This window comes from Neoakkermansia glycaniphila (assembly GCF_001683795.1).
In the GTDB taxonomy this organism is placed as follows: Bacteria; Verrucomicrobiota; Verrucomicrobiia; order Verrucomicrobiales; family Akkermansiaceae; genus Akkermansia; species Akkermansia glycaniphila.
Genome location: NZ_LIGX01000012.1, coordinates 1 through 57,671, shown reverse-complemented (window position 1 = coordinate 57,671; position 57,671 = coordinate 1). Strand labels below are relative to the sequence as shown.

Sequence of the window (57,671 nt, the reverse complement as noted above, 5' to 3'; positions counted from 1 at the left end):
CCAGTTCGACCGCAAGGGCGAAGCCCGCATCATTGATGAAACCCTTGATGAAGACGGCGCCATGGAGCTGGCAATGGAAGTCGGTGCCGACGATGTCGGCGAAGGCGACCAAGACGGCGAATGGGTCTTCGTTTGCAGTCCGACCGATTTGAGTTCCGTCTGCAGCGGTCTGACATCCGCCGGGAAGAACGTGACGGGCATGCGCCTGATCTCCGTGGCACAGAATACGGTCGAAATCAAGGATGTGGACACGGCCCGCAAGGTGATGAACCTCTTCGAACGTCTTGACGACTACGATGATGCGATGAATGTGTTCTCGAACTTCGACATCTCCGAGGACATCCTCGAACAGCTTTGATCAGCTCATTCATTTGCGGCCGGAACGTGAAAGTTCCGGCTGCGGTTTTTTTCTTCCCGAGACATGACAGACCCTGATACGAATCGCGCCGCAAGCGATGGGGAATCCCGCCCTCCTGCCAAACCCAGGAAGAGTGCCGTCCGCAAGACCCGTGCCGCCGAGGCGGCTGATATGGAAGCCGTGCGCAAGGAATCCGGACAGGATGAATCCGTTCCCGCACGCCGGGTATCAAGGACAACGCGGAAGGACAAAGTCGCCGAAACGCCCGCCGGAGAAATCCCTGTTGCAACCGAACTTCGCAACGAAACTGCCGCTCCACGCCATGACGAACGGGAAACCCGAAACGACGAGCCCCGGAGGGAACGCCAGCAAAGGCCCGTGCGCGAGAACGGCAACCGTGGCGGCCAGCGCCAGTTCCGCCCCCAGTCCTCCGATCAGGGACAGAACGGCACGGGAATCCGCACGGTGCGCGAATCCTACCGCCGCGACGGTAAGCGCACATTCAACAATAACGACGGGCAGACCGGCCGTGGTGATTATCAAAACCGTCAGAACGGACAAGGCGGAAAGAACAAATTTCGCAACAACCGCAATCAGAATAACCGCAACCAAAACGGTCGCGATAACAACCGGGACAACAACCGCAGCAGCTGGGACGGTAGCCAGCCCGCACAGAACAATTATGTGCCCGTCGGCGAACCGGAGGAATTGAGCGGTCTCCTTGAAATAACCCCCAAGGGATACGGCTTCATCCGCACGCCGGAAACGGACTTTGCCCAATCGCGTGAAGCTGTCTATGTGCCGGTGGAAATGATTCAGAGCTACCAGCTCCGCCCCTGCGTCTGGCTCAAGGGCAAGGCTCAGAGATACGAACGAGGCCACCAGATGGTTTCCATCGAAAGCGTGAACGGGCAGACGCCCGAAGAAGCGGCAAAAAATCCCTATTTCGAAGATCTCAAAGCCGTCAACCCCACCCACCGCCTTGCTTTCGAAACGGTGCCTGAGCGGTACACGACCCGTACGCTCGACCTTGTTGCCCCCGTAGGCCGCGGCCAGCGCGGTCTGATCGTCGCCCCTCCCCGCACCGGGAAGACGACCCTTTTGCAGCACATTGCCGAAGCCGTGCAGGAGAACTACGAGGAAGAAATGCACCTGATGATTCTTCTCGTGGACGAACGCCCGGAAGAAGTGACCGAGTTCAAGCGCGGCATTCCCGGAGCGGAAGTCTATGCCTCCTCGAACGATAGCCATGTGCGCGACCACTGTCGCCTTGCCGAGCTGTGCATCGAGCGTGCCAAGCGTCTCGTCGAAGCCGGAAAGCATGTAATCCTGTTGCTCGACTCCATCACCCGCCTTGCCCGCGCCTACAACAACGCGGATCAGGGCAGCGGCAGAACCATGTCCGGCGGTATCGATGCGCGGGCGCTGGAAATGCCCCGCCGCCTGTTTGCCGCCGCCCGCAATACGCGAACCGCAGGCTCCCTCACCATCCTCGCCACCGCCCTCGTGGAAACGAACAGCCGCATGGACGATCTGATCTTCCAGGAATTCAAGGGCACGGGCAATATGGAACTCGTTCTCAACAGGCGCATTGCCGAACAATACATCTACCCCGCCGTAGACATCCTGAAATCCGGGACGCGCCGCGAGGAGCTGATCCTGTCCGAGCTCGCCCTCGAAAAAACACGCCTGATCCGGCTCGCCCTTGCGGGGCACAAACCGGTGGAGGCCATGGAGCGTTTGCTCTTCTTCCTGAAGAGGTACCCGAGCAACGCCCAAATGCTTCTGGACCTCAAATCCAGAGCGTAAATCTTATCGTTATGTTTTCGGATGAATTAGACAGTCTGATGGCTTCACCGCCTCCGGCGGTGAGGAAATTGATGCGCCTGCTGGAACCCGCTACCGATGCGGAACTGGAGGCCATGGCGCAGGAGAGCAGAAACATCACCCGCCGTTTCTTCGGCTGCACCCTGCGCCTCTTCGCCCCCATCTACCTGTCCAACGAATGCATCAACAATTGCAAATACTGCGGCTTCTCGCGGGACAATCCCATCATCCGCACCACGCTGACCGTCGATGAAGTCGAGCAGGAAGCCCGTTACCTCTACGACCAGGGGCTGAGAAGCCTGCTGCTCGTGGCCGGGGAGCATCCCAAGTTCGTTTCCGACGGCTATTTGCAGGCATGCCTGGACAGGCTCCGCACGTTCATTCCTTCTCTGGGACTCGAAATCGGACCTCTGCCGGACGACCGTTATGCGGAAATCGTCCACCACGGAGCCGAATTGCTGACCGTGTTTCAGGAAACATACAATCGTTCCATCTACGAAACGCTGCATACGGCAGGACTCAAGAAAGACTTCGTCTGGCGCGTCAACTGCCCGGAACGCGCCTATGCCGGAGGATTCCGGCGAATCGGGATCGGCGCTCTCTTCGGCATTGCTCCGTGGCGGCAGGAAGCTCTCGCTCTTGCCTGCCATGTGGATTACCTGCTCAAGCATTGCTGGAAAGCCCAGGTATCCATCTCCTTCCCCCGCATGCGCCCCTATGCGGGCAATTACGAATACACGCCGGATACCGAGCTGATGCTCGACGACCGCCACTACGTGCAGCTTCTCTGCGCTTTGCGCATCTGCTTCCCGCATGTAGGCTTCACCGTCAGCACGCGTGAAACTCCGGCCATGCGCAATGCGCTGATGAACATCGGCGTCACCAGCATGTCCGCTTGCGCCAAGACTGAACCGGGCGGCTACACCGGAGCCGGGCTGAACCGCGCCCATATCACCCTGCACGGTGTGCAGAAGGAATTGACGGAGGAACAGCGCAGCCATTGCACCAAGGCGACGGAGCAATTCGCCATCTCGGATGAGCGGAGCGTACCCGAATTCATTGAAGCCGTCCATGCCGCCGGGCTGGAACCCATCTGGAAGGATTGGGACGACAGCATCAACATCAGGTAAACTCCGTACGCCCGCATCCCGGCGCCGTGTTGCGGAACGGGATGCAGGCTTGATTCCGCTGGGCGGCCATGTTATCCAAGAGGGCAGATATGACTCTGCCTCTTCTTGTCGTCGCCACGCGCAATGCTCATAAAACGGAAGAAATTCGCCAGATGCTCGCCGGACTGTACGAAGTCCGCGACCTTTCCTCCTATCCCGAAGCCCCCGAAGTCGAGGAGACTGGAGAGACGTTTGCCGAAAATGCCGCCTTGAAAGCCGTTTCGGCTTCCCGCGTGATTCCCGGTATCGTGCTGGCCGACGATTCGGGCCTGTGCGTCGATGCGCTGGGCGGCTTGCCCGGCGTGCGATCCGCCCGTTTCGGCGGTGAAGACGGCAACCATGAACTGAACAACCGGAAGATGATGCAGGATCTGGCGCGCTTCGCGGACGATGTGCCGATGGCGGCCCGCTTCATGTGCGTGATGGTGCTGGCGAAGGGTGGCGAAGTGCTGGGTGAATTTTCCGGCAGTGTCGAAGGCTCCATGTTGAAAGAATTGCGCGGAGCAAAGGGATTCGGCTACGATCCTCTTTTCGTTCCCGAAGGCCATGAGCGAAGCTTTGCCGAGTTGACGGGCGAAGAGAAAAACGGCATGTCCCACCGCGGTCGTGCGCTGGCGAAGGCGGTCGAGTACCTGCGCGGGCGTCAATAAGCCGTCCGGTTGAGAAGCTGCTCGCCTCGGGCGGCACAGAAGGCGATGCACGCTTCGCATGGGCGGCTTGCATAATAGGCTGCCGTGCGTGCTTGAGGCCGTGCCGATTCCTGCACATCGTTTCCAAGATGCAACAGGTCTCTGCATATCAGCGAGCCGTGCGCTTGCTCGAATTCTGCCGCCAGTGAGCGGATCAGTGAGAAAATGGCTTCCTTGTCATCGAGATCCGGCGTCGTATTGCCCCGGACGAACCCGGCCACCATCGCCAGAGCCGAAAATGCGCCGCAAACGCCGCGCATCCGTCCGATGCCGGCGCCGAAACCTGATGAAAGCTTCAAGGCGGCGGGTACGGTAAGTTCGAGATCGTCCGCAAAGGCGGCCAGCACGGACTGGGCGCAGTTGTAGCCCTGATGGAAGAAATCCAGAGCGCGTTCCGGATAAGTCATGAGTTGGTGCGGCGGTTCAGGTGAGCGAGGAAAAATAGCGGGAACATTCCGCGGGGGAAAGCTGGAACTTGCGGCCGAACAGGCAGCCGGAGTCCCGCGCCGCCTGCCAGTCTTCCGGAGCCAGATCGCAAGGAGAAGGCGCATTGGCGAAAGGCCATTGGAGATAGCGATGGTTGCCGACGGTGTGGATCGGGAATCCTGAGCGCATCAGGCATGTCTGGAAGAACATTTCATCGCTGCAGAACGTATGCTTGAAAAACCGCACCATGCGGCGGTGGCTGTGCATGTAGGCAATCACGGCATCCATGGCATCTCCTGTCAACGAGAACCATTGGGCGCCTCCATAGAACCGTTCTGCGGATCTGAATGCCGGCCGGCGAAGCTTCAACCGCAGCCACTTGTTCGTATACAACCAGAAATAATCCTGATGCAGGCGGGTGTGTTTGCTGACGATGAAGGAGGGATAGTACACTTGCAGCCTGTGCATGCCGCCGTCGCGTTGCCCCCATTGGCTGCGGGGCATCGGCTCGCATTCGATGAACTGCGTTTGGCTGGCATAGGCATCGTCCAGAATGGCATCCATCGCCTTCATGGAGCGCAGAGGCAGGCAATGGCCGCTCAGCAAGTGAAAATAACGGTATTGCCTGCCTGTGTGCCTTGCCTCCTCGATCATCTTCAGAGTTGCCTCAACCTGTGTCCAGCCTCCCCAGTCGACGGCGGCAGGATGGCGCACCAGATGGATATTCGCCGTTTGGCGGATCAAGTGGCCGATGGCGGACCGGGCATCCGCATGAATGAAGACATCGTGGCCTCCGTCTGCAAGATACTGTGCGAGAGCGTTGACCTGATGGGGGCGGTCATGGCACTGGATCAGATAGGCGTCAATCATGGCGTTTGGATGTCAATGGTATTTGCCGATGATCCCGGGGTTCTCCTGTACACGAGCCAGGGGACAGAGCGCAAATTGTCGGCAAACAGCGGGCGGTATCCGCATTCCCGCAAGAATGCGTCTATTGAGGGCATTTCTTCCTGTTTGACGTCGGAGAGATTAACGAGAATGAATTCGCATCGGTGTTCACGCACGTATTGCCGTTGCAACGTCTTGCCCTGCGGGTCGAAATTGACGAGCTGGTATCGAGGTACATTGGGAATGATGCCGAGCCTGCGGTAGATGCCGTTGTCGAAACAGCCGAAACAAAGAACGGTCGGATGGGCTGATTCCTGCGAAATGGCCTGAGCCAGATCGGCGAGTTCCTGCTTCTGCCGCTTGAGAGTCTCCAGAGAGAAATCGGGCGTTTTGCCACGGTCCGTAATCAGCGAAGAAGCTTCGCGGGAGAGCAGGAACAGAAAGGCGATGCAGCATCCTGTTGCTGCAGCCCGGCGCAGGAAGGGAAGGGTACGATCTCCCATGTCGTGCAGCAGATAAATGACGCCGAATGTGGCGAAAGGAATCAGCGAGAGCAGGTAGTAGGCTGAGAACATGCTTCCGGCAAAGACGGCCAGATACATGGCGATGAACGAGACGGGCAGGCCGATGCGCCTGAAGCGGGAATACCCTCTGGATGCGGCAGCAATCCAATAGGCCATCCCCGCCAGAATGAGAAGTATGTAGTCGGGATAGTCCATGACGCCGCGCACGAGGTAGAAGATACGGTTGCTCGTCGATTCGGTGACGTGGTAGGTATGAAAAACGATATATCCCTCCACATAGGCATCCAGTGCGCCGTGCCATGCGAAATAGGCGATGCAGGGGATAAGAATGAAGGCTGCGCCGATGGCGATCATGCCGGCGCGTTTGCAGGCCGCTCTGAAGCCGAGGTGGCGCCACGCTTCCGCAAGGACGGCGAATGCAAGGACGAACCAGAAGGAGGCCAGGGTAAATTTGCACGCCAGAAGCAGGCCTCCAAGACACCCGAAGATGCAGAGTTTTTTGAAGGAGCATGTATCTTTGCCCAGAATGAGGAAATAATAGATGCCCATGGCAATCATCGGCATCGTGAACTCATCGCCCATGGCTCCTGTGAGATACATTCTTCTTTGGAAAAGGATGAAGAAAGACATCAGCAGGGTGCCAGCCAGTGCGTGGGTGCGATTGAGGAAGAGGCGCGCCGTGCGATTGATATAGTAAAGGGTCCATGCGAAGAAGGCGCAGGCAACCAGCCATTGGCCGATATAGCCGTCGCTGTCGATCAGTCCTCCTATCCCGTTGAACAGGAAGATGGGCATGCCTTTTCCGTCGAAGAGGTCACGGTAGGGAACGAAGCCGTCGAACATGGCCTGCCCGATCGTCAGATACATGTTCGGACTGGGGCAGGGGTTGAAATCGAGCTTCGGCGAAGAGGTGTTGAAGTAGTAGAGAACGGCAAGGCCGTACACGAAAAAGAAGAGTACGGAAAGAGGCCGTTCCCGATTGTGGATGAACTTGCGAAGAGAGTCCGGAGCCATTCGGGTTGCCATCGTATCATGCCGTCTTGCAAAGTCAAGGGGAACATAGCTTGGGCTTGACTTTTGAAGCTTAAGGGCGCATTCTGCGCAGGTCCATGAGTGCGAAAAACTACAAGATCGCGGTATTGGCGGGCGATGGTATCGGCCCGGAAGTGATGTGCGAAGCCCTGCGTGTGCTCGAAGCCTTGAGCCTCCGGTACGGTTTCGGCGTCACATTGAGCGAGCAGTACGTCGGCGGTGCGGGGATCGACCATGCAGGCAAGGCCCTTCCGGATGAAACGCTGCGTGCCTGCGAAGCGGCGGATGCCATTCTTTTCGGCTCCGTAGGCGGCCCGAAGTGGGAGAACCTGCCGCCCAACGAGCAGCCCGAGCGCGGCGCCCTGCTGCCCCTTCGCAAGCATTTCGGCCTTTATGCGAATCTGCGTCCCGGCATTTGCCTTCCGGCTCTGACGCACGCTTCCCCGGTGAAGAACGAACTCATCGAGGGAGGTTTCGACATTCTCTGCGTCCGCGAGCTGACGGGCGGCCTTTATTTCGGCCAGCCCCGCTACCGCAAGGAGATCGATGGCGAAGATACCGCCGTGGATACTCTGGTGTACCGGAAGAGCGAGATCGAGCGCATCGCCCGCGTGGCCTTTGAAGCCGCCCGTGGCCGCCGCAATCTCCTGACCAGCGTGGACAAGGCCAATGTGCTGACCAGCTCCATCCTGTGGCGCGAGACGATTCTTGAAGTGGCGAAGGATTATCCCGAGGTGGAAGTGCGCCACATGTATGTGGACAATGCCGCCATGCAGCTCGTGCGCAATCCGCAGCAGTTCGACGTACTCGTGACCGAGAACCTCTTCGGCGATATTCTTTCCGACGAGATGGCCATGATCTGCGGCTCCCTCGGCATGCTGCCGAGCGCAAGCCTGTGCCAGGGCAGCAAGGACAACGGGCTGTTCTTCGGCATGTACGAGCCTTCCGGCGGTTCCGCTCCCGACATCGCGGGCAAGGGCATTGCCAATCCCATCGCCCAGATTCTTTCTCTGGGCATGCTGCTCCGCTATTCGCTCGGTGAGACGGCTGCCGCCAACGATATCGACCGCGCCGTGCGCCGGGTGATCGACCTCGGCTACCGCACGGGCGATCTTGCCACGGGTGCGCCGAACGAGATCCGCGTCAATACCGCCGCCATGGGCGATGCGATCATTGCCGCTCTGTAAGGCTTTTGACACCGGGCGGCGTGAGAATGCCGCCCGTTTTTCTTCTTCGCCATGCGCATCTTGATCGTTGGACAGGGACTCGCCGGCAGTTCGCTGGCATGGAGGCTGATCCGCCGGGGGGTGGATTGCCTGGTGGTGGATCGTCCCGTCGGCGAGACGGCTTCCCGGGTTGCAGCCGGGCTGGTGAATCCCCTGACGGGCCGCAAGGTGCGGCCCGAATGGAGGCAGGCCGAGTGCCTGCCGGAGGCGGATGCGTATTATACGGAAACGGAGCGCGAGCTTGGAGGCTCCTGGTGGCAGAAGACGCCGATCTGGCGCGAGCTGGTCGGCGAAGATCAGGAGGAGATTTGGAAGGAACGCCAGAGCGATCCCGAATCCTGTTCCTATGCCGGGCCTGTACTGCCGTGGCCGGAAGGCTGGCAGGGGGAGGGCCGTGCGGCCTACACGCGGGGCTCCGCCGTGCTGCATGCCGAAGCTCTGGTGAATGCCCAGCGCGTCTGGCTGCAGGGGCAGGGATTGTTTCGCGAGGGAGAGGTGGCTCCCGAAGAGATCGAGCGGCAAGGGGACGATTTTATCTGGCAGGGTGAACGGTTTACCCACATTGTCTGGTGTACGGGGTATGAAGTGGCTTCCCGGCTGCAACTGCCGGCGTTGGAGAGCCGCCTCTCGAAAGGTACCATTGTGGATATCGAGCTGCCCGGGCTGGCATGGCATGCGGGCATCCTGCATTTCGGCCATTGGCTTGTGCATTGGGGCGGCGTCTGGCGGCTTGGTGCAACGTATGCCTGGTCATGGGATGATCCGGGAGCAGCGGAAGAGACTGCCGTGCAGGAGCTGCTGTACAGCTTGCGCCAGCGGTACGAAGGAGAGATCGGCATCGTGAGGGCTCGTGCGGCCGTACGTCCCATCATCCGGTACAGCCAGCCCGTGGCGGGGCCTTTGCCGGGCATGCCGGGGCATTATGTCTTTTCCGGGCTTGGCAGCCGGGGCGTGACGACAAGCCCGTGGGTTTCGCAATTGCTGGTCGAGCATCTCGTGAACGGCACGGCCATGCCGGAAGATGTCGATCCGGCTCCTCTGTGGAAGCGTCTTGCCCGCAAGTAAGGCTCGGGTTTGGCTTACTTGGCGAACAGGCCGTACTCGCTGATCAGCGCCGCTTCGCCTTCCACCTTTTTCTTTTCCTTGTCGAGCACGTCGGCGCGCATTTCAATGTTTCTCTTGCGCTGCTCCAGATATTCGGCGCCGGTTTCGGGTACGAATCCCGCTTCGTGGGCGACCGTCTTCTGCATGAAGCTTTTCCATGTTTCGAATTCCTTGCAGCTCCTCATGAGCTGGTCGACGCGTGTGAGGCGGCGCATCAGTTCGAACTTGAGTTCCCTTTTCTTGGCTTCGTAGGCTTCTTCCCTCGTCTTGTACTGGTTCCAGATATTAAGCCGGGTGTCCAGCTGCAGGGAGGCGTTCGTATTGAGCGTCATGTCGCTGCTGTTGAGGAACGTGCCGCCGTAGGTGCCGCCCGTGGAGGAGAAGAGCGAGGGGCTGTACAGGTTCATGTTGAGCTGCGGCAGGTACTGCATGAGGGTCTGGTAGCGTTCCATGCGCACCTGTTCGAGACCCATGGCCAGCACGGCGACGGAGAGGGGGTCGAGGTGCCTGCAGGCTTTCTTGTAATGATCCCAGTTGAGGTTGGGGACGGTTTCCGGGATGATGACCCAGCGTCCGTCCTGATTGCCCAGCAGGGTACACAATTCCGCCCATTCCGTGCGGTCGAGGTCTTCGCGGCTCTGCTGCAGGGCTCCGATTTTCCATTCGCGGTCTTCGAGGCCGATCTTCTCGCGTTCCAGTTGGTCCGCCTTCCGGGTCAGTTCGCTCGTGCGGATGAATTTGTAGAGTTTGGAAACGAGGTCTCGCTGCTTGACTTCGAGGTTCTTCTTGGCGGCATACACGCGTGCCTGGGCTTCGTACACGCGGTAGGGGAGCTGCGAGATGGAGGGGAGGTTGAAGAGGATGTTGATGTTGTAGGAAATGTCGTCCGGCGTGACGGCGTTGGCCAGTTCCTTGACGGATTGGGACATCGACGAATAGAGGTTTACGCCGGGGATCAGGTCGGTATAGATGCTGCGGGCGTACCGTTCCGCGCTGTCGATGGTCGTATGAAGATTGCGGATTTCCTGATTGTCCTTCATGACCATGTCCACGGCCTGTTGCCAGGTGATCTGCCGCACAGGCAGCTCTTCCCACCGGGGCATTTTGGCGACCAGTTCATTGATGGCCTTGCTGTCCGTTTCGATGCGCTCGTCGATTTGCCGGGATATGGAACACCCCCACAAACCTAGGCACAAAAAAAGGAGCAGGGGGTATCGCTTCACCGGAACAACACTAGCAGATAGCGTATACTACTGCAAGATAAGAATGCGCCTTCCTGCGGATGCCGGATACTCCTGCTCCTCTTTCGGAGCCCGGCGGCAGAGGGGCTGCAACGGGCGCCTTCCGAAAAGTTCGCTTGACCTCAGGCGTTGAAAGAGTAGAATAAGCGGGTATGAGTTTGAAATCTACTGCCATCATGTTCATCTCTGCCGCCTGCGCCGCGCCGATTTTTGCGGATGAGGCTCCGACGGCTCGGAAAACCGATGCGCAGCGTCCGAACATTCTGTTTATCATTACAGATGACCACGCTGTGCAGGCCATGGGCACGTGCGAGAAGGATTCTCCGATCGCCTATCCCCATTTCAACAAGCTGGCGAAGGAAGGCATGGTCTTCGATCGGAGCTACTGTGCGAATTCCCTGTGCGGGCCGTCCCGCGCCTGTATTCTGACCGGACGCCATTCGCACAAAAACGGCTATATTTTCAATGAAGGCCGGACGCCGTTCGACGGTTCGCAGCCGACCTATCCGAAGATGCTCCAGCAGGCAGGTTATCAGACCGCCATTTTCGGCAAGTGGCATCTCGAATCCGATCCCACCGGTTTCGACCACTGGGAAATCTTCCCCGGACAGGGCGCCTACTACAATCCCGATTTCATTTCCCGCGGACAGAACGGCAAGCGCAAAGTGACGCGCGAAGAAGGTTATGCGACCGACCTCGTGACGAAGAAGAGTATCGACTGGCTTGAGCACCGCGATAAGAACAAGCCGTTCGCCCTCGTCGTCGGCCACAAGGCCCCCCACCGTCCGTGGATGCCTGCGGAGCGCCATCTCGGCAAGGCCAAAGAGGCCGTATCGAAGCTGACGCCGCCTGCATCGCTGGAAGACAATTACGCCAACCGTCCCAGCTTCCTGAGAGAGAACGAGCAAACGATCGCCCGCCATATGGCCGTCTATTCCGATTTGCACATCATGAAGGATCTCGTGCCGGAAGACGTCCGCAAAAAAATCGTTTCCCCCGGCTACGGCTGGGAGCTCGGCGATGTCAAGCGCATGAATCCGGCCCAGCGCGCCGCGTGGGAGAAATACCACAAGGCCCGCACGGAAGAACTCGTTGAGCTGGTCAAGTCCGGCAAGATCAAGACGGAGAAGCAAATGCTCGAATGGCGCTGGCGCACCTACATGGAGGATTATCTCGGTTCGATTCTGGCCGTGGACGACAGCATCGGCGAACTCATGGACTATCTCGACAAGAGCGGCCTTTCCGACAATACGCTCGTCATCTACTGCGGCGACCAGGGCTTCTATCTGGGCGAGCACGGCTTGTACGACAAGCGCTGGATTTTCGAGGAAACATTCCGCATGCCGCTGATCATGCGCTGGCCGGGCCACATCAAACCCGGCGTGCGCTCCGAAGCCATCGTGCAGAATATCGACTATGCTCCCACCATTCTGGCAACGGCCGGCGCCGATACTCCGGAAAACATGAAGACCTTCCAGGGCAAGAGCCTCGTGCCGCTTTTTGCAACGGGTGAATCCCCGGATTTCAAGGACCGCGTGATCTACTACGCCTTCTACGAAAACCCCGGAGAGCACAATGCTCCGCGCCATGACGGCGTCCGTACGCCCCGTTATACGTTCGCCAGGCTCTGGACGAGCGGTGAATACATGCTGTTCGACAACGAAAAGGATCCCCAGCAGATGGTCAACGTGTTCGATGATCCGAAGTACGCCGATATCGTCAAGGAAATCATGGTGGAGTACGAAAAACTCCGCGACCAATACGAAGTGCCGGCAGACAGCCCGGGCGGCAAGGGCACTCCCATTCCCAAGTTCACGCCTTCGTGGTAAGCAGCGATCCCGTGTGAATGCCTGTCACGCGGCCATCCGAAAGGTCGACGATGGACGGGCGGGCATTTTTGAAAAACGCGCCGGTATTGACGTACAGTCTGCCGGCGCGTTTCCATTGCCCTGGGCGGTGGAAATGCCCGAAGCAGACGATGCGGGCTTCCGGGAAGAATTGCTCCGTGAAGCGGTGCATCAGGCTGCTCATCGTCATCCATGCGCGGAGGATTGCAATCGGGCGCGAAGGCGGCCATCCGCAGTGGGCCAGGAAGCGCAGGACGCGGTTTTTCGAGACGCGGGGTCTCTGCAGGACGGGAGGTGAGAGCAGGGCCATTTCCCGGGCGAGCGCCATCCGGTCTTCCAGATCGGTATCGCTCATGGGATGGCGGGCGATCAGATCGCGACAAGCCTGCTTGTGGTTGAGATATTCCCATCCCCAGGGTGCTCCGACCTTGTAGAGGGCATGCCCGTGGAGGGCGACGACGCTGCCGCCGTACAGCTTCAGGACGGAGGTTTCTTCCAGAGGATCATGGTTGCCGGCAAGCTTGTGGAGAATGACTCCTTCCTCACGGCACATGGAGGCGAAATCGCGCTTCATCGCCATGCCTTTGGTCTGAAAGGCGCATGCACGCGTTTCGGCGAGGTCGCCGCAGACGATCAGCCTGTCGCAGCCATGCAGAAGAGGGCGCAATGTTTCCACATTCTCGACGGTACTGCGAACATGGCCGAGGTGGACGTCGGAAATCAGGCGGATGCGTTCGCCCGGTTCGGGTTCGAGGTGGCGGATCATGGCTGGGCGGCATCGGCCGCCGCGGTAGCTGCTGCAGCCCGTTGGCGCAGCGCCTCGTAGAGGCACACGCCCGTGGCGACGGAGACGTTCAGGCAGGGAACGCTGCCGAGCATGGGAATCTTGACGAGGAAATCGCAATTCTCTTCCGTGAGGCGGCGCATGCCGTCGCCTTCCGCACCCATGACGATGGCGATTCCTCCCTTGAGATCCGTGTCGTAAATGGTGCGGTCGCCATGATCGGAAGTGCCGATGAGCCAGATACCGTTTTCCTGAAGGAATTTCATGGTGCGGGACAGGTTCGTGACCTGCACGAAGGGCACTTTTTCCGCAGCGCCGACGGAGACGCGAAGCACGGTTTCCGTGATGGAGGCGGATTTGTCCTTGGGGGAGATGACGGCGGCTACGCCTGCGCCATCCGCTGTGCGAAGGATGGCCCCGAGATTATGGGGATCCTGAATGCAGTCGAGAATCAGATAGAGGCCTTGCGGCTGCGCCTCGAGAATGTCGAAGAGGGCGTGTTCGTCCAGCGCGCGGACAACGGGCTTGGAACCGCTGTTCGTGGGAGCTGTGTGTTTGTTGGCGCGTGCCTGCCTGCCTTTGTCCTGACCCTGGAATCTCATGCGAATGAGGATAAACGGAAGGCTCTGCCGTGTCAAGGCGCTACGCGGGAATAAAATTGTCCTGCACGAAGCCGGTTTCATGCAGGACAAGATCGCATGGTGATGCGGTTCCGGAAGAGATGTGCGGACTGTTCAGGAAGAATGGGCCGAGGCTATGGCGTCTTTGAGAGCCTGCTCCAGAGTTTCTGATGGAAGCGCTGCCATAAGTGCGGGCAGAATATCCTCGACAGGAATATCCCAGCGTTCCGAAAGCTGCGATAATTGATCCAGCATGGCGTGGTCGACGGGGATATGGGTAACAGGCGTATTGTCGGGCGTATGGTTGGTCTGCATAGGTTTGCACGTATTGTATAATGTAGTTATATACTTTGCAACGATAATTTCGCCGTTGCCAAATTATGTTAGACCGTGTGCAACAAAAAGCCCGCATCGCCGGATGCGGGCGCGTTCGTGAAAAGAACCGGCGACCGGATCAGCCTTCCTGCCCGGCGTTTTTCATGGCATTGAGCACATAGGTGACGATCTTCTGGCGATCGCCTTTTGCGCCCCAGATCATGCGGAGGAAGTCTGCGGGATGGATGTTGCCGTGTTCGCGGAGGAATTTGCGGTCTCCGCCGCAGCAGTACATGATGTCCGGGTCAAGATTGCCGTACAGTTTGCCTTCGGCCTTTTTGATGATGCGGGGCAGGTAGGCGATGCCATGCACTTCATCGCCGAAGGTGGGAAGTTCGTTGACGGTGATGAGCGTGGTGTTCGAGACGATGCCGCGCTGGGCCGTCAGGAAGAAATCCCGGCGTACGGAGGCGACGAGCAGCGCCGTCGTCGGTGAAGGGTCGCCTTCCTGGGCGAAGTCTTCGACGAAGTCGAACATTTCGCGGGTGCGGTAACCGATGGTGGCGAGGAACTCGATTTCCGGTGCGGTAAAGATGTCCTGCCAGCGTGTGTGCCCCTGATGGAAGCGATCGACGGCTTCCGTGAACAGGCGCATGAAAGTATCATTCCATTGTGGGGTGCTCATGGTCGAATGCGGTTTAGCGTTTGTATTTGCGGTTGAATTCGAGAATGGCGAGTTGCTTGGCCAGGTTCGTATCGAGGCGGCGGCGTTCTTCGACCGTCAGTTTTTCCTGCTGGCGGAGAGCCTCCTGTGCGGCGGCGATGGCTTCCTCCACGCTCTTCTCATCTATATCTGACGTTTCCAGAGCGAGATCCGTGGTAAGTATGACACGGTCGTGCTCGATTTGGAAGACTCCCGAGCCGACGACGAGCTGGTGCTCCTCTCCGCTTCCGGCCATCCGGTAGCGCAGTTCGCCGGGTATGATGATGGTGATGAGGTTCGAGTGCTGGGTGAGCACTTCCATCTCGCCGAGTGCGCCCGGCACGACGATATTGTCCACTTCCGCCTCAAGGGCGGTGCGGTCGGGCGTGATGATTTTGAAGTGCAGGGACATGGCCTCAGGTGGACGGGATCAGTTTTTCTCGACGGTGTCGATGCCGCCTCGCATGAAGAAGTTGGATTCGGGGACGGAGTCCCATTTCCCGTCCAGAATTTCCGCGAAGCCGCGCACGGTTTCTTCCACGGGCACATAGGCGCCGGGGATGCTGGAGAAAACTTCGGCGACGTGCAGGGGCTGCGTGAGGAATCGCTGGATTTTGCGGGCGCGGCTGACGGTTTTCTTGTCCGCTTCGGACAGTTCGTCCATGCCGAGAATGGCGATCATGTCCTGCAGATCTTTGTAGCGTTGCAGGATCTGCTGCACGCCGCGGGCGACGCGGTAATGCTCTTCGCCCACGAGTTCGGGGGCGAGCGCCTTGGATGTGGAGGAGAGCGGGTCCACGGCCGGGAAGAGGCCCTGTGCCGCCAGAGAGCGTTCGAGCACCACGGTGGAGTCGAGGTGGGCGAAGGTGGTGGCGGGAGCGGGGTCCGTCAAGTCGTCCGCAGGCACATAGACGGCCTGCATGGAGGTGATGGAACCGCGCTTCGTGGAGGTGATGCGTTCCTGCAGGTTGGCCATTTCCTCGGCGAGGTTGGGCTGGTAGCCCACGGCGGAGGGAGTGCGGCCGAGCAGGGCGGATACTTCGGAGCCTGCCTGCGAGAAGCGGAAGATGTTGTCGATGAAGAGCAGCACATCCCTGTTTTCCTCGTCGCGGAAGTATTCGGCCATGGCGAGGGCGGAGAGGGCCACGCGGAGGCGGGCGCCGGGAGGTTCGTTCATCTGTCCGTACACGAGAGCCACTTTGGATTTGTCCGGTTCTTCGAGGTTGATGACGCCGGATTCGATCATTTCGTTGTAGAGGTCGTTCCCCTCGCGGGTACGTTCGCCCACGCCTGCGAAGACGGAGAGTCCGGATCGCGCCTTGGCGATGTTGTTGATGAGCTCCATGATGAGCACGGTCTTGCCGACGCCTGCGCCGCCGAAGGAGCCTGCCTTGCCGCCTTTCAGGAAGGGACAGATGAGGTCGATCACCTTGATGCCGGTTTCGAGCACTTCGGAGGTGGTGGATTGTTCTTCCAGCGCGGGAGCGGGGCGGTGGATGGGATAGCGCTTGGCGCAGCCGGGTTCGCCCTTGTTGTCCACGGTGTCGCCGAGCACGTTGAAGATGCGGCCGAGCACGCAATCGCCCACAGGCACGGTAATGGGGGCTCCCGTATCGGTCACGGCCATGCCGCGCTTCAGGCCGTCGGTCGAACTCATGGCGACGGCGCGCACCCAGCCGTCGCTGAGGTGCTGTTCGACTTCGAGGACGAGGCTTTTCTGCTCGCCGCCCACCGTGTACTCGACGGTCAAGGCATTGAAGACGGCCGGCATGGCGTGCGCCTGCGAGAAGTCGACGTCCACGACGGCGCCGATGATTTGAACGATGGTACCTTGGTTGTTCATGACAATGGGAAGAGATGTGGGTGGGATGTTATTCCATGGCGCGCATGGCCGTGGTTATTTCGAGAAGTTCGTTGGTGATCTGGTTCTGGCGGGCCTTGTTGTAGTCGAGCGTCAGGTCGCCGATCAGGTTTTTGGCGTTTTCGGTGGCGGCCTTCATGGCGACCATGCGGGCGGATTGTTCCGATGCGCGGGCTTCGAGGATGAGCTGTACCATGTTGTAGAACAGGTAGAGCGGCAGGATGTGGGCGAGTACCGTTTTGGCGTCGGGTTCAAGGATGAAGTCGCCGCTGACTTCGCCTTCTTCAAGCTTGGAAGTGCTTTGCTGCGCCACTTCGAGGAGTTCTTCTTCCCGGATGGGGAGGAGGCTGCGGACAGACGGAGCCTGTACCATGACGTTGACGAAGCGCGGATAGACGATCCGCACGGTTCGGTACGTTTCGTCGAGGAACCCCTTGCGGATGAAGGCGGCGATGGGGCGGAGCTGAATGAGCTCAAGCGGGTCGGCGAGGCTCCACGAAGCAACGAGGTTCATGCCGTATTTGGCGAACTGGACGTTGAGCTTTGCGCCGATGGTGATGAAGTCCGCATCGTGGGGGCATTGCTCGCGCACTTCGCGGAAGAGGTTCGTGTTCAGGCCGCCGCAGAGGCCGCGGTCGGTGTTGACGACGAGGACAAGATCCTTGCCTTCTTCGCGGGGCACCATCAGGGGGCTGTCGAGCTGGGAGATTTCTTCTTTCAGGTGGGCCAGGATGTTGGCGAGGGCTCCGATGTAGTTGCGCCCTCGGAGAGCCTGTTCCTGTGCCCGGTGCATCTTGGCGGATGCGACCATCTGCATCGCCTTGGTGATCTGCGATGTGTTTTTGACCGACTTGATGCGGCGCTTGATGTCCCGAAGGCTTGCCATGATGCTGGGGTTCCTGTGATTAGTCGATCCTGTCGTCGGAGGTGACGGACGGCTGCCAGACGCGCTTGAAGTTTTCCATCAAGGCTTTGAGCTTGGCGTCGATGTCTTCGGTCAGCTCTTTTACGGCAGCGATTTCTTCGAGCAGGGCGGCATGGTTGGTCTGCGCGTCGTCTTCGAGGGCGGCGCGGCATTCCTGAATGGCTTTGACGGGTACGTCGTCGAGGTAGCCTTTCTGGATGGCATAGAGGTTTACGGCTTCGAGTCCGAGGCTCTTGGTGGCGTACTGTCCCTGCTTGAAGAGTTCGACGATGCGGCGGCCGCGTTCGAGCTTGCCGCGGGTGTTGGCATCGAGATCGGAGCCGAATTGGGCGAAGGCCTGGAGTTCTTCGAACTGGGCGAGGTCGAGCTTGACGGAGCCGGCGAGTTTTTTGACGATTTTCGTCTGGGCCGAGGAGCCGACGCGGGAGACGGAGATACCGACGTTGATGGCCGGGCGCACGCCCTGGTAGAAGAGGTCGGTGTCGAGGAAGATCTGGCCGTCCGTGATGGAGATGACGTTCGTCGGAATGTAGGCGGAGACGTCGCCCGCCTGCGTTTCGATGATGGGGAGAGCCGTGAGCGAGCCGCCTCCGTAGTTCGCATTCATGCGGGCGGAGCGTTCGAGCAGGCGGCTGTGGAGGTAGAAGACGTCGCCGGGGTAGGCTTCGCGGCCGGAGGGGCGGCGGAGAATCAGGGATACCTGGCGGTAGGCGACGGCATGCTTGGAAAGGTCGTCGAAGACGATGAGGGCATCCTTGCCCTGGTCCATGAAGTATTCGCCCATGGCGCAGCCGGCATAGGGAGCCAGATACTGCATGGCGGCGGCGTCGGATGCGGAGGCGACGACGATGATGGTATCCTTCATCGCATCTTCCTCTTCCAGCTTGGCGATCAGGCGGCTGACGTTCGCCCGCTTCTGGGCGATGGCCACATAGATGCTGTACACGGGGCTGTGGCCAGGGAGCTTGCCTTCGGCTGCCTGCCTGTTCTGCTTGGCCTGTGCGATGATGGTGTCGATGGCGATGGCCGTTTTGCCGGTGGCGCGGTCGCCGATGATGAGTTCGCGCTGTCCGCGGCCGATGGGGATCATCGCATCGATGGGCAGGATGCCCGTCATCAACGGGACGGAGACGCTCTGTCGGGTGATGATGCCGGAGGCGATTTTTTCGACAGGGTAGTATTCCGTGGCGTCGATCGGGCCTTTTCCGTCGATCGGTTCGCCGAGGGTGTTGACGACGCGGCCTAGCAAGGCCGGGCCGACGGGTACGGAGAGCAGGCGGCCGGTGGAGTGTACGGTGTCGCCTTCCTTGAGTTTGGCGGAATCGCCGAGAATGACGGCGCCGACCTCGTTTTCTTCAAGATTCATGGCGAGGCCCATCACGCCGCCGGGGAATTCGAGCATTTCGTTGAGCATGGCATTGCTCAACCCTTCGATTTTGGCGACGCCGTCGCCGACGGAGCGGATGGTACCCACGTTTTCATGGCGCGTGGCATGGGTCGCCTTCTTGATTTCGGCTTCGAGTTCTTGAACGATGTTGCTCATGGAAGATTGGTGGTGGAAAAGGAATTATTGGGTGGGGAACATCTGGCTGATGCGCGTGCGGATGCTGTTGTCGGCGACGTCGTCGCCTACCTGCACCGTCATGCCGGCGATCAGGCCGGGCCGGACGTTCCAGACGTATTGGAGATGCTGGCCGTATTTGGCGGAGAGCTTGCGGCGGATGGCTTCTTTTTCGCCGTCGACGAGGGGCACGGCGCTTTCGATGGTTGCGGTGCGCCTGTTGTCCGCCAGCCGGACGAGGTCGCAGAAGGCATGGAGCAGGGGCAGGTAGTTGCGGGGCTTTTCCTTCAGAAGCCTGTCGGATATGTGCCGCACGATGTTTTCATCGAGCGCGCCTTCGGGCGAGAGGCAGAGCCGCATGAGCCGCCGCGCCTGGGCCTGTATATCCTTTGAGGTCTTCATGGAAATGCCGGGAGTCGATTAGAGGTTCTTGATGGCTTCCTCGTTGATGCGTCGGTGGTCTTCCTCCGTGAGAACCTTGCCTGCGACCTGCGCAGTGGCCATGGCGACGAGGCGGGAGAACTCTGCCCGGAGAGATTCCTGTTCCTGTTTCGCTTCCAGCGCTGCCGCCTTGCGGGATTTGTCGATGATATCGTGTGCGGTGCGTGCGGCGTCGGCCGTTTTATCGTCCAGCAGCTTTTCAGCGGATTGTTTGGCCCATTCGATGCTTTTGCGGCCTTCTTCCCGTGCTTCGGAGATGATTTCTTCCCCTTGCTGCCTGACTTCGGAGAGTTCCTGCTGGCTGCGTGCGTGCATTTCCTCCCCTTCGGCGATGCGCTTGCGGCGTTCTTCGATGATTTTCTGGATGGGCTTGAAGGCGAAGATGCGCAGGATGGCTACTGCGGCCAGGAAGGCGAGCAGGTTGGCCACGAACGGCTCCCAGCTCGTGACGCCGAACTGGGCGAAGGGGTTCCAGCTCTGTCCGGCTGCTGCAAGGAAAAGGGAGTGCATAACCTGAGGGGTGGTCTGCCGCCGCCTGCGGGGAGCGGCGGCTGGAGATTACTGGACGAAGATCGTGATGAGGGCGACACCTTCGATGAGGGCGGCGAGGACGATGGACGTCACGAGAATGGCATTGGAAGCCGAGGGGTTGCGCCCCGTCGCTTCGACGGCTTTCATGCCGATGAGTCCGATGCCGAGGCCGGCGCCGATGGCCGAGAGGCCGAAGCCTACATTGCCCGTAAGTTCCGCAATGAGGTCCGCTGTGGTGGCGAGCATGGTGAAGTCCAACATAATGTGTCTGTTCTGGTGTGGTTGTTATTGGTTGTGTTCGTTCCGCGCCCCCACGGTTTGCCCATGGTCCGGTGCGGGAAGATCTTTTTCGCCGTGTTTTTCGTCGGCATGGTGTTCCGTGTCTTCGCCGACCTGCATTTTGAGGAAGATGGCGGTGAGCAGGAAGAAGACGAGGGCTTGAATGAAGCCGATCAACAGCTCCATGAGGAGGAAGGGCAGGACGGCAAGCCATGAGAGCCAGGGGGTTGCGACGTGCGCCATGGTTTCGATGATGGATTCCCCGGCGTAGATGTTGCCGTAGAGACGTGCGCCCAGCGCGATGGGGCGGATGGCGATGCTGACGCATTCGATCACGCCGATGAAGAGGAAGAGGGGCAGGATGACGATGCCGATGAAGCCGGTGAGATTGCCCTTCGGGCCGAAGATGTGGAGCAGGAAGTGCTTGAGGCCCTGTTCGCGGATGCTCCAGACGAGCCAGAGGGCCGCGAAGAAGAAGCCGAGGAACATGGTGACGTTCATGTCCGCATTGGCGCCTCGGAGGAGGGGGGTGCCTTCGTAGGTGATGACGCCCACACCCGGGATGAGCCCCATGTAATTGCTCAGGATGATGAGGGTGAACGTGGTGCCGAAGTACCAGAAGTATTTGTCCGCCATTCTGCGTCCGATGATGGATTCAAGCAGATTGTAGAGCATTTCGTAGCACATTTCCACGAAGTTCTGGGCTTTGCCGGGGATGAGGCTCATTTTGCGCGTCGCGAGTTTGACCAGTGCGGCCAGCACGATGACGGCGAGCAGCAGCATGAACATCGAGTTGGAGAACGGCAGGGAGTATCCGCCCGGCAGGGGGATGTCGAAGAGATGGGGCGCCTTCATGTCCAGGCCGCCTTCCGCATATTCTTCCGCTTGTGCCAGCCCTCCCAAGCAAAGGAAGAGAATCGTCAAAATCTGGAAAAACCTGTTTTTTGTTGCGGACATGATGCTGAGCAGGGCGGCTTTGGCGCTTGCTTGTGATGCTGGATCTTCAAGGAGCCGTGCTCTGCCGTCTGCCTGTGGGGGTGCCGGGCTGGCAAACTGCCTGAAGAAACGCTGTTTCTTCCTCAAGGAAAAACGAGAACCGATTCCCAGTGAGGAACGTGGATACAGTATCATTCGGCGAGGGGGGGAGGCAAGCAAAAAACGCGGCCGAATAATTTTTAAGAATGTATAATTGTTTAATATCTTAACTATTTGCTTGCGATGAAAGTTTATTTGGCATTGCGCGGAGGTGAGGTGATTCGTTGGCGTATGGTGCGCATGGACGACGCTTGTTATGGCCTCTTTCGCGCATGAAATGTTGTCGAATAAACATATATCATTATCATATATTTCATGTTGAATGGATTGCTGTTTGTTTTCCGGATAAGGTGCCGCCGTGCCGGATATGGTGTATTTGGAAAAAAATCTTGACTTCCGGGGAAAATAATCAATTAGTAATGTGTTGTTTTTCTATTGGAAGGATGCCGGGCTCCCGCTCGAAAGCATGATCCGAGCGGATTGCCTTGCCGCATTTCTTCCGTTGGTGAACGCGAAATTCTCGTCCGGTATCGCGCAAGAGGCGTCGGGCCGGGTGTTTTTCTGTCCATGAATCAATCAAGACGATCCGAACAATGTACTCCATCTTGCAAAGAATACTCCTTCCCGCCGTGTCTCTGATGGCGGCCAATACGCACGCTCAGACGCAGGATGCGCCGTTTCCCGACTGGACTCCCTCTTCCGTCAATCGCGATGCAGCCAATGTGGACTGGCAGGGCGCAGTACCTGAAGTGGTCCATCCCGACCGGAATCTGACCAAATTGTATCAGGTGGCATGGAAGATCACCGCATCGCGTACCCGTACCGGGGAATTCCTGAAGCCCGGATTGCCCGCTACGCCCTATTTGGACGAAAATGTCTATAACGACCAGATATGGATATGGGATTCTGCGTTCATGGTGCTGTATTCGCGTTATGCTCCTTCCGCTTTTCCGGGTTTGCAGACGCTGGACAATATCTATTATCCCATCCACAAGCAGGTGGAGACGGGGCTGAAGATCCACCTGCGCGACAATCCGCCCATTCTTGCATGGGCGGAGTATGATAACTACATGATGACTGCGGATGAGAAACGCATGGAGCAGGTGATGGACAAGGAGAATTTCCTGGAGAAGCATTTCGATTTTTTCCAGAACGTGAAAAAGGGCAGCGGGCAAAAATATGCCAGTCCGCAGACCATCTTCAGAGGTGTGGTGCGCCGGAGCCCTTCCGGCAAATTCATTGCCGAAGACGAGGCCGGTTATGATGAGAAGGATCCTTTCATCGGGTTCACGTGGTCCCGGGGTGCATCCGGAATGGATAATACGCCGCGCAACCCGGTTTCGGACAGGGATAAGGATATAGTCTGGGTGGATGCGATCGCCCAGCAGGCGCTTTCCGCACTCTGCATCGCCCGCATTCATGAGAGCCGCGGCAATACGGAGAAGCAGAAGCAGTGGATGCAAACCTACAATGGGCTGAAGGATATCGTCAACAAGTATTACTGGGATGAGGAGGATGGATTCTACTATGACCTGTCGCGCAAGTCGGGCACCTTCTCCAAGGTGAAGACATGCTCTTCCTACTGGGTGATGATGGCGGAAATCCCCTCGCCCAAGCAGGCGGCCCGGATGGTCGCATACCTGCAGACGGATTCCTCGGGTTTCAGCGAGCTGGGCGGCAAATACCCCTATCTCTCGCTTTCTCGCAAGCATCCCCTGTACAATAATGAAACGGGGGATTACTGGCGCGGCGGCATCTGGCTGCCTCTGGCCTATATGACGACCAAGGCCCTGGAAAAATACGGATATGACGAATTGGCCGACGAATTGTCGGAAAACCTTCTCCGGCAGATACTGGCGGTTTATATGCAAGGCTTCGACGGCAAGCATACCATTTGGGAATGCTATAGCCCGTCGCAGGATCGCCCGGCCACGGAGCATGGCAGGACGGCGCGCCCGGATTTCTGCGGGTGGTCGGCTCTGGGCCCCATTTCCATGTTCATTGAGAACGTGATGGGCTTTCATCAAATCAACGGATTGAAAAAGAGGATCGAATGGACTTTGAAGGGCAAGAACGGTACTCATGGCCTCAAACGCCTGAAGTTTGCCGGGATCACGACGGATGTGGTCTACGATAGCGCCAAAAAGGCAGTCGATGTGAAGTCCGATAAGCCGTACACGCTGGTGATCAATGGTGAATCCTTCGACATTGTTCCGGGGAGCCAGATGGTCAAACCGTCGAAGATCAAATAGGATTCGGCTCAGGAGTCCGGAGGAGTCTGCCGCATTTGTCTGCCTCGTGCGGATGGGTGCGGCCGTTTTCCGGTCCGTATGATTCGTTTTTTCTGTCTTGGGGGCATGATCCTTGCTTTTGCCCCTTGACTTCATTTGGGCGGGGTATACAATGCAGGTATGTTCCCCCATATCCTTTCGCAGGCATGCGCAACATGTCTGCTTTCAATGTTTTTTGTTTCTGCCCACGCTGCGGAGAAAGTGCGTGTGGAGACCTCGTGGCAGCACGGCATGACAGGTTTTGTTTTCCCGGAACCCGTGCGCGAAAAAAGCGAGACAGCAAGGGCATCCGGCGATGCCGGTAAGGGTAACATGAGCGGGGTTTCCGTATCTCCGGGCCTTCCGGAGGGCTGCCTGTCGTGGGTATCGCAGAACAGCCTGTGGATCAAATGGCCCGATGATGTGCGGGCCAGCGCACCCTATACGGTATCTTTCGGTTCGGACATCAAGTATTTGAGCGGCCGGCCCGTGGAGGAAAGGGAGTTCAAGGTGCAATCGCCTCCCGTGCAGCTGGCCGCATGGCGGGAGAGTGACGAACCTGCCGGAGAAATGTGGGTGTTTGGAGGGCGCTTCAACCGCTATGATTATGATGATGGGAACTCGTATGCATGGACGCATGAAGGGCGGATGCTGACGGCGGATGCTCCGATCGTTTTCAAGTATGGGAATGTGCCCGGTGAGGTTCACCCGGTGAAAGCTGCCGACCCGATGCCGGAGAAGGTGCGGAAGGAGCTGGAGAAGAAGGGGATTATGCTGAACAGGATGCCGGCCGACGCCGTGGTGAAAGGTGTCGTGCGCGTCGTGCCTTCCGTGCCGTTGCCTGCCGATCGGGGTGGTTGGTTCGGTTGGTCGGTGAAGCCCGGAGCGAAATATCCTTTGGCCGCCGATTCGGAGTCGTACCATATCGGCGCGCTGGATGTGGATTCTGTGGAGTATCCCGACCTGCAGATGAAGGGCGTGTCCGTCAGCCTGAGCTATCCTGTCATGAAGAAGGATATGCCGGAGCTGTTCCGGCACGGGCTCGTGCTGGAAGCCGACGGCGTGAGAGCCGTTCCGGCGGAAGACGGTACGTTGCAGGCCGGGCTTCCCGGCGGCGGCAAGGCCGTATTCAGCCTGCTGCCTCTGCCGGCAGACAGGGAGCAGGTATACGATTTCCTGATCGGCGTCCGTGCGCCGGAGGCGTTCCGCTTGCGCGTGGCTCTGGAGAAGGGGCTGCATTCGGCTTCGGGCCTCGTTTCGCTCGGTACGGTGGGCAAAACCGTGGATGTGAAGGCTTTTACGCCCCATCTCGGGATGAATGTGGATAATTCCGTCTCCCTGCTTCATGGCGAGCATGCCATGGGAATGGTGGCCCAGAATATCGAGGATGTACGCCTGCGGGTGAAGGAGGTTCCCGGCGATGAGGCGGCAGCCGTGTTCCGCCGCATGATGGATGCCCGCAAGAAGGAGGAAGCTCTCAAGGAAGAGCAGATTGAAACTGCCCGAAAGATTCAGAACCTGAATGAGCAGCTGGCACGGCAGGATCTGACGGCGCAGCAGCGGAAAGAGGGCGAGGAGCAGATCAGGGAGCTGGGCGGCAAGCTTTCCTCTCGCCGGACGGTGTGCGGAGAGGTGAAGTTCGATGAAGTGCCTGCGGCTTCTCAGGGAGTGCTGGAATGGAAGCCGAAGGCTCCCGAAAATCCGATGCAATGGTTTCCGCAACGCAGAATTGTCAATCTGGACGATCTGTTCGGAGGCAAGGCGAAGCCCGGCATGTACGTGGTCGAAGCGCGGGGCAAGGATACGGCGATGGCGGTGCGTAGCGTGAAGCGGTTCGGCTATGCTCCGAATACGGGTTCCTCCCTGTATGATCCGCACGCTGCGACATACGGCGATACGACGGAAAATTACGCTTTCGGCGTGCTGCAGGTCACGGATTTGGGCCTGTGGTCCCGGACGGACGGCAAGCAGATGCTGTGCTATGTTTATTCTTTGAAGGCGGGCGCCCCGGTGCAGGGTGCGAAGGTCGTGCTCGGCAATGCGGGCAACGCCAATCTGGCCGAGGCCGTGACGGACGGGCAGGGCGTGGCGACTCTTCCCTTGCCCGAAAATGCGGATATGGTGGCAGTCTCGAAGGATGGCGATCGTTATCTTGCCCTGGCGGAGGCTCGCCGAAGAGACAATGCGGATGATGATTTTTCCCGCGGTGAGGGTGGCGGATACGGCCGTTATTATTATCCCGGCGATTCCTCTGTCGGCATGAGCCGCGCTGCCGCACGGAAGTACGAGTACCAGCGGCGCGCGCTGCTGTTCACGGACAGGTCGATGTACCGCCCGGGAGACGAAGTGCATATCAAGGGCATTGTGCGCGGACACAAAGGCAACGATGTGGTGGTGATGAAGCCGGAAAAGGCTGTGCTGACGCTGTTCAAGGATCGGAGATACGGCGATGAGGGTAAGGAAATCGCCAGCGTGCCGGTCGAATGGTCGGCTTTCGGCACTTTCGATGCGACGTTCAAGCTTCCCAAGGATGAGGTGGGCGCGTTTCAGGCCGTTCTCTATTTCCCGGACGGAAAGGGCGGCCATGCGCTGGATATGGCGCCGTTTGCCGGACGCCGTGCAGAGGGGAATATGGAGTCGCGGCAGCGTGAATTCAGCGTGAATATTCCCGTCGAGGAATTCCGGAGAAATGCGTTCAAGGCCAATCTGGCATGTGAGGTTGAACCCGTGGCGGCCAAGACGGTGCGGGGAGAGGTTTCCACGAAGGACTATGCGGGGTATCCCGTAGCGGACGGCAGCGTGGAGTGGTCGCTTGTCGCGCGGAGGGGCGGCTTCAATCCTGAAAATTACGGTTCCTTCGTTTTTGCCCAGCAGCCGGATTGGGAAGAGAGCAAGAGCGGATATTTCTATGACTACAAGGACGATCGTGAAGTGAAGACTCCGCTCGGCAAGGACGGCAAGGCGAGTATCTCGCTGGATTTGAAGCCGATCGAGCAGCCCGTGCCCGTCGAGCTTATATTGCAGGCGGATACCGCCAACGGCCGGGAAGAGCATCTGGCCAGTGGCTGCAACAGGATGGTGCATCCGGCTTCCTATTATATCGGACTTTATCATGAGCCGGACTATTACCGGCCGATTTACCGGGCGCAGGAGCCTGCCTCCATGCGCGTGGTGCTGGTGGATACGGAGGGCAAGCCGTGGAAGAAGCCGGAGAAGGTGAAGGTCTCCATCTTCCGCGAGTACAATGAATCCCAGCGTTATATGGCGAATGATGATGCGTATGGCACGCAGCTCGCCACCGGGGTGATGAGCGTGGAACCGGGCCGGAGTACCGTGCGCAACGATAAATACCGCAAGGTCGTGTTCAGGTCTGAAATGGAGGTCGATCCCAAGGCCTCGGAGCCGGGGGATAATGCCGGAGCCGCCTTCGAGTTCATTCCCGGACAGGAAGGCAAATACTGGATCGAGCTGGAGGCTGCGGATGAAGCGGGCCGTCCGGTGCTGACCCGCAGTTCGTTCAATGTGGCCGGACGCGAGGAGGAAGAGGAATCCTCATGGGAGGCGAGCGATAACGACAATATCTCCATCGAGCCGGAGAAGCGTGTTTACAAACCCGGCGAAACGGCGCGCCTGCTCGTCAAAACGAGTCTGGAAGGCAATGCCCTCGTCTGCGTGGAGCGCGAAGGAATCCTGCGCCGCTATACGAAGGAAATCCGCAAGGATAATCCGGTGATCGAAATACCCGTGCTGGAAGGCGATGCGCCGAATGTGTACGTCTCTCTGGTGATGGTGCGCGGTGCGGATGGCAGCAAGCGCAAGTACAAGCTTCCGGCGGTCGTCTCCGGTTCGGCGTCGTACCGGGTGGAACCCGTCGGCAACAGGCTGGATATTGCGTTCGACCTGCCGGAGGAATCCGTGCTGCCGGGCAGCGCGCAAAGCCTTTCCGGTACGGTGAAGGATGCCTCCGGTGCGCCCGTGCGTGCCGAAGTCACGCTGTATGCCGTCGATGAAGGCATGCTTTCCATCACGGGGTACGACAACCCCGATCCTCTCGCCTTCTTCATGGCGGAGCGGCCTCTGTGCGTCGGCTCCATGAACCTGAAGGATGCCGGTCTTCTGGTGCCGGGCGACTGGAGCTGGGACTCCTTCGGCAACAAGGGGACGTTTATCGGCGGAGACGGCGGTTCCGCCTTCGACGCGGAAGGCGGTGCTGCCGATCTTGCGGCTCAGATGCTGGATGAGAACGGCCATGTACGCAAGGATTTTCGCCCGACGGCCTGCTGGCTGGCCCATCTCGATACGGATGCCGAAGGGCGGTTCACGGCTGCATGGAAGAATCCGGACACGCTGACGAAATACCGCGTGATCGCTGTGGCTGCAGATGCCAAGGATCGCTTCGGAGCCAAGGCCGGCGACTACACCGTCAACAAACCCGTGATGATGGTGCCCGGCGTGCCCGTCTTCGCCAGCGCGGGCGACCGCCTGAGCCTGCCCGTCACGGTCGTGAATACGACGGACAAGGCCGGAACGTGGAAAGTGGCTCTCGGCCAGGCTCCCGCCCAGACGGTCGAACTTCCCGCCCATGGGCAGGCGACGCTGTATTTCATGACGGAATACAGGGAACTCGGGCCGCTCACCATGCGCGGTTCTCTGGACCCCGTCGGCTCGGACGGTGCGCCGCTGCCTGCCTCGAACCTGCGCGACAGGGTCGAGCAGACTTTCGACGTCCTGTTCCCTGCGCCGATGCTGGGAGAAACCTATCATGCCGTGCTGGATGTGAAAAATCCGGAACTCGATGTGATCGGCCTTGTGTCGAAACAGCTTCAGGACTCCCGCGACGGCAGTATCGGCGTGACGTTGAGCACTTCTCCGATCTCCCTCTACATGGGCAACCTGGCCTACCTGCTGCGCTATCCGTACGGTTGCGTCGAACAGACTGCTTCCACGACGCTGCCATGGATTCTCGCCAAAAAACTGCGCCCCTACAGCCCTGCTTACGAAAAGCTGGATGAGAAGGAAGTGGCGGCTCGGCTTCAGGAAGGGGTGGACAAGATCCTTTCCCGCCAGAATCTGGACGGCGGCTTCAGTTACTGGGTGGCGGACGGCCATTCGTGCGAATGGGCTACGCCCTATGCGGGCTATATTCTCCTGCTGAGCCGCGAGCAAGGCGCCGCCGTGCCGCAGAAGGCGATCGACAGTCTGTGTACCTACCTCTCGAAGATGAATATCGAGAAGTGCCCCGGCGATGCCGCGCTCGGTGCGTGGGTCATGTCCAAAGCCGGGAAGGCGGACAGGGCGTTCATCAACCGACAGCTTGCCCACATGGGGCAGCTCGATACGTTGCCCAAGCTGTATCTGGCGCTGGCCCTCATCGACAGCGGCAGCCGGGACGCACAGACGCTCAAGGATATCGAGTTCTTGCTGAAACCTGCTGCTTCCGATGGCGAAGGCTGGAGGCCGCGCCGCACGATAGGCAACCTGCGCCTGATGATCCGGTGCAAGCTGCATCCCGAGCAGGCCCGCGATGCCTGGCAGGAATGGAGCAATGCCTGCCGCGACCGTGGTGAATACACCACATGGGGCTCGGGGTGGGCTCTCCTTGCCATCTCCGCCTATCTGGATGCCATGCAGGGCGGCGGCAAGGATGCCGATGTGCAGATATCGGCCATGGGGAACAGCCGCGTGCAGAAAATCGGCAATGCGAGCGTACTCGTCTCCGGCGATGCGTGGAAGACGGGCAGCGGCGCGAACATGCTGAAGGATACCGCTCCCGTGCTGAAGCTCAAGAGTGAATCGCCCGTCTATGCGACGATCGAGGTGAAGGCGAAACCCGGCAAGACCGATTATCCCGGCGTCACCGAAAACGGACTGCTGATTACCCGCGTGTATGAGAAAAAGGATGCCGGCGGCAAATGGAAACCGACCGATGATTTCCGCGTGGGCGATGTCGTCCGCGTCACCCTGACTTGCACGAAATCCCCCCTGGCGGGCAAAAAGCTCGACCTGAGCGATTACGAATACTTTGCCTTGGTCGATTACCTGCCGTCCTGCATGGAAGCCGTGAATCCTGCCATCACCTCGCAGCGGATGGTGGAGCCGGACGACGATTACGCCATGAGCAGCGCTTTCGACCATCGCGAATTCCACAAGGACCGCGTGGCCTCGTTCTCCTCCCTCTGGATCGGCAACGGTGTGCTGAACATGAGCTACCTCGCCCGCGTGACGAAAGCCGGGGAGGTGACCGCGCCGCCCGCCAAGGCAGAACTCATGTACGAACCGCAGGTGTACGGCCTCAGCCCGAACCGGAAAATCACCGTCCTTCCCGCTGTGCCGCAGAAGTGACGTATGCCCCGGAGCCGCCTGCCGGATTCCGTATAGCGGAAGGCAGGCGGTCGGGGCATTTTATCCCTTCCCGTTCTGGATGATAGTTTTGGAAAGAGGTATGCCTCGGATTTTTCCCGCGTTAACGCGGATTATGGTTGCCAATGGCAGGTTTGGCGGCTAGAATAACCTCCGTTACATTGAGGTAGAGCCGAAGGGGGAATTCGACGCTATCAGATCAGTAAATACACTTCGAAACGTATACGTTATTTATCTCACATACTCGACGCATGAGCACCACATATAGCACCATCGATGCGAATGAGGCTGTCGCCTCCGTAGCCTACCGTTACTCGGAAGTTGCTGCCATCTATCCTATTACGCCCTCGTCTCCCATGGGCGAATCTTCGGAATCCTGGGCGGCAATCGACCGGAAGAACATCTGGAATACAGTTCCTTCCATCGTTGAACTGCAAAGCGAAGCTGGCGCTGCCGGTACCGTGCACGGTGCCTTGCAGACCGGTTCCCTCGCCACCACCTTCACGGCTTCCCAGGGGCTTCTCCTGATGATTCCGAACATGTACAAGATCGCAGGCGAGCTGACCCCCACCGTGTTCCACGTGGCGGCCCGTTCCCTTGCCGCGCAGGCGCTGTCCATCTTCGGCGACCATAGCGACGTCATGAGCACCCGCTCCTGCGGCTGGGCCATGCTCTGCTCCGCTTCCACTCAGGAAGCAGCCGACTTCGCCGCCATCTCCCACGCCTCCACGCTGGAATCCCATATTCCGTTCATCCATTTCTTCGACGGCTTCCGTACCTCGCATGAAGTCGGCAAGATCGCCGACATCTCCGACGACGTGCTTCGCGGCATGATCAAGGAAGAATGGATCGAAGACTTCCGCAACCGCGCGCTTACGCCGGACGCCCCCATCATCCGCGGCACGGCCCAGAACCCCGACGTTTACTTCCAGGGCCGCGAAACCGTCAACAAATTCTACAATGCCGTTCCCGCCATCGTGCAGGGAGCCATGGATCGCTTCGCCAAGCTGACGGGCCGCCAGTACAGCCTCGTCGAATATGCAGGTTCCCCGACTGCGACGCGCGTCATCCTCCTCATGGGTTCCGGCTGCGAAGCCGCCAAGGAAACCGTCGATGCCCTCAATGCTGACGGTTCGAACGACACGGGCGTCATCAAGATCCACCTTTACCGCCCCTTCCCGGCGGCGGAACTTCTGGCAGCCTTGCCGAAGAGCGTCAAGAAGATCGCCGTGCTCGACCGCACGAAGGAACCCGGCTCCCCCGGCGAACCGCTTTACCTTGATGTTGTGCATGCCCTTTTCGAAGCGCAGGCCGCAGGCACGCTTCCGTTCGCTCTGCCGAAGGTCGTCGCAGGCCGCTACGGCCTTTCCTCCAAGGAATTCACCCCGGCCATGATCAAGGGCGTATTCGACAATCTCGCCCTTGACGAACCGAAGGACCACTTCACCGTCGGCATCAACGACGACGTGCTGGGCACCAGCATCGACTACGATCCTTCCTTCTCGACGGAAGCCGACGACGTGACCCGCGCCATGTTCTACGGCCTCGGCTCCGACGGCACCATCGGCGCCAACAAGGACTCCATCAAGATCATCGGCCAGCACACGGACCTGAACATTCAGGGCTACTTCGTGTACGACTCCAAGAAAGCAGGCTCCACCACCGTATCCCACCTGCGCTTCGGTCCGCGCCCGATTCAATCCACCTATCTCATCACCTCGGCGAACTTCATCGCCCTGCATCAGCCCACGCTGCTCGACACCTTCGACTTCCTGAGAAACGCCGCCGACGGCGCCACGTTCCTCATCAACAGCCCGATGCCTGCCGACAAACTGTGGGAAAGCCTCCCGGCACGCATGCAGAAGCAGATTCAGGAAAAGCATATCAAGGTGTACACCATTGATGCCTTCTCCGTCGCACGCCAGACCGGCATGGGCGGCCGCATCAACACCATCATGCAGACCTGCTTCTTCGCTCTGTCGAACGTCATTCCTTCCGTTGACGCGATCGAATACATCAAGAAAGCCATTGCGAAGACCTACGCCAAGAAGGGTGAAGAAGTCATCAAGAAGAACATCGCTGCTGTGGAAGCCACTCTGGCCAATCTCCACCCGGTCGAAACCGATGGCAAGCCGATCAACGGCCACGAGCTGCCGCCCGTGCTCTCCGAAGGCGCTCCCGACTTCATCCGCGACGTGCTCGGCAAGATCATCTCCGGCGACGGCGACTCCGTCACTGTCGGCGAAATGCCCTGCGACGGCACCTTCCCGTCTGCCTCTTCTCGCTGGGAAAAGCGCAACCTTGCACTCGATCTTCCCATCTGGGAACCCGACATCTGCATTCAGTGCGGCAAGTGTACCTCCGTCTGTCCGCATGCCGCCATCCGTGCCAAGGCCGTTGAACCGCAGGATCTCGAAGGCGAACCCTCTTCTTTCCAGAGCGCGGATGCCCGTCATCCCGATTGGAAGGGCAAGAAGTTCATCATCCAGGTCTCTGCAGACGACTGCACGGGCTGCACCCTCTGCGCCGACGTCTGCCCCGCCAAGAGCAAGACGGAACCGGGCAAGAAGGCTCTGAACATGGAGCCCGCCGCCAAATTCCACGATGTCGAAGCCGAAAACTGGAAGTTCTTCGAAAAACTGCCGGATATGGATCGTGCCCTCGTCAAGACGGACAACATCCGTTCCATGCAGGTGCTTCAGCCTCTCTTCGAATTCTCCGGCGCCTGCGCCGGCTGCGGTGAAACGCCGTACATCAAGATGCTCACGCAGCTCTGCGGCAACCGCCTCGTCGTCGCCAATGCGACGGGCTGCTCCTCCATCTACGGCGGCAACCTGCCCACCACCCCGTGGTCCCAGGACAATGCAGGCCGCGGCCCGGCATGGAGCAACTCGCTCTTCGAAGACAACGCCGAATTCGGCCTCGGATTCCGCGTCTCCCTCGACAAGCAGCGCGACTACGCCATCGAACTCCTCAAGGAAAATGCCGCTGCCGTCGGTGAAGAACTGATCGAAAAGATCCTTGCCAACCCGCAGAAATCGGAAGCCGACATTCAGGAACAGCGCGACCTTGTCGATGAACTCAAGGGCCGCATCGCCGGCAAGCCGGAATGCTCCCGCCTCCTCGCCATGGCCGACAAACTCGTCCGCAAATCCGTCTGGATTCTCGGCGGCGACGGCTGGGCCTACGACATCGGTTACGGCGGTCTCGACCATGTTCTCGCCAGCGGCAAGAACGTCAAGGTCCTCGTCATGGATACCGAAGTGTACTCCAACACCGGCGGCCAGTGCTCCAAATCCACCCCGCGTGCAGCCGTGGCGAAGTTCGCTACGGGCGGCAAGGACGTCGTCAAGAAGGACCTTGGCCTCATGGCCATGACCTACGGCAACGTGTATGTCGCCTCCGTCGCCCTCGGCGCGAAGGACGAACACACTCTCAAGGCATTCGTCGAAGCTGAAGCCTATGACGGCCCGGCTCTCATCATCGCCTACTCGCACTGTATCGCTCACGGTATCGACATGGCCAAGGGCTTGCAGCAGCAGAAGATCGCCGCCGATTGCGGCCGCATTCTCCTGTACCGCTACAACCCGGATCTCGCCGCCCAAGGCAAGAACCCGCTCATCCTCGACAGCAAGGCGCCGAAGGGCGATGTGCGCGAAGCCCTCCTCAGCGAAAACCGCTTCAGGCTCCTCGCCAAGACCAACAAGATCGACTTCGATCGCCTGATCGACCTCGAAAAGGCGGATATCTCCCGCCGCTGGCGCTTCTACGACGCCCTTTCCAAGATGGATTACTCCCTCCCGGAAGAACAGGCGTAAAACGAGCAGGACTCTTCACAGGCCCGCCTCCCCTCGAGGGAGGTGGGCTTTTTGCCTCCACCCCCTTTCCCCGACTATTAAAGACGAACAAGCACCATGAACGAAGAAAACGAACGCAATCACGGTCCCCAGCCCATCGACGCCATCATGGCGCGCTGGGGCATCTCCAACCACGACCTCGTGGACACCTCCACCGAGCAACTCACCCACAAGCAGGTGCAGAAAGCCCGCCAGGGCCGCCAGCTCACGCTGAAACTCATGCAGAAGGTCGGCCGCGCGCTGAACGTCTGCATCTGGAACAAGCTGAATGCGGAGCAGAAGGAGCAGTACTTCGAGTACATCCACAAGCATCTCTTTACCTATGCCAAGGGCTATGATGCCCAGTGGAAGGACCCCAACGACCGTTACTTTTCCTGAGTGAGGACGGAAAGAAAGGGAAATGCGGAGCCCCGGATGGAATGCCGGGGCTTTTTTGTGCCTTCTGCGAGTGCTTCGAACTCCGGGTTCACGAAAATATGAATTGGACGGAGTATGGAGTCAATCTTGCAACAGATTGATCGTCAGTGAAAATAAATAATAATGAAATTTGTTTTGAATGTTTTGAACGAAACCGGCCTATGATGCGTCTTATCCTTATCAGTTCATTCCGAAGTTCCATGAAGGAGAGAGCATGGGGCTTAAACAACAGGAAGAGCTGAGTTTCATAGGTAGTAAGTTGAAGAAGCCACGGAAGCGATTCCGTGGCTTCTTTATTGTACGGTAAGGATATGCAATGCACTTGCGTATCAGCAGATTTTCGTGAGGTGCATTGCTGCGGGGAATGGGAATAGCCGCCGTTGGAACCGGTATCAACATGGCGTGCCTGTGCAGCAGAAGTAGGCAGGCGGTAGAACATAGGCCTCTGCCGCAAAATGCGGCAGAGGCCTGTTCAGGTAAATGGAAGGAGAATCAATAAAACGGGATTCGTTGAGAATGGAAATCCCTGTTTTGATGTTGAGTGTAAGTTTTACAGATGAAATATCCGGCGGGAGAGTACAGGATTAACAATCCGCTGATAAATGAAATGTATAATCAATTGAAAGTTGAACGTCAAACAAGTAACAAATTCATTATGCGAACTGTTCTGTTTTCTATGAATATATTATTTTAGAAGACTTATATAATATATATTGACAGCGGATTGTTAATCAGTTGGAGCATTGCTTGCCGTTCGCCGCCGAAACAAAATCCCCTCATCACCGGAGTGATGAGGGGATTGGAAAAAAGCCGGATGAAAATGCCTTAGGCGGCGCGGCGGCGACGGCGCATCATCAGGGATGCGAGGCCGAGCAGGCTCAGCGTGGCTGTAGCCGGTTCGGGGATGAGGTCGCCGGCGGTGCCGCCGGATGTCAGGTGCTGAATTTCCTTGTCGTTCAGAGCGCGGTTCCAGATGGCGAAATCGTCGTAGTTGGCATTGGCGGCACGGCCGCTGTCACCCCACATGCTCGAAAGCTGGACGTTCGACAGTGTGGTGGACGCATCGGGAGCATAGGCAGTGGCAACCTTCAGGTTGTTGACATACATCGTCAGGTTGGTACCGTCGGAAGTGAGGACGACATTGGCCCATTCGGAACCTTTCAGGAGGTTGTTCGTATTGCTGCCGGTCAGCAAGGTCGGAGCGCCTCCGCCCGAACCGTAAAGGGCGATCTGGTTGCCGTCTCCGGGATTCGAGGTTTGCAGGTTGAATGACTGCCCACCCAGCGTGAAGCAGAGCATGCTGCGGTAATCGGCCGTCAGACCCGAGATTTTGAGGCTCATCGTGAAGGCATTGGCCTTGATGTTCGAGCCGCCGAGGCCGCTGTAGAAGTCGATGCGTGCCGGATCGTTGAAGGAGGAGATGTAACCGCTGTTGCGAATGCCTCCGGTTGCATGTTGATTGACTGCTTGAATACCTGTTGGGATGCCCATGGTCATACCGGTGGCGGATTTGTAATCGGTGGAACCGTTATCGAAATCCCAGTAGAAGGCAAGGCCTGCCTGCAGGGAGCCTTCTTTGGCCGTGATGGAAGTAGCTGCTTGTGCGGCAAGCTGGCAACCGAGTGTCAATAGTAAGAGAGATAATGTTTTACGCATGATGGTGAAATCGGATGATGTCTATGCAGGAGACATCCGTAGGATGCCAGATTTGAAATCCGTTGTCAATGTAATAGTTTTATATTGCTCATTATGAAAGTTTTATATATTTATTAAAATGGAAGAATGAGGATTTGGGCATTTTGATGAAAATGCCGTAGAGTATCTGTATGAATGCCTTGTCCGGGTATGAAGAGAATGCGGATTTCAAATCAGCAGTCTTTTCTTTGTAAATATGTTGCAATTGGAATATATGGAGGTGAAGGCGGCCTGTTGTGCCATTCGGATGGCGATGCGGCGCGGTTTGGCGTCTGGCGGCGCGCCGGCGGCGGCCGATGCGGCATAAGGCTTATTTTGAGCTGGACGCTGCAGGGGCGTCACGTTACAATTCTTTCATGAAGCCTTGTGTTTTTATCTTGTCGGCGGCGTGCTGCTGCGTGGCGCATGCCCAGCAGGTGTCTCCTGCCTCTCAGGAAGCGTGGCAGGCCGCACGCGAGCTGACGGGCGCCGTACGCACGGGCGATATGAGCTGGATGGTTGCCAAGATGTATCCTCCGGTGAAGCGTATGCTGGCCGACGAGCTGGCGATGCAGATCAAGTACCCGGATTCCGTGGAGCGTGCACGCGCCGTCGAGCGGCAGAGCCAGATCCGCCGCACGATGATGGATGACCGCCAGACGACGAAGGCCGCCTGGGAGAAATACCGCAAGCAGGAGCTGGCCAATATGGCGGAGAACGATAAGGCGCTCGAAGCCCAGTACCGCCAGATTGGCGAGAAGCTGAAGAAGCAGGGGATGACGGTGGAGTCGTTCCAGGTGAGTGCTCCCTTTTCCGAGTATCTCGTGGTGGCTCCGAGCGTGATTGGCGGCGGGGTGTCGAACCGCAAGGACGATTTGGCCCGCGAAGGCGTGGATGAATCCCGCGTGGAGGAGGGCAAGGCGCAATCGCGTATCGTGGTGCTGCCGACGACAATCGTGTATTCCGCGCCGGATGTGGACGGGAACCGGACGCGCATGGAGAAGAAGAGTTATCTTTTTGCGATCCGCGATGAGCGGACGGCGAACGAGAGCGCCAAGGCTCGCCTGAATAAGTGGTTTTTCCTCGATGCTTCGACGGATGTGAAGGTGCTGCGCTCCTTCTTCCCCGATCTTCCGCTGGGAGTCCGTCTTCCTTCGACCAGCGTCCGTCCGCTGCCTGCTCGTTGAACATGGCGGGACTGGCAGAACAGACGGCGCTGGACTTTTCGGAGTCGGGCGTGTTTGCGCGGGCGAAGGATTTCGAGTTCCGCCCGCAGCAGCAGCAGATGGCCGTTGCCGTGGCGGAGGCTTTGGAGACGGAGTCCCCCCTGCTTGTCGAGGCCGGTACCGGGGTCGGCAAGTCGTTCGCGTACCTTGTGCCTGCGGTGCGGTTCGCGCTGGAGCGTGGCCGCAAGGCGGTGATTTCGACGCATACGATTAATCTGCAGGAGCAGTTGTTCAACAAGGATATTCCGAATGTGCGGAAGGCGTTGCGCTGCGAGTTTTCCGCCGCGCTGTTGAAGGGGCGGGGCAATTACCTGTGCCGTACGCGCCTGAAGCGCGCGCTGGAGCAGTCCGGAGATTTGTTCGGGCAGTTTGAGGCGCGAGAGCTGGCCCAGCTGCAAGACTGGGCGCGGGTGACGACGGACGGGACGATCAGCGATGTGCCTTTCCGCGTGTCGCCGAAGGTGTGGGCGCAGGTGTGCAGCGAGCCGCATGTCTGCACACTGCGGAATTGCGGGCCGGATTGCCCTTTCCAGGCGGCGCGCAAGCGGGTGCAGGAGGCGCAGGTAGTGGTGCTGAACCATACGCTTTTTTTCGGTCTGCTGGCATTGGCGCAGGAGACGCGGGATGAGGATGCGGAGGCGCCGGACGGTTTCATTTTCCCCGGTGATTTCGTGATTCTGGACGAAGCGCACACGATCGAGACGATTGCCGCCCGCCAGCTGGGCAATCATTTGGCGGAGAGTTCGCTCAAGTACGATTTGCTGCGGATGTTCAATCCCCGCACGAAGAAGGGGACTCTGCGGCTGTCCGCCACGCCGGAGCTGCTGCAGCAGATCGTCGAGGCGCAGGATGCCTGCGATCTGTTTTTCGAGCAGGCGCGGGCCGATGCAGGGCTGGGCGAGAAGAGTTCGGTTCGGTTGAGGCAGGGGGAATGGACGGAGGATATTCTCAGCCCCCATTTGCTGGTGCTGGAATCCGAGCTGGGCAAGATGGCGCGGGACGAGGAGAATGAGGTGACGCGCGCCGAGTGGAAGGATCTTTCCAACCGGATGTTCGAGTACCGCTGCGCGTTGCAGGATCTCGTGGCGGTGGGGAGTGAAGGTTCCGTTTACTGGGCGGAGACGGCGGGGCAGGAGGGTGTGCATACGACGTTGTGTTCGGCGTTGATCAATGTGGCGGATACGCTGCGGGAGAAGCTGTTCGAGGCTGGGCGGCCCATGATTCTGACTTCAGCGACGCTGAGTGCGGGGGAGCGGGGCATGCAGTATTTCTCGGGCCGGGTGGGGGCGGAGTCCGCCCGCGCGGTGCAGATCGGCAGTCCTTTCAATTTCAAGGAGCAGATGCGCATTATCGTTTCCCGGACGATTCCGGATCCTCGCGATGCGCGTTTTGCGGAGGAGCTGCCGCAGTGGATCATGCGCTATCTGGACGAGTCGCAGGGCAGGGCGTTCGTGCTGTTTACGGGGTACAGGCTGATGCGCGAGACGGCGGAGAAGGTGCGCCCCTTTTGCCGGGAGCGCGGGTGGGAGTTGCTGGTGCAGGGCAGCGGCATGGATCGCAGCCATATGCTTTCGCAGTTCCGGCAGGATGTGCATAGCGTGCTGTTCGGGACGGATAGTTTCTGGACGGGGGTGGATGTGCCGGGCGAGTCCCTTTCCAATGTGATCGTGACGCGTATTCCGTTCGAGGTGCCGAACAATCCGCTGACGGAGGCCAGGATCGAGGCGATCGAAGCCCGCGGTGGCAGGCCGTTTTTCGAATACAGCCTTCCGGAAGCCATTTTAAAGTTCCGGCAGGGTATCGGCCGGTTGATCCGGACGAAGAACGATCATGGCATGGTGGTGCTGCTCGATTCCCGGGTGACGAACAAGCCTTACGGCATGCGGTTCATGCAGGCTCTGCCCGATGCCCATCGGGAGTTCGTGTAACGAGGCTTTCCGTTTGCCTGCGGTTTTGCGCTAAAGCAATATGAATTGTATCTTGCGGGTTGTTCCGTTTTTCAATGCAGCGGGCCTGTTGTGTCGGCTCTGACCATGTCTGACAGAAAATGAGAGTTTTTTGTTTCTTTGATTAAAGAATATATTTACTGTTAGTGATATGAATTTAAATTCTGTTTATGCTATATTGCAATATAAATAGTATTATTTTGCAAATATGACAATTCTTATGGTTGATGCGATGGAGGTGATATGAGAAAAAGCGGTGCCGCAACGTGTAACATCTGAGAAGGATGGTTGTGGGGTTGACCGATTCAAGATGCAATATAAATGCCATTGATGAAAAAGCTGTTTTTTCTTGTCGTTCTTTTGTGGTGCCATTCGGCCGTGGCGGATGTGCAGCTGGCTCATTATTGGAATTTCGATGAGTATGCGGCGTTTGGCAAGCCCGCTGCGCTGCCCGATACGCTGCCCTATGATCCGGACGGTATCTGGACGCTGAATCTGAAAAAAGTCGGGCAACAGGGCGCCTATGTCGACCATTTTATCAAGCCGGCCAGTATGGTCAATCCGGCTTACAGCCAATACGGCTATGGCGGCGCCTACGGCAATTTTTATCATGTGGGCGCGCCGGGCGGCGCGTCGGGCAATGGGTATGCCTATTTGTCGTGCCAAGGGGTGTTGCTGGATTTCAAGGCGGCATGGTCGTATTCCATTACGTCGTGGATCAAGCCGGAGGTGACGGGCAGGATGGTTCTTTTTTCCATCGGCATGGCAGGCGAGGGTTTTCAACTGATCTATGATTCGGCGACGAATTCATTGACCTACAATTTGCATGGGATTGCGGCGGATTTCGGTTCATTGAATATGGGGGCTGCCTTCGGCGGTGATTCGGATTTCCGCCATATAGGTTTTTCGATGGACTACGACGGTCAGGGGAATATGGCGGTGGATTATTATTTGAATGGAGTCAAATACATCGGCAGTACGGCATCGGTGGCAGGCATGATGGGGCAAACGATCAGTGGTTTCAATATCGGTGCGGACGGTACGGACGGCGGCCTGTCGGGTTCGTGCAATTACGACGATATCAAAGTTTTCAAGGGAGTGCTGAACGATGCAGAAATCAAGGATGCGATGAATCCCGGCATCGGCAGTTTCATCATTGAAGCTCCTTCGATGCCCGAGCCTGCGACGCCATTACTGGCTTGCCTGGGTTCCCTGTTTCTGCTGCGGCGGCGCAGGCTTGCCTGACCGGATATGTGGAGCATGGCTTGCCATCCATGAAGAGGAGAGGGGCTCCTTTCCTCTTTTGCGCATTGATATTCTGTGGAAAATGGCGCATCTCAAGTTGCGGGCGTGTTCCGATGCTGCAAATGATGGATAAATGATAGAATTAGTCTATTGACAAATTCAATGTGCTTTGCCAAACTTCTTCACGGTATTACATGAAAAATCCATGGTTCCAGCTTTGTGTTTATGCCTCCAGGCCGTGAACGGAGCTGGTTTGTTCCTTCAAGTTATTCTTTCTCTCCCTCTGTATTCCAAGATGAAATTGCATTTGCCCTTGCTGTTGTTGGCCGCTCTGGCGGTTTGTTGCTCTTCTCCTTCCCGCGCTGCCGAACCCGTGCCCGTGTGGGATGCGGGCGGTACGTGGCTCTGGACCGGAAACGGCGGAGATTCCGCCTATGGTACAGCCGCCAACTGGAATCCGGAAACCGTACCGGGCCGTGTGGATAACAAGGGCGTGAGGCTCGTTTTCGACAATGCGGGCATGCTGACGGTGGGCGGCAATATGGCGGATTCTTCCGACGGGGGCGGTATCGAGGTGCTCAACAACAGCCATGTGACGTTGAACGGCGGAAGATGGTTAGGCAATCTGGTTGTGGGCCGGGGCAGTTCGGTGACGTTTACCGGGGAAATGTCTCCCAAGTCCTCGACGATCATTGCCAACGGCACCATTACGTTTGCCAATACCTACGCGATGGGGCTGGATAATGGCGGTACGGCGCAGAAGTGGTATTTCGGCGAGGAAGGCAAGATCGTTTTCGGTATGGATCCTTCGCAGGCGTTCTGGTTCAACGGAGTTTCGATTGAGATGTCGGGCGTGCTGAAGCAGAACTCGATCGCCGGTCTGTTGAACCGCACTTCCTCGCTGAATCAGGTGACGCGCCGCCTGATCGAGACGAATGGAGGGCAGGCTGGCAACGGTGTTCAGTTCGGAGAGTTCACCAATGAGCGCGGTCTGGCGCTGGCGCGTGTGACGTCGTGGGACGGGCTGTCGGATGAAGAGAAGTCGGTCTCCTATCTGGTGACTTCCGGTACCTCCATCGGCGTGACCGTACAGTTTTACGAGACGGAGTACGATGCCTTGTCTCTGGAGTGGGTGAGGTCGCAGCCCGGCGTATGGAGCCAGGGTGCGGCGGGCTGGATTGTGGCAGGGGATGCGGGCCGGGTGGATACATCCTATCTGAATGGGGATGCCGTGGCATTTACCGCGGCATCGGCCGGAACGGTGACGATCGAGGGGGAGGTAACGCCTGCCTCGGTGACCGTGTCCACGAGCAATGAACTGGCTTGGACGGCGGGCGCGGCTGCAGGCAGCGGCCTTTCCGGTGATGCGCCGATCACGGTGAACGGTACCGGCCGCCTGAGTATTCTTTCAGCCAATGCTGCTTATGAAGGAGCCGTGACGATTGCTTCCGGTACGGTCGTTCTGGGAAATTCCGGAGCTCTGGGTACGGGTACGGTCGATAACGCCGGGAGCCTTGTGTTGCAATGGGATGGTGAACATTCGCTGGGCAACCGGCTTTCGAGTACGGGCAGTCTGACGATTGCAGGAGGTACCGCCTCCCTCGGGAATGCAGGCAATCTGGTGAACGGAACGGTGCTGGTGCAGAGCGGTGCGACGCTGAATCTGGCGGCAGGAGGCGGCTTCGGCGCTGGTGCTGCGCCCGGTGTGACGATTCTGGAAGGAGGCACGGTGAATGTGTCTTCGCTGGCGGGTTCCTTGCCTTCGACGACGGTTTCCGGCGGTACGCTGAACTGGACGGCGGCTGCCGCAGCTGCCGGAACGGTGACGTTGAACGGAGGTATGGTGAATGCGGCGGGGAACCAGTCTCTGGCAGGAACGGCTCTTCAAAGCGATGTGACCCTGCATCTGGCAGGTGTGGCTTCAATGGATTTCGGGACGATGACGAACGCCGGGAGCGGCCGTGTGACGCTGCAACTGGCCGAAGGCACGACGCCGGAGAATCTCGCTGCACTGATGCTGACGGGGCATGCGGCTCCCGGCGGCAATCTCGACTGGCTGGCCGGGCGTTTCGTCGCGGTCTCGGGTTCCACGACCTACTACGGTTATTATGACGATGCGCAGAACAGGATCGTTTTCGCCACGGCTCTGGAATTGAATTCTCGGACGCCCGTCCAATCCCAGGGTATTCCCTTCGAACGTATAGGCGGTACGGATATGGGGGCAACGGCTCCGACGATCGGTTCGTTGACGATCCGCGATGCGGCGGGCGATCCCGCCGGCAATACGCTGAAGCTCGCCACGATCGGCGGCTTGACCGTGCAAGGCGTGCTGGCCTATCAGGGCGGCGCCTCGCCGGACGGTTACCTTATTTCCGGCGGCCCGCTGCATGCCGATGCCCTGGCGGTGGATTCCGGCAGCCTGCGGCTTGATGCTGCTACGCAGATCGACCACGGGGCGACGATCGCCTCGGGAGCCTCCCTCGTGATCGGCGCCCGCGATACGGCGATTGCCGGAGATGTGCGGTCCGACGGTTCGTTGATGGTGGAAGGCGGCACGTTGAATGTGGGCGGTACGCTGACGGGGAATCTCGGTGTGGAAGGCGGATCATCGGCCCGCCTGGGCGGTTTGTCCGGCAATGAGGGATACTCCCTTTCCGGTGGCGGCGATGTGGAGATCACCGGAGGCGGCAATACCGTGTTTGCCGGAGATATGAGTTCCTATCAGGGCTTGCTGACGGTGGCAGGCAATGCCTCGCAGACGTTGCGGGGTGTCGGCGGAACCGGGGCCGGGCTGGACGTAGCCGGAGGCGGCAGTCTGACGCTGGATTACAGCGCGCGGCAGGCATCTTACCGCTCCGTTGCTCTGGAGAGCGGCAGCTCGCTGCATCTTTCGGCATCCGATAGCGGGCAGATGGCCAACGGCACCCTTTCGCTGGCGGAAGACAGTACGTGGCAGGGCGGAAGCTCCGTGACGTTCACGTTCTCACCCGTGGCCGACGTGATGCAGGGGAAGACCGCACTGGTGACGATGGCGCAGGGTTCCGCCCTGACGCTGGATCTGGCTCCTGACAACAAATTGACCGTGCATGCAGTCGCTGCTCCGGGATCCAAGATTTCCCTGTCGGACGGCCTTCGCGTCGTGCTGGTGGATGGGCTCGCCTCCGGGCAGGATCTTGGCAGCGGGAGCTTCACGGCGGATTTCGATTCGATCCTGTCGAAGTTCTACGTGAATGCGCGCATCGTCGCGGAAGGAGGGAAGCTGTACCTGCTGGGCGATCGCAACGGCAGCTTCTCGTATGCCAATTATGCGCAATCGTCCAATGCGCGGACGGGCGGAGCATTGCTGGACAATGTTCTCTTCACGGTCGATCCTCAATCGACTGCGCCCGACAGCCAGCTGGCGAAGGTGATGAATGCCGTGGATGGCCTTGCCGCCGGAAAGCGCATGAGCGAGGCTTCACAGCTGATGGCCGCCGCCGCCGGTACGACGGTGACGACCCTGAACGCTTCCCAGCTCGACACGCTCCGGTTCCAGATGCAATCGCTTCGCAACCGTGCCGTTTCGATGGGCGTCGATCCGCAGGTGGGGCATGACAAGATGCCTTACCTGAATGCCTGGGCGAGCTTCAACGGGGCGAACAACGATGTCTCGCGCAGCGGCGATGAAGCCGGCTATACGCTGACGAGCTGGGGCGGTACGGTGGGTGCGGATTGCGATATGACTCCGCATCTGACGGCAGGCGTGGCGTTCACGGCGAATCTGGGCAAATTGTCCGCCGACGGAGCGGAACATGCCACGGGGCATGTGGACAGTTATCTCGTGAGCCTCTATCTGCGTGCACAGAGCGGCAGATGGTCGCATACGGGAGTGCTGACCGGAGGCACATCCAAGGCGGATCTCGACCGCACCGTCCGTTACGGTACGGGCCAGTACACCACGCATGGCAGTACGGACGGCTCCGCATTCGGCGCCATGTACGAGCTTGCCTACGACATTCCGCTGGATACGGACTACACGTCTCTGGTTCAACCCCTGTTCAACGCCAGCATCAGCAGCGCCCGGATGAAGGGCTATGAAGAAAGCGGAGCCGGCAATGCAGGCTTGTCCGTGGACGATATGGATACCACCTATGCGACTCTGGGGCTGGGCGGCCGGTATCTGGCTGCGGTGGGGCAAAATATCTTCAACAGGAATGCGATGCTGGAATGCCGCGCCTTGCTGGTGCAGGATATCGGCGACCGCCGGGTCGATGCCGATGTGGCATTTGCCGCGGCAAACGGATTCCGCCGCACGGTGCAGGGCGTCAAGCCGGGCAGTACGGGCGTGGAAGTCGGTCTGGGCTTGACGATTCCCGTGGAATTGCAAGGCAGCCTGTTCATGGATGCCATGTTGGACGCCCGCAGCGGCGCCACTTATGTGAGCGGCAGCATCGGCTATCGTTACAACTTCTAGAATGTATTGATAGAGAAAACACCCTTGCCGGATGCCGGAAACAAAACCGGGGCTAAAAAGCCCCGGTTTTCTTTGTTGTCGGGGGCGAAAATACTCTTTTCAAGGCCGTGGCCTGTGACCGTGTTGTCTTGAATATCCACGCGCGGGACGCGAAAATGGCTTGCAATAACAGAATCGGCTTTTATGATGGGCAAAGCCGCCTTGCTGTCATACAGGCAGGTGCGGCTATTGCATTATTCCTATCCGTCTTCTTATGAAATTGCATCTTCCCACCGGACTCCGTGCTGCTCTCATGACCTGTTATGCTGCCGTCGCCTGTTCTGTTACGCTCTCCACCGGTACCCTGTTCGCAGGTGCAGGCCTTGTTGCCGCAGCCGGACTGGCACCGGTAGCTTCGGCTGCCGCTACGTTGCCCGGAACCTATGACCAGACCGTAGAAGTAACGGCGGCGAACAGCACGGCCATCACGCTCGCCGCCGGACAGGCGGGACTTGTCGATTACAAGAGCGGGGAGGCCTATACGGGAGCCGTGACCATGGCGGCGGACGGTTCGAGCACGCTCGTCCTCCTGCTGGAGCAGGCGACCGGCAATGCTTCGTTCGGGAGCGCCATCACGAATACGGGCAATATTATTGTTTCCGGCGCCGGGAAGACTCTGGAATTGACGCAAGGGCTGGAAAGCTACGGCAGACAGAATTGGACGATCAATACCAATGCAACATTGAAGGCCAACAGTTCCATCTGGTTGAACGGAGAAGGGGCTGCCGGTATGATTACGCTTGAGCAGGGCAGTTCCCTCGTGTATGGCAGTCATAATTCCAGCATGCTCGGAGCATCCGGATTTGTGTTCAACGGTACCGGGACGGTATCGGGTTTCAATGATGCCGGTACCATGGGAACAAACTGGGGTTTGACGCTGCTGGACAATGCTTCCATCAAGGTGACGGCCGCAGCGAGCGGTTCGACATTGAGTATGACCCGCATGAGCGTCCGGTCCGGGATGGTTTTCGATATTCAGGGCGCAGGCACGGTGCTGAACTTTTCTTCGCAATTGTCTTCTATTGGAGTAGGTGCGTCGAAAACCGTGACGATTAAGGGTGGCGGTACTCTTGATTTTACAGGTTCGGCATATACCAACGCCGTGGAGCTGGGAGGCGTCAATTTCTCAGTGACGGAAAGCAGTGTGTTGAAATTGAACAATGCCGCCGCTCGGCAGACTACTGGTTTCACGGGTATTGCCTTAGGCAATTCCGGCGTGCTTGATGTGACGGTGACGGCCGATCTGTCTGCATGGAACAACGGCAGTATCACCGGAACTGCCGGTAGCCGGGTCGTTTTGAACGGCGGAGGGAACCGCTGGTACGGCGGCTTCCTGACCAGCGCTTTCGCTACCGGGGGAAATGTGTTCAAGGGGACGATCGAAGTGGCTTCCGGCCGCATGGAGATAGGATCGAATACGGGGCAGTTCGGCGATGCCGGTACGAGCTGGATCGTGCGCGATGGTGGCCAGGTCTATTTCGGCAACGGTACGTATAACGGAAACATCTCGATTGAAGGAACGGGCTGGAATGCCAGTTCGGATATTGCCAAGGGCGGATGCATTCGTGCGGACGGTGCGACGCTTGCAGGCAATATTACGCTGCTGAACAATGCTTCGATTACTGTCTGGAGCGGATCGACTGGTACCCTGAGCGGCAAGCTGCTCGGCAGCACGACTCTGGAAAAACTGGGTGCCGGAACGCTCAATGTTTCGAATGCCAATGCTCTGAAGGATTTTACCGGTAATTTGAAGCTTACGGGCGGTCTCGTCAACCTGAGTATGACGGCCGATATGGCGATGGCGGGGAAGCTGATGCTGAACAGCGGCACCGTGGATGTAACGCGCTCGGATGTCTATGGACGCCGTTTGTTCAATGGAGGCGTGGAAGTTTCCGGCTCCGGCAAGATCACGCTGTCGCGGACCGGGTTGATCTGGATCAATTCCCTGACGGGGAACGGTACGGTGAATTTCGAGCGTACGGGCAGCGGTACATATTTCTCATCCTTTGTGCTGGCCGGTGACGGAGACTTCACCGGAACCATTACGGTGGGCCGTAACGATGCGACGCAGAATTCCTACCTCGTGCTTCAATCCGCCAATGCGGCGAAGAATGCGACGGTGACCCTGCAGAACGGTTCTTCGCTGGCCCTGACGGCCAATACGACGATTGCCGGATTGAACGGCGCAGCCGGTACGATGATCGTCGGCATGGATGCTTTGGCTTCGACTGGACAATACGATCAGAACATGCCGACGAAAGGAACGGCGCGGACGCTGACGGTCAACGGAGGCGGCAACTACGCGGGTAGCATCGGGGCCAATGTGAGCCTTGTGAAATCCGGTGCGGGCACTCTGAAGCTGACGGGCGCGCTGGATGCTTCCAGCAGCTATTCCGCCACGGGCGGCACGCTTGAATTCGGCCAGACCGGCAACCAGACGCTGACGGTCAGCGGCAGTAACGGTGCGACGCTCGCTTTCACCGGCGGAGGCAAATATACGTTGGCCGCCGCTGGGGATTTCTCCGGTGCGGTACTGGGTATTTCCAACGGTTCCACCGTCATCATGGGCGGTGCGGGAGTGGCAGGCCTCGCTGTCGGCAGCGGTCTCAATTACCTGAACATCACGAGCACCTCGCCAAGCTATGCCCTTGGCACCATCAGCGGCGCCGGGAGTTTGGTGCTCGAATTGGCGAATGCCTCCATGAAACTTGTTGCCGATGATATCGGCGATACGGCTCTGTACCTGAAGAATGGAGATGCCCTGTCCCGGTTGACGCTTGATGAAACCGGCATTCTGCAAGCGGTCGCGCTGGCGGAGTTGACCGGCTCCACAACCGACGATCCGGCGGGCGAATATTCCCGAGTCGGCGGCGGAGTTGTGCTTCAGAGCAATTTGGAGATCGGTTCCCTGATGCTGATGGATAAGGCAGGGGATGCCAATACCCTGACGATTACGGATTCTTTCACGATCGGCGAGAAACTGACGTTTGCGGGTACGGCCGGAGGCTCGTTTGCCCTGCAGGGTGGGGCCTTGACGGTCGATACTCTCATTGCCAATAGCGGCTTGCTGAACCTCAACAATACCCTGACAACGGCGAATTCGCTGCAAGGTGTCGGGCGTGTCAATTTGGGTAGCGGTTCGTCACTGGTACTCAATGGAGCGGGGACGTTCGGCGGCGTGGTCGGCATGGCCGGCAATGCCGGATTGTCTTTGGCGAACGGCGCTCTTGGCACGGGGACGATCAACATCTCCGGCACGGGCAACAAGCTTGAATGGCTTGCCGGCAATACGGCCGATTATTCCGGCAAGTTGACGGTGGCAGCGAACAGCGGCCTGACCTTGAACACCGGAGCCAACAACGTCGGCTGGGGAACAGCCATCGGCAATACGGCCGATTATACCAAGACAGGTTCCGGAACGCTGACCCTCTCTGTGCTGAACGCCATCAAGGGTGCGCTGACGATCGACGGCGGTGTGGTGAATTTGACCGCAGGCGGCGATAACGGTTCGATCAATGGTACCGTTGTCATCAAGAATGGCGTGTTGCGCCTGAATGGCGGAGACGTGACGGGATATGGTGAGGGCAACAGGATCAGCGCCATTACGATTCAGGAAGGCGGCGAAATGGTGATCGGTGTGACGGCGAACCAGACGTTCTCCAACATGACGCTGACGCTGCAAGGGGGCAAGATTTCGGGCGTAGCGAATTCCAACTTCGATCTGTTCAGAAACGGTTCGAAGGTCGTCACGCTGGCTTCCGCGCAGACATCCACGATCTCCACCAACTTCAACCTGCGCCAGGACAATACCCAGTTCGACATTGCCAAAGGCACGACGGCGAACGGTATCGATCTTTTGGTTTCCGGAGTGATCGGCAATGGTGATAACGGCAACCACAACTTCATTAAAAACGGCGCGGGCACGATGGTCCTGACCGGAGCCAACACATACGGGGGCACGACGACCATCAACGGCGGCACGTTGCAGGTAGGTAATGGCGGTGCATCCGGTTCGCTCGGTTCCGGCACGGTTTTCATCAATGCCAACGGCACGCTGGTATTCAACCGGACGGATGAATACACGTTTACCAATACAATCGGCCTCGATGCGAATAAGAGCACAGGCCACATTGATATCATGTCCGGCACCTGTACATGGAATACCGGTTCCCAGGGTAACTTTACCGGTACGCTGACGGTGTATGACGGCGCGACGCTGAAACTGGCTTCGAACACCTACAATGTCATTGGGGGAACGGGCCACCGTACCCTGATCGAGGCAGGGGGCAGGGTCGTCTTTGCCGTAGGTGGGACGGATTGCCATTCCTACGGGCAGATCGAAGGGGCGGGCCATGTGGAGATCGCATCTGCTGCCGACAAGATCATGTACTTCGATTGTGCGAACACCCTGTACACGGGCGGCACGATCGTCAAATCCGGCACGGCCGTGATGAATCAGGTGGGGGCGCTCGGCACGGGTACGATTACTCTGCAGGGCGGCGTACTCCGGGCTGCCGTGGGGCATGCCTTTGCCAATGCGGGCGGCACCAATGCCCTCGATATGCAGGGCGGCACGCTGGCTGCCTCCGGCAATCAGACTTTCTCTTCCACGGTGCTGACATCGGGAGTGAGCACGCTGGCCTTGACTTTGAACAATTCGGGTGGTGCGGCAAGTCTGCTGAGCCTGGATCTCGGTACGCTGACTCGCGGCATCGGCTACGGTTCTCTGAATCTGGCATTGACGGGCGGCCCGGATGTGACTCTGACGGGTGCCAATGTCAACGACTATCTGCAGCTGAAGGCAACTGTCGATGGGGACAATACATGGCTGGCTCGTGCCATCTCCTACAAGATCGGCGACCAGCTTTACCGCGCAACCGGGTACGATACGGACACGCGCGTGATTTCGTTTGCGGAAGCTTCCACGACCCAGCTTGTGCAGAATTCTCCGAGCGGTACAGCCCTCGATTATATCCGCACGGGTGGTGCGACGCTTGGCGCAAAGAGTGAGGAACTCGGCGGAAGTACCTACGAAATGCGCAGTCTTGCGATTGAAAACGGTACGGGTGAAGGTGATTCCAATGCGCTGGTGCTGAATGGTGTCACGCTGAAGGTGAACGATGTGCTGTCCTATGGCGCCACAACAGGGCCGGCCTATACGATTGCCAATGGAGATGCCGCCGGTTCTCTGAATGCGAAAGCAGTCGTTCTGACGGGAGGTACGTTGAATCTCAACGTGACGACGAGGCAGATCGGCACGATGGCCGGACAAGGCACCATCGCTTCCAGCGGCGGCACGACCGCCGTTTCCGATGCGATCGACGGTTCTCTGACGTTGAATCTGGCGAACAGCGCGGCCTTCTCCTTCACGGGAACGACCGGTTCGTTGGCTGCCATGAATGTGGCTTCGGGCAGCTCGGCTGCCTTCCTGACCGGCAAAACTTCCCTGTCCGGCACGCTGGCCCTTGCCAATAACGGTTCCTCACTGCAGGTGGGACGTGCCGCTTCGGAAGGAGTGGCGGCTTCCAACGCCGTGCTGACCATGCAGAACCTGCAGGTGAATACCGGGGGCGACAACAACAGCACTTCGCTGAACATTGCAGCCGGTTCCGTGATGAATGTGCTTGGCACGACCAACGGTTCCGCCGGGGAAGGTTCATTTACGATGAGCGTAGCCGGAGGCACGTTCACGACAAATGTCAACGGCACGTTGAATATCAATAGCGATATATCCAATCGCGACGGTAACGGCACGCTCAATATCAACAATGGCGGCGTGATGAATTTCCGCAATGGATTGGGCATTACGCGCAATGGCGCAGCTTCCAACTGGGGGCGTGTGACGTTGAACCTGAATGCAGGCGGCACGATGAACATCGGTGCGGGCGGCATCAAGGGCAGCGTGGTTCATACCATGAACACCATCAATCTGAACGGCGGCACGATCGGCGCACTGGCCAACTGGACGTCGTCCGTCGCCCTGAATCTGCAGGGTGCCGTAACCTTCAATACCGAGCTGTATGTGGCCGACGACGGTTCCGGCGCAACCAGCGGCTACAGCGGACAGGCCGGAACGATCGGCTTGAGCGGAGCATTGACGGCGACGGAAGCCGGTTCTCTGGTGAAAGACGGCCTCGGAACGCTCACGATTACGGGCGCTCAGGGCGGTTTCGGCGGTACGATGACTTCCCTCAAGGGTACGCTGGACATTTCCGGAACGACGGGACTGGGCACGAACGCCGTTTCCCTCGTGCTGGACGGCGGCGCACTCAATGTCGGCAGCCTGAACGGCGGCATGACGGTGCGTTCGGCCGCGGCTGGCGGGCAACTGGGCAATCTGACGTTGAACGGCGGCACGATCAATATCGACCTTGCGCTGCTGCCCGATGCGGGTACTGCGGCCTACACGGTGGGTACGCTTTCCGCAGGCGCGGGCAAGACGACGTTCCACATCGAGAACTTCGCCTCTCTGGCGCTGGGCGAGCATACATATACCCTGTTCAATGTCACGGGAGCCAATAACATCACGACGGAAGCCTTGCAGTCTCTGGTCGGTGCGTCGGGCCTTGTGATCAGCGAGGATTCCCGCTCGAAGCTCGAATTCACCAGCAGTGCTTCATCCGTGACGATGAAGTACACGAATGCCGGCATCGCCACGCTCGTATGGCAGAATACGGCCAATAACTGGCAGATGAAAGGCTCTGCGGATGCATGGGCATCCGGCTCCGGCACATTGGCGGATACCAGCTTCCACACCGGGGACAACGTGATCTTCAATGCGCAGTCTCCAGTTCCCGCGGTGGCTGAATCCGTGAAGCTCTCCGGCCTTGTGGCTCCCGGTTCCATCACCGTGAACGGCGGCAATTACAGCTTCGACAATGCTGCGGCGGATGCGCGCGGCTATCTCTCCGGCAGCGGCAAGCTGACGATGGCGGGCGGCACGCTTGCCATCAACACCAACAATAAGGGTGTGGCCGCTTCGGAAGGCGTCGCAGCCATTGATCCGTGGTCGGGCGGAGTCGCCTTGAACGGCGGCACACTGATTGCCGGAGCGGATGGCGCGCTTGGCACGGGTACGCTCGTGTTCGGCGGCGGCACGCTGGAATTCGTCTCGGCGAATGCTCTCGGCGGCGCCATGAGCATTGCGGACAATGCTTCGGGCACCCTGAAATGGGGGGCTGGCAATACGATGAATTACACGGACAATCTTGTGTCCTTCGGTGCGAATTCGACCCTGAATATCTTCAGCAACGGCAATACGTTCAACATGAACCAGACGCTGGCCGCGGGCCAGAAGCTGGTCATCAATGATGTGTTTGCCGGTAACGTGACGCTTGCCGGCACGGGAGGTACCTTGGAAATTGTCCAGAATGCGAGCGTCAATTCCGCCATCTGGCAGGGTGCGAACTACATCGTGAACGGCGGCCTGACATCCGGCGGAGGCGGTATGTATACCTCCGGATCGATCAGCGGTTCCGGTACGTTGACCTTCAACAATACGGGAGGCACGTTCACATGGGCGACCTCCGGCAACGATTTCACGGGCGATATCCGCCTGACGGGATCCAAGCTCGTGGTCTTCGGCGGAAACGCCCTTGGCACGGGGTCAAGTTTCCTGACGAATGGAGGTGCGGCGTCCTCAATTGATATCGGAGCCAATGCCACGCTGGTTCTGAACCGCCAGTTTGCCGCAGCCGACAAGGCCGCAGCCAAGGCGAATGCACTGGTGATCGGCAACCTGACCGGCAGCGGCATCATCCGCGGCGACTATACCACCAATACGGCGGATTTCAGGGAACGCTACATTTCCACGACCGTTGCTTCGGGTGAAGCCGTGTATGGCGGCATTTTCCAGCGGCAGACCAATACGGACGTCGGCCTGCTCAAGAATGGCGCGGGTACGTTCGTCCTGACCGGAACCAATACTTCGATTGCCGATCTGGATGTGAATGCCGGTTCCATGGTTCTTCGCGACGGAGGCGTATGGGCGGGCGATATCAATGTACTCGGTACATCCTCTCTGGCTTTCGACAATAATATCGATGTGACGCAAAGCAGGAATGTGACATCCGCAGCAGGCGCGACCATTACCTTCCAGAACGGCAAGACGTATACGCTGGCCGGAGCGGCGAATGCCATCGGCGGTGCGGTCGTCGTGCAGGGTGGAAGCAAGCTGGCTGTCAGCGGCACATTCGGCACGGGTTCCGTCTCTCTGGCGACGGCGGCCGATACGCTGGAATTGAGCGGAACGAACAAGACGCTTTCCGGAGCCATCAGCGGCAACGGCGGCGTGATCGTCTCGGGTGGGGAAATCACCCTGAGCGGCGCCAACTCCTACAAGGCCGGAACGACTGTTTCCGGCGGTACGCTGATTCTCGGCTCGACCGGAGCCGCGGGCGATGGTATCATTGCCCTGACAGGCGGTGCCTTGAACGTCAATGGTCAGGTTGTGCTTAATGGTGTAGCGGCCAATCAGGGAACCTCCTCCATCATCGGTGGTGCAGATTCTTCCATCGGCGCCTTGACAGTGGGCTCCGCCGATGCGGCGGCCACATTGAACGTATCCGATGCGTTGACGGTGGCTTCCATCAACGTGCTTGCGCGGACCAACGGAAATAATACCTTGAATGCCACTGGCGACCTGTCGGTGACGGGTGCCTTCAATGTCGGGCAGAACGGTACAGTTGCCCTTGCTTCGGCTTCCCTCGGTTCCGGTCTGTCACTCGGTCAGGATGCTGCGTTCAGTTCCGGAGCCTTGACCGTTTCCGGCACCGTGTCCACAGCGACGGGAGCTTCCATGAATACGGGAGCCGTCACATGGAACGGCACGGGCAAAACCTGGAATCTGGCCAGCCTCTTCCTCAACCCGTCCGCATCCGTGTGGACTGTCGGAGGCAACCTGAGCTCCACCGGTACGGTGAGCGTCGGTCTCGACAGGACATTTGCCGCGACTCTGGCGGATGGCGACTACAAGGTCGCCACGATTACGGGAACGTGGGATCCGGCGCAGTTCAACCTGCAGGATCTGTCGGATATTTCCGATATTTACAAGTACACGCTCGAACGTTCCGATTCGGGTACCGATCTTGTCCTGCGCGTGCGTGTGGACACCGGAAAGGCTCTCGTCTGGAACGCAGCAAACGGCGCTACATGGTCCGATGCGAGCGCAACGGAATGGGTAGGGCAGGCCACCGCTCCGGCCGGCAAGATCGTCTACTTCAACACGGATCCGTTCGGTGATGCGACGGAATTGACGGTCAACATCGCGGCGGCGGGAGTCACTCCCACCCAAATCTTCGTGGAAACGAACAAGACGTACATCTTCCAGGGCGGTTCGATCAGCGACGCTCCCGGCGTAGCCTCGACTCTTACCGTGCAGGGCGCAGGCATCCTCCGCCTTGACGCGGCGAACGCCTATACGGGCGGCACGACCCTGAAGGACGGCACCGTCGTCATGAACAATACGGCTTCCCTCGGTACGACCGGCAGCATCTCCTTCGAAGGCGGTACGCTGGAATACGGCAGCATGGCGGACTGGAGCGGGCACGATATTTCCGACCGTTTCGTCGTCGCGCAGAATGCCGACCTCAACCTCTCCGTTGCAGACGGCCGGACTGCTTCCATCGGCCGCCTCGGCGACACGATCACCGGAGCCGTCACTCTCGTCAAGACGGGTCTCGGCACCTTGCAACTGACGCAGAGCTACATGGGCGACATCGACCAGAAGGCTGGCGCACTCACGCTGAAGGGTTCCACCTACGGCGGACAGGTCACCGTGGATGAAGGCTCCTTCCTGCATATGGACGCCAACCAGGTAACGACGTTGAACAACATGTTCGGCGGCACGGGTACGGTGACGCTCGACTCCGGCAGCTTCTCCATCCTTGGAGCCGGTACCGCCGAAGTTGCGCTCGTGTACGGATCCTCTCTGGCTGGCCCTGCCTCCATGATCTTCCAAAGCGGTACGGAACTGGCTGGCGGCATCGATATCCAATCGACCTCCACCGGACTGGTGCTTGCCGGCAATGCGGCAGGTTCGCTGATCTCCGTTTCCGCAGCCATCACAGGCGAAGGTCGCTACCTGAACCTGCAAAACGGCATCTTCACCCTCAAGGGTGCAGCCGCCACGGACAGCACGGCGGGACTCGCCGTCTCGAATACGGCCACTCTCAAGCTGGACGGGGCATCCACCGTGCTGCCCTCCCTGCATACGGTTGAAGGCGGCATGGTGGAAGGCACAGCCTCCCAGAACCTCACCCTGCAGGAAGGCGTACTGAACGGCATTCTGAGCGGTGCCTTCACGCTGAACGTGCAAGATGCTGACGCCTCTGTGGCGTTGGGCGCTACGGCTCAGTCGGACGGAAGCACTCTGTTCAATGTGGGCGGCGGCATTCTCGACCTCGGCCAGACGGCCCTGACGAACTCCCTGACCATCACGGGCGGCAAACTGGCTCAGGCGGACAACTGGCTCGGCAACGTCACGGCTTCCCTCGGCAGCCGCGATGCGGACGGCCATGTGATGGGCAATACGGGTACGCTCGATCTGGGCGGCCTCCGTGCCGGATCTCTGAAATCCGTCACCCTTCCGGGCCATGCAACCGTCACGAACATCGGCACGGGTACCGTAGCTCTCGACCGTGGGGACCTCCGCTTCACTCTGTCCAACATCACGACAGACACGCATACGGGTACGGCCATGATCGTCTTCAACAACGGCGGTACAAACACGCTGACCATGTCCGCAGGCAACAAGCTGTATATCGACATGGATGACGAAGTGATCGCTCTGATGCGCGATCTGGCCCCGGCCGATCCGCTCGACTTCACGGGCAAGCAGGTCAAATTCGTCGTAACTGACGGTTCCCTCGGATTCACCAAGGCCAATGCGGCCGACTTCGTCACCTTCAACCCGCTCCTTGAAACATGGGGCCTGCAGGTGGCGGATGTACAGGGCGGCACGCTCATCGTGGACGGCAATCTCGAAGTCTGGTTCGCCAGCAAGCTCGGGGACATCACCCGCTACGACGATCTCGACCCCTACCGCGGCCTTGTGGTGGATCGCAACATGACCATCTCGCTGGCTTCCCCCACCGCCCCCGGAGAAACGCTTGTCGTGAAGAACCTCTACGGCATGAACCGCTCGGATCTGAGCATTACGGGTGCGATGAATCCCGACGGCTCGCAGGGCACGGCGAACGTCACCCTGATGAACAGCGTGAATACCACGTTCTCGGGCAACATCACGGCCGACAGCAACACCGCTCTGTCCAAGACTGGCAGCGGCACGCTGACGGTGCAGGGCAATCTGGCTGCCCGCGGTACGCTCGATGTGCAGGAAGGCACGCTCGCCCTTGCTTCAAAGGGTGAAAACAGCCTGAATTCCGTCGACATCTCGCACGGGGCCACCCTCTCCCTGCAGGGCCGGGGCGGCAATACCGTAGCCACCACGCTGAACTCTTCCGGCGGCATCCTCCTCGGAGAAAAGGCAAAACTGACCATCAACGGCACATCGACGCTGATGGAAGGTTCCACCCTGAACGGCATGAGCGGCTCGGCTGTCGAAATCGTCTCGGGCGGCTCGCTCATGATTGCTGCGGGAGCAGGAGTTGAAGGCATCGGGTTCGACCTGAAATCCGGCTCCCTGCTGGATGTCGCTTCCGATATTCGGGCAGCCTCGTTGAACGGCTCCGGTTCCCTCTCGGGTGCGGGTTCGATCGCTCTGTCCGGCGGCAACGGCACCTTCGCAGGTGCCATGAACGCCTACTCTGGCACCTTGAAGCTTGAAGGCGGAAGCCAGACGCTGGCCGGAGCCGGATCGACGGCGGCCTCGCTCGTCGCCGTGAATGGCAGCAATCTGGTACTCGACTATTCCGGCAGCAATGCACGGTATGCTTCGGTGGCTATCTCGGGAGGCAGCACGTTGACGCTCCTAGCGAACAACGGGAGCGGCACGAACAACCAGCTCACGCTCAGCGGCAACAGCACGGTAGCACACGGCACCCTCGCGCTCACCCTCAACACCGACCCCGTCCAGAACCTCTCCGCAGGCTACATCAACATGGCGGGCGGAGCCGCCCTCGGCTTCGGAGAAGGCAGCGTCATGCGCTTCAGCGCCAGCAGCAACTCCAAACTCATCCAGGGCACCAGCCCCGTTGAAATCGTCATCGTCAACGGCGTCACCACCGGCTCGGACAACATCACCGTAGCCTACGACCAGCTCTTCGGCAAATACTTCGATGCAGCCGGCTCCCGCCTCGAACAGCGCGGCAACCAGCTCATCCTCGTCACCGCCGCCAGCCGGTCTCCGTACTACGAAACCATCGGCCTCAGCCACAACGCCCAGGCCGGCGGCGCCCTCCTCGACCGGGCCCTCCGCACCGTCAACCCCCAGGCTGAAAACCCCGGCAGCGAACTCGCGCAAGCCATGAACGCCATCGACAGCCGCATCTCCGCGGGCAACCGCGCCGGAGCCTCCCAGCTCATGGCCGCCATCTCCGGAGCCACGGTCACCACCCTCAACGCGGCGCAGCTCGGCACCCAGGAACGCAACATGCGAGCCATCCGCAACCGCACCGTCACCATGGGAATCGACCCCTCTGTCGTCCAGCAGGACCTCCCCTACTGGAACGCCTGGGCCAGCTTCAACGGAGCCAACAGCGACATCTCGCAGAACGGAGACCAGCCCGGCTACAAACTCAGCAGCTGGGGCGGCACCATCGGAGCTGACAGCGACATCAGCCGCCACATCACCCTCGGCGTCGCCTTCACCGCCAACTACGGCAAACTCACCGCCACCGG

34 protein-coding genes (1 of these 34 running past the window's edge) are annotated in these 57,671 nt (G+C 59.1%); 16 read left to right on the top strand and 18 right to left on the bottom strand.

Going from position 1 to position 57,671, the window contains the following annotated elements; genetic code table 11:
- From AC781_RS03430 to rdgB, 4 genes are all read left to right on the top strand, one after another.
- A protein-coding gene (locus AC781_RS03430) for a YebC/PmpR family DNA-binding transcriptional regulator (protein ID WP_067773548.1) crosses the window boundary here: on the top strand, positions 1-358 show its 3' portion. 395 nt of this gene lie to the left of the window's left edge; the window shows 358 of its 753 coding nt (coding positions 396-753); its start codon lies beyond the left edge, outside the window; it ends in the stop codon at positions 356-358.
- A gap of 63 nt (positions 359-421) precedes the next feature.
- A complete protein-coding gene (rho, locus tag AC781_RS03425) occupies positions 422-2,167 on the top strand; it encodes a transcription termination factor Rho (protein WP_197677895.1) in 1,746 nt (581 codons plus the stop codon).
- 38 nt (positions 2,168-2,205) lie between these two features.
- Positions 2,206-3,315 (top strand): radical SAM protein, encoded by a 1,110-nt coding sequence (locus tag AC781_RS03420; protein WP_246777957.1) that lies wholly within the window; start codon positions 2,206-2,208, stop codon positions 3,313-3,315.
- Between the two features lie 89 nt (positions 3,316-3,404).
- Entirely contained in the window at positions 3,405-4,004 is a 600-nt protein-coding gene (rdgB, locus tag AC781_RS03415) for an RdgB/HAM1 family non-canonical purine NTP pyrophosphatase (RefSeq protein ID WP_067773541.1), read from the top strand.
- Here the strand turns inward: rdgB and AC781_RS03410 are convergent.
- The 3 genes from AC781_RS03410 to AC781_RS03400 are packed head-to-tail and all read right to left on the bottom strand — an operon-like array spanning position 3,998 to position 6,895.
- On the bottom strand, positions 3,998-4,450 hold the full coding sequence (locus AC781_RS03410) for a C-GCAxxG-C-C family protein (protein WP_067773538.1): 453 nt from the start codon (positions 4,448-4,450) through the stop codon (positions 3,998-4,000). The genes rdgB and AC781_RS03410 overlap by 7 nt on opposite strands.
- A 16-nt stretch (positions 4,451-4,466) precedes the next feature.
- Positions 4,467-5,339, bottom strand: coding sequence for a beta-1,6-N-acetylglucosaminyltransferase (locus AC781_RS03405; RefSeq protein WP_067773535.1), 873 nt, complete (start codon positions 5,337-5,339; stop codon positions 4,467-4,469).
- On the bottom strand, positions 5,336-6,895 hold the full coding sequence (locus AC781_RS03400) for a glycosyltransferase family 39 protein (RefSeq protein WP_067773532.1): 1,560 nt from the start codon (positions 6,893-6,895) through the stop codon (positions 5,336-5,338). Before AC781_RS03400 ends, AC781_RS03405 begins: the two co-directional genes overlap by 4 nt.
- Positions 6,896-6,990: 95 nt before the next feature.
- Here AC781_RS03400 and leuB point away from each other — a divergent pair, with 95 nt between their 5' ends.
- Both leuB and AC781_RS03390 read left to right on the top strand, forming a co-directional pair.
- The gene (gene leuB, locus AC781_RS03395; RefSeq protein WP_067773530.1) at positions 6,991-8,100 is read left to right on the top strand and encodes a 3-isopropylmalate dehydrogenase; all 1,110 of its coding nucleotides are present in this window, start codon (positions 6,991-6,993) and stop codon (positions 8,098-8,100) included.
- Positions 8,101-8,151: 51 nt separating this feature from the next.
- Positions 8,152-9,204, top strand: coding sequence for an NAD(P)/FAD-dependent oxidoreductase (locus AC781_RS03390; RefSeq protein WP_067773527.1), 1,053 nt, complete (start codon positions 8,152-8,154; stop codon positions 9,202-9,204).
- Positions 9,205-9,218: 14 nt separating this feature from the next.
- Here AC781_RS03390 and AC781_RS03385 read toward each other — a convergent pair whose 3' ends face one another.
- A complete protein-coding gene (locus AC781_RS03385) occupies positions 9,219-10,427 on the bottom strand; it encodes a TolC family protein (protein ID WP_067773524.1) in 1,209 nt (402 codons plus the stop codon).
- Positions 10,428-10,636: 209 nt separating this feature from the next.
- Between AC781_RS03385 and AC781_RS03380 the strand changes: the two genes are divergently transcribed.
- Positions 10,637-12,313, top strand: coding sequence for a sulfatase family protein (locus tag AC781_RS03380; protein ID WP_083076497.1), 1,677 nt, complete (start codon positions 10,637-10,639; stop codon positions 12,311-12,313).
- Here AC781_RS03380 and AC781_RS03375 read toward each other — a convergent pair.
- The 12 genes from AC781_RS03375 to atpB all read right to left on the bottom strand — a co-directional run bounded on the left by AC781_RS03375 (position 12,297) and on the right by atpB (position 21,308).
- The gene (locus AC781_RS03375; protein WP_067773521.1) at positions 12,297-13,097 is read right to left on the bottom strand and encodes a metallophosphoesterase; all 801 of its coding nucleotides are present in this window, start codon (positions 13,095-13,097) and stop codon (positions 12,297-12,299) included. The two genes, AC781_RS03380 and AC781_RS03375, sit on opposite strands and share 17 nt — an antisense overlap.
- The gene (gene rlmB / locus AC781_RS03370) at positions 13,094-13,717 is read right to left on the bottom strand and encodes a 23S rRNA (guanosine(2251)-2'-O)-methyltransferase RlmB (RefSeq protein WP_067773518.1); all 624 of its coding nucleotides are present in this window, start codon (positions 13,715-13,717) and stop codon (positions 13,094-13,096) included. The genes AC781_RS03375 and rlmB overlap by 4 nt, the downstream gene beginning before the upstream one ends.
- A gap of 132 nt (positions 13,718-13,849) precedes the next feature.
- A complete protein-coding gene (locus AC781_RS03365) occupies positions 13,850-14,050 on the bottom strand; it encodes a hypothetical protein (RefSeq protein ID WP_067773515.1) in 201 nt (66 codons plus the stop codon).
- 139 nt (positions 14,051-14,189) lie between these two features.
- Complete coding sequence (locus AC781_RS03360) at positions 14,190-14,735, bottom strand: hypothetical protein (protein ID WP_067773512.1); 546 nt, start codon at positions 14,733-14,735, stop codon at positions 14,190-14,192.
- Between the two features lie 13 nt (positions 14,736-14,748).
- Complete coding sequence (gene atpC, locus AC781_RS03355) at positions 14,749-15,165, bottom strand: ATP synthase F1 subunit epsilon (protein ID WP_067773509.1); 417 nt, start codon at positions 15,163-15,165, stop codon at positions 14,749-14,751.
- A gap of 18 nt (positions 15,166-15,183) precedes the next feature.
- Entirely contained in the window at positions 15,184-16,596 is a 1,413-nt protein-coding gene (gene atpD, locus AC781_RS03350) for a F0F1 ATP synthase subunit beta (RefSeq protein WP_067773505.1), read from the bottom strand.
- 28 nt (positions 16,597-16,624) lie between these two features.
- Complete coding sequence (gene atpG / locus AC781_RS03345) at positions 16,625-17,500, bottom strand: ATP synthase F1 subunit gamma (protein WP_067773502.1); 876 nt, start codon at positions 17,498-17,500, stop codon at positions 16,625-16,627.
- A gap of 19 nt (positions 17,501-17,519) precedes the next feature.
- Positions 17,520-19,082: a F0F1 ATP synthase subunit alpha gene (atpA, locus tag AC781_RS03340; protein WP_067773499.1), complete on the bottom strand. Its 1,563-nt coding sequence runs from the start codon at positions 19,080-19,082 to the stop codon at positions 17,520-17,522.
- Between the two features lie 24 nt (positions 19,083-19,106).
- Positions 19,107-19,502 (bottom strand): F0F1 ATP synthase subunit delta, encoded by a 396-nt coding sequence (locus AC781_RS03335; RefSeq protein WP_067773496.1) that lies wholly within the window; start codon positions 19,500-19,502, stop codon positions 19,107-19,109.
- 18 nt (positions 19,503-19,520) lie between these two features.
- A complete protein-coding gene (locus AC781_RS03330) occupies positions 19,521-20,051 on the bottom strand; it encodes a F0F1 ATP synthase subunit B (RefSeq protein WP_067773493.1) in 531 nt (176 codons plus the stop codon).
- 48 nt (positions 20,052-20,099) lie between these two features.
- Positions 20,100-20,333 carry an ATPase gene (locus AC781_RS03325; RefSeq protein WP_067773490.1) on the bottom strand — a complete coding sequence of 78 codons (234 nt, stop codon included), beginning with the start codon at positions 20,331-20,333 and terminating at the stop codon, positions 20,100-20,102.
- A gap of 24 nt (positions 20,334-20,357) precedes the next feature.
- Positions 20,358-21,308: a F0F1 ATP synthase subunit A gene (atpB, locus tag AC781_RS03320; RefSeq protein WP_071133346.1), complete on the bottom strand. Its 951-nt coding sequence runs from the start codon at positions 21,306-21,308 to the stop codon at positions 20,358-20,360.
- 683 nt (positions 21,309-21,991) lie between these two features.
- Here atpB and AC781_RS03315 point away from each other — a divergent pair.
- The 4 genes from AC781_RS03315 (at position 21,992) to AC781_RS03300 (ending at position 34,251) form a co-directional block, all read left to right on the top strand.
- A complete protein-coding gene (locus tag AC781_RS03315) occupies positions 21,992-23,638 on the top strand; it encodes an MGH1-like glycoside hydrolase domain-containing protein (RefSeq protein ID WP_218107249.1) in 1,647 nt (548 codons plus the stop codon).
- 270 nt (positions 23,639-23,908) lie between these two features.
- Positions 23,909-29,998, top strand: coding sequence for an alpha-2-macroglobulin family protein (locus AC781_RS03310; protein ID WP_176712488.1), 6,090 nt, complete (start codon positions 23,909-23,911; stop codon positions 29,996-29,998).
- 269 nt (positions 29,999-30,267) lie between these two features.
- Complete coding sequence (nifJ, locus tag AC781_RS03305) at positions 30,268-33,834, top strand: pyruvate:ferredoxin (flavodoxin) oxidoreductase (RefSeq protein WP_067773479.1); 3,567 nt, start codon at positions 30,268-30,270, stop codon at positions 33,832-33,834.
- A 96-nt stretch (positions 33,835-33,930) separates the two neighbouring features.
- Entirely contained in the window at positions 33,931-34,251 is a 321-nt protein-coding gene (locus tag AC781_RS03300; protein WP_067773476.1) for a hypothetical protein, read from the top strand.
- Between the two features lie 864 nt (positions 34,252-35,115).
- On the opposite strand, the gene AC781_RS03295 is transcribed toward AC781_RS03300, so the two are convergent.
- Positions 35,116-35,946 (bottom strand): LamG-like jellyroll fold domain-containing protein, encoded by an 831-nt coding sequence (locus AC781_RS03295; RefSeq protein WP_083076492.1) that lies wholly within the window; start codon positions 35,944-35,946, stop codon positions 35,116-35,118.
- A gap of 395 nt (positions 35,947-36,341) precedes the next feature.
- On the opposite strand from AC781_RS03295, the gene AC781_RS03290 reads away from it, so the two are divergent.
- The 4 genes from AC781_RS03290 (at position 36,342) to AC781_RS03275 (ending at position 44,834) form a co-directional block, all read left to right on the top strand.
- Positions 36,342-37,151, top strand: coding sequence for a hypothetical protein (locus AC781_RS03290; RefSeq protein ID WP_141675727.1), 810 nt, complete (start codon positions 36,342-36,344; stop codon positions 37,149-37,151).
- 2 nt (positions 37,152-37,153) lie between these two features.
- Positions 37,154-39,118, top strand: coding sequence for an ATP-dependent DNA helicase (locus AC781_RS03285; RefSeq protein ID WP_067773468.1), 1,965 nt, complete (start codon positions 37,154-37,156; stop codon positions 39,116-39,118).
- 348 nt (positions 39,119-39,466) lie between these two features.
- Positions 39,467-40,381 (top strand): LamG-like jellyroll fold domain-containing protein, encoded by a 915-nt coding sequence (locus AC781_RS03280; RefSeq protein ID WP_067773465.1) that lies wholly within the window; start codon positions 39,467-39,469, stop codon positions 40,379-40,381.
- 295 nt (positions 40,382-40,676) lie between these two features.
- Complete coding sequence (locus AC781_RS03275; RefSeq protein ID WP_067773462.1) at positions 40,677-44,834, top strand: autotransporter family protein; 4,158 nt, start codon at positions 40,677-40,679, stop codon at positions 44,832-44,834.
- Here AC781_RS03275 and AC781_RS13940 read toward each other — a convergent pair.
- Positions 44,831-44,974 carry a hypothetical protein gene (locus tag AC781_RS13940; RefSeq protein WP_156850335.1) on the bottom strand — a complete coding sequence of 48 codons (144 nt, stop codon included), beginning with the start codon at positions 44,972-44,974 and terminating at the stop codon, positions 44,831-44,833. The genes AC781_RS03275 and AC781_RS13940 overlap by 4 nt on opposite strands.
- A gap of 113 nt (positions 44,975-45,087) precedes the next feature.
- On the opposite strand from AC781_RS13940, the gene AC781_RS03270 reads away from it, so the two are divergent.
- Positions 45,088-57,671 (top strand): beta strand repeat-containing protein (locus tag AC781_RS03270; protein WP_067773460.1); only part of this gene is annotated, 12,584 nt, incomplete at its 3' end.

Coding starts and splice junctions, on each gene's coding strand:
- rho (WP_197677895.1), top strand. CDS start 422: ATGACAGACCCTGATACGAATCGCGCCGCAAGCGATGGGGAATCCCGC.
- AC781_RS03280 (WP_067773465.1), top strand. CDS start 39,467: ATGAAAAAGCTGTTTTTTCTTGTCGTTCTTTTGTGGTGCCATTCGGCC.
- atpG (WP_067773502.1), bottom strand. CDS start 17,500: ATGGCAAGCCTTCGGGACATCAAGCGCCGCATCAAGTCGGTCAAAAAC.
- AC781_RS03310 (WP_176712488.1), top strand. CDS start 23,909: ATGACAGGTTTTGTTTTCCCGGAACCCGTGCGCGAAAAAAGCGAGACA.
- AC781_RS03360 (WP_067773512.1), bottom strand. CDS start 14,735: ATGAGCACCCCACAATGGAATGATACTTTCATGCGCCTGTTCACGGAA.
- AC781_RS03390 (WP_067773527.1), top strand. CDS start 8,152: ATGCGCATCTTGATCGTTGGACAGGGACTCGCCGGCAGTTCGCTGGCA.
- AC781_RS03325 (WP_067773490.1), bottom strand. CDS start 20,333: ATGTTGGACTTCACCATGCTCGCCACCACAGCGGACCTCATTGCGGAA.
- atpB (WP_071133346.1), bottom strand. CDS start 21,308: ATGTCCGCAACAAAAAACAGGTTTTTCCAGATTTTGACGATTCTCTTC.
- AC781_RS03405 (WP_067773535.1), bottom strand. CDS start 5,339: ATGATTGACGCCTATCTGATCCAGTGCCATGACCGCCCCCATCAGGTC.
- AC781_RS03295 (WP_083076492.1), bottom strand. CDS start 35,946: ATGCGTAAAACATTATCTCTCTTACTATTGACACTCGGTTGCCAGCTT.
- AC781_RS03375 (WP_067773521.1), bottom strand. CDS start 13,097: ATGATCCGCCACCTCGAACCCGAACCGGGCGAACGCATCCGCCTGATT.
- AC781_RS03400 (WP_067773532.1), bottom strand. CDS start 6,895: ATGGCTCCGGACTCTCTTCGCAAGTTCATCCACAATCGGGAACGGCCT.
- AC781_RS03275 (WP_067773462.1), top strand. CDS start 40,677: ATGAAATTGCATTTGCCCTTGCTGTTGTTGGCCGCTCTGGCGGTTTGT.
- atpD (WP_067773505.1), bottom strand. CDS start 16,596: ATGAACAACCAAGGTACCATCGTTCAAATCATCGGCGCCGTCGTGGAC.
- AC781_RS03420 (WP_246777957.1), top strand. CDS start 2,206: ATGGCTTCACCGCCTCCGGCGGTGAGGAAATTGATGCGCCTGCTGGAA.
- leuB (WP_067773530.1), top strand. CDS start 6,991: ATGAGTGCGAAAAACTACAAGATCGCGGTATTGGCGGGCGATGGTATC.
- nifJ (WP_067773479.1), top strand. CDS start 30,268: ATGAGCACCACATATAGCACCATCGATGCGAATGAGGCTGTCGCCTCC.
- AC781_RS03300 (WP_067773476.1), top strand. CDS start 33,931: ATGAACGAAGAAAACGAACGCAATCACGGTCCCCAGCCCATCGACGCC.
- AC781_RS03285 (WP_067773468.1), top strand. CDS start 37,154: ATGGCGGGACTGGCAGAACAGACGGCGCTGGACTTTTCGGAGTCGGGC.
- AC781_RS03290 (WP_141675727.1), top strand. CDS start 36,342: ATGAAGCCTTGTGTTTTTATCTTGTCGGCGGCGTGCTGCTGCGTGGCG.
- rlmB (WP_067773518.1), bottom strand. CDS start 13,717: ATGAGATTCCAGGGTCAGGACAAAGGCAGGCAGGCACGCGCCAACAAA.
- atpC (WP_067773509.1), bottom strand. CDS start 15,165: ATGTCCCTGCACTTCAAAATCATCACGCCCGACCGCACCGCCCTTGAG.
- atpA (WP_067773499.1), bottom strand. CDS start 19,082: ATGAGCAACATCGTTCAAGAACTCGAAGCCGAAATCAAGAAGGCGACC.
- AC781_RS03330 (WP_067773493.1), bottom strand. CDS start 20,051: ATGCACTCCCTTTTCCTTGCAGCAGCCGGACAGAGCTGGAACCCCTTC.
- AC781_RS03410 (WP_067773538.1), bottom strand. CDS start 4,450: ATGACTTATCCGGAACGCGCTCTGGATTTCTTCCATCAGGGCTACAAC.
- rdgB (WP_067773541.1), top strand. CDS start 3,405: ATGACTCTGCCTCTTCTTGTCGTCGCCACGCGCAATGCTCATAAAACG.
- AC781_RS03365 (WP_067773515.1), bottom strand. CDS start 14,050: ATGCAGACCAACCATACGCCCGACAATACGCCTGTTACCCATATCCCC.
- AC781_RS03380 (WP_083076497.1), top strand. CDS start 10,637: ATGAGTTTGAAATCTACTGCCATCATGTTCATCTCTGCCGCCTGCGCC.
- AC781_RS03335 (WP_067773496.1), bottom strand. CDS start 19,502: ATGAAGACCTCAAAGGATATACAGGCCCAGGCGCGGCGGCTCATGCGG.